Raw genomic sequence first — 57671 nt, 5'->3', positions numbered from 1 at the left:
TCCCGGAGGATGCATGAGCCATGGCGACGGACTTGGAAACATATATCATTGGAATCACACCGTAGGGCCTCTTTACGATCGTGTGCCGGACAGAAATATCTGGCGTTACCATCAGACACGCGGACTCGGATTCTACGAGTATTTCCAGTTCTGCGAGGATATACAGGCCGAGCCGCTGCCAGTTCTTGCCGCAGGTGTGCCTTGTCAGAATTCCGGTGCAGACAGTGATGGTTATGGCGGTCAGCAGGGTGGTATTCCCATGGAAGACATGCCGGCTTATATCGAAGAGATACTGAATATGATAGAATGGGCCAACGGTGATCCTGCCACGAGCAAATGGGCAAGGATGCGTGCGGATGCCGGCCATCCGGCTCCTTTCAACCTTAAGTATATTGGTATAGGCAACGAGGATATAATATCAACTGTGTTTGAGGAGCGTTGTCTCATGATATGCAAGGCCATAAAGGAACGTTATCCTGAGATAACCGTTTGCGGTACTGTCGGTCCGTTCCATGCACCGTCGTCTGACTATATCGAGGGATGGAAGTTTGCCAATGAAAACAGGAATGTGATAGATATGGTGGACGAGCATTACTATGAAAGTGTAGGATGGTTCCTCAACAATGCCCGCTATTATGACAATTACGACAGGAAAGCACCGAAAGTATATCTTGGCGAATATGCTGCACGTACGGGCAAGGGCGGGCTTGACTGCGCGCTTGCCGAGGCATTTTATCTGTGCAATATCGAGCGCAATGCCGATGTAGTGGAAATGACATCATACGCTCCTCTGCTTTCAAAGAACGGTCACAGCAACTGGAGTCCTGATATGATATACTTTGATAACGGCAATATAACACTCACACCGAGCTATCAGACACAGAGGCTGTTCTCTACTTATTACGGTAATAAATATATCACATCTTCATTAAAGCCGGCTTCCGGCAATTCCGACACGCTTGCCGTCAACCGTATAGCTGCAAGCGTGGTTATGGACAAATGGGGTAAGGTGTTCCTGAAGGTTGTGAATGTATTGCCTGTCGAGCTTAGTCTTGATATCGACGCAAAGAATCTTCCATACGTCTCGCGTATGAGGTATGAAGGTATAAGCGGCAAGCCCGGACAGGTTTCCCTTAAGCCCCACACGGGTGAATATAAGGTGGATTTGGGAGGAAAGTTCCATATCACCCTGCCTCCGTATTCATTCCGCGTTATACAGATGTAGCCGGCGGAAAGGATAAGTTCTTGCAGCTTATTTAGCGAATAAGGTAAAAATCCTGAAAGCAGAATGGCTTTCAGGATTTTTATGTTCCATATTTATTGAAAACATGATTTAAAATAAGGATTCATTCAAAATGAATAATAATGTTTATCTTCCATCCAAGCCGCGCTACGAGATTCTTGACGGACTGCGTGGGGTGGCGGCTATGTTTGTCGTAGCCTTTCATCTGTTTGAGACGTACTATCATTGTGGCCCTGACCAGCCGGTAAACCATGGCTATCTTGCCGTTGATTTCTTTTTTATGTTGTCAGGCTTTGTAATCGGTTATGCATACGATGACCGCTGGGATCGCATGTCGGTCAGGAGTTTCGTAAAGCGCCGTCTTATCAGACTTCATCCAATGGTAATCTTCGGCTCACTTTTTGGAGCGCTTATGTTCTATTTTGGAAGTTGCGGGGCGTTTCCCGTAATTGGCGACACACCATGGTATATGGTATTGGCTGTAATGTTTTGGGCATTTACGATGATACCGATGCCGACTTCGATGGATATCCGCGGATGGTCGGAAACCAATCCGCTTAATGGTCCGGCATGGTCATTGCAGTGGGAATACCTGGCAAATATTCTTTATGCGTTCGTATTTCGTCATCTGTCCAAGGTGTCGCTTTCCGTCTTTGTGGCGATTTTTGCGGCAATGACGGTTGTCTTGTGTCTAAACATAGATGTGACGGGACTTCTCGCTTCACGCGACTACGCTTCTTATACGGTGATGGGCGGATGGAGCCTTACTCCTGGTCAGTTGCAGGTTGGTATCACCAGGCTTCTTTATCCGTTTTTCTGCGGGTTGCTTGTCTCTCGTCTGAATCTTAGGATAAAGGTAAGGGGTGGCTTTTGGTGGTGCTCTTTAATGATTGCCATATTGCTTTGCATGCCATGGATGGGAATTGGAACGGAAGGCAATAGCCGCTGGACAAACGGCCTCTACGAGGCGGCGTGTATCATTTTTCTATTCCCTGTCATAGTGATGATGGGGGCCGGCAGCAGTGTAAGAGGAGGAAAATCGGAAACATTCAATAAGTTTCTCGGTGACATTTCCTATCCTATATACATCACCCACTATCCGTTTATATATGCACACATGGCATGGGCCGATAACAATAAGGATGCACCGCTTGCCACACATATATCTGTGGCAGTGGGAATATTCTTTCTTGCCGTTTTTGTTGCTTACGCGTCTTATAGGCTTTACGACATGCCTGTTCGCGAGTGGCTCAGAAAGCGTTGTTTCAAATCAGGTGGGGTAGAATCGTCCCACCAAAATCCTGTTGTATGATTTTTTTGAAATCAATTTACACATTTCGGTATATGTAAATTTCTCTTCCGATGAATGGCCTGTTTATGTTCAATGAATGGCCTGTTCATCGGCCGTGAATGGCCTATTCACCATTAATGAATAGGCCATTCATTTTGGGCATATTTTTGATAAATGCTAACGTGTTCTATATCAGTTGATTATCAAGTTTGTTGGACTTGAAGGAGATGATGTGAAAATACGTTGCGAATTTTCATTACATATTAGGCATGTTTACATCTGCATTGCAGGCCTTAATCATATCTTTCTATATGGTTTTCTGTCCAATTCATTGGAAGGAGGTTCCCGCCAGACACATGCCAAAGGCACGTCCCTACTTTGGGTAGAGTCCTGCATAGCCACCTTATGCTTTCACATACCTTTCGTTTTTCTCTCCTTTGGGGAGTCGGATGAATGCAACATATAGTGACGCTTTCGATAAGCCAAATGAGCAATGTTAAGCTTGCTTGAATATTACCATGGCGAGAAAAGGTAGGATGAAATCAAACGATTTCTTGCAGTCTTCACCGGCTGTTTTTATGGATTTCCAAAGTAGCTGTAGTGATTGTTATCCGGATTCACCACAATCTGTTCGACCACAATCTCCGGATCAATCATTATGATACGCAGGACGTGTTTTCCCGGCGAGGCATCTAAATTGACGGATAGCCAACGGATATTGTCAAACACCTCATTGCGGCGGGGCAGTTTTCTTCCGTTCATCCATCCGCCCAACAGCAGGTTGTTGGGAGCGGGGAGAGGTTTCAACACCTTCGAAACGGCAAGGTTTTTCTTAGTGTATTCCTGAAACTCATCATGTAGTCCTTGCCGGGCATCTATAATCTGCATCGGCTTATCGTCAATCCTTACACCTAAACGAAGACCGCGCTCAGGGTGGATGTCCTGGGTCGGAAGTATCCCGACGGCAATTTGTCTGCCGGTCATGTCTATTTCATATTCCATCGTGGCACCGTTACCTGAGATGTCGCTCTTTGCCGTTACATTGTCAATTCCCATGCATCCCTTTCCCCGGCCGAGATCGGGAAGGAAAATCCATCGTGCGTCCTTGCCGTCAGTTTTATTCTTATATTCGTAGGCCGGAATAGAATATTCATTGGTTGGTGTTGATGATATGTTGTTGTCCACCTTGAATCCGAGTGTCATAGGGTTGGCGTTTTTCTTTGGTATTTCCCATTTTGTGTATCCTATGTGGTTGTCGAGCATCATACCGTTCCACTTGCCTCCGGCCAGTTCTTTGTTGTAATATTCTGTAAGACGCCGGTCTTTTTGCATCAGTGCCTCTATTGAAATCGAATCACCCAAAGTGGCATAGTTGTAGATCTGAGCCACACCGGCGCTGCCGACCACAGGATAGTATACAAGCTGAAAGAAAGCATCCTGCATTTCTGCCGGCAGTGCGGCCTTCAGGTTCTCGCAGCGAATTACCAGTGACTGCCATATTGCGCTTGTACGCAGCATTTCTTCCTTGTTGAATATTCCCGGATATTGCACCTCAGGCTTTCTCCATAGATTGTACTTGCTGTATTTGCCGATGATGTCTGCTATTTCCGTGGCGTTTTCCCTGCCGAAGACGCTCTCTGCAAAATCCTCGAGATAAGCCTGTTCGTCACCAGGCTTTATGGCATTAGGATTCCAGGCGTATTTCATGATGAAATCAATAGGTATCTCCTTTGGCTTAAGGTCGCCCACGTTGACAATCCATATCCTGTCTATTCCGGATTGGTATGCCAGATTGAGCTGTTCGCGAAGTTTGGGTATTGTTGTAGTGTTTACCCATCTGTCGTTCCATGGGCCGCCGTTCATGTCTATATGATAGTACATGCCCATGCCTCCTTTACGCTTACGTTCCCTGTCACCTCCCATTCTTCGGATATATCCCCAATTGTTGTCACAGAAAAGCAGGGTGACGTCATCCGGCACTGTGAAGCCCGCGTCATAATAGCGTTGAACCTCGGTGAATATTGCCCAAAGTTGAGGTACTTTGCTTGCAGGCTTTCCATATACCTTACTGATTATGTCGCGCTGGCATTCAATCACATCGCCAAGTGTCCTTATGTTGTCGCTGTCATCTCCTTCTCCCATTGCTGTGTCACCGTCGCCACGCATGCCGATGGTTATGATATTCTCTTTGTCCTGGGAGCGTTTTATGCCTTCGGTGAAGAACTTGCTGATGCGTTCCGGATTATTTTTGTAATCCCAAGGGCCTATTTCTCCGCGGCGTGAGGTGTATTCTTTGTGAGCGCGCATCATTGGCTCGTGGTGTGATGTACCCATCACGATGCCCATCTCGTCGGCCACTTTAGGGGAAAGAGTGTCATCCTCATTGAAGGCACTTGCCCACATGGCCGGCCATAAGTAGTTGGCTTTCAGACGCAGCAGCAGTTCGAATATCCTGCTGTATGCCTTTGAGTTGATGCCTCCAAACTGATTTATGCACCATGTGCCGAACGATGGCCATTCGTCATTTATGAATATGCCACGGTATTTCACTTTAGGCTCACCGTCGGTGTATACTCCGTTGCCGATGTATATATGATTGTGCTTCTGAACAGGAGCGTCCGCCATCCAGTACCAGGGAGAAACACCAATCTGGCGTGACAACTCGTAGATTCCGTAGATGGTGCCGCGTTTGTCAGAGCCAAGAATTACCAACCGGTTGTTTTCCGTGAATATAAGATATTGTTCCCATTTGCCCTTCAGCTTTTTTGCCTGTGCCTTGAACTGTTTGGCAATCTTGTCTTTTCCCACTGTGGCCACAACGATGGGGGCATTGCCGCTTCCTGTCACAGCCTTGAGGTCGTTGCGCAGATTACGTACTGCAATTTTCACCCCTTCCCATTCATCGCTGCCATATATTATGGTATCTTGGTGTTGGGTAAGTTCCCATTGTGTATCGGTGGTTTTGGTAAACGATACGAACTTCTCTGCCGCATTTGCCAAGTGATGGCAGAACAGAGTGCTGAGTATAAAAAGCAATCTTGTCATTTTTTAGGGTATGAGGTTGTTATTTGAATACTTTTGAGGCAGTGCCGTCGGCATACGTCACGATGTTGATGCCTTTCTGCAAATGCCGGAGCCTCCGGCCTTGAAGGTTGTATATGGCTTTTATATCCTTTTTGTCTGTGTATGGAAGGATTGTAATATCAGTGTCTTCGTTGTGGCGTACAAGTCTTATATTGCCGACAAGTGCCTCGTTGTAGCCTCCTGCAGACTTTCCTACCGTCCATTTGAGAATATAGTTGCCTGCTGTCTCAACCTCAAAGTCGAGGTTGAAGTCTGTAGTATTAGTGATGCGTGATGCAGATCCGTTTTCAGAGACAAAGTGTTTGGGTCTTGAATCCAGTGTCTTTATATTTGTGCCTGTGAGTTTCTGTATGGCTGCTGTCACGGCAGGAGTGGCCTTCCATCCCACAGTAGAGTAGGACAGTGTGTATTTGCCGGCTTCGAGATTCATACGGAAGTCTGTTTCCTCACCGTAGCATACATATCCGTCACCGTTTGTCCCAGTGCGGAAATAGAAAGCATATTTCATTGCGCCTTCCGGAGAGAATCCCATGATGCGAGGCCCGAGGCTGTAGTTGCCGGCTTTGCGTATGCCCTCCTCCGACTTCGAACGCCATCCGTCCGGAATACACGATGCGCCATAGAGGTCGAATTGGTCTGTAAAGACAGTGATACCTGTATTGTTGTCACCGTCATCCGGCCAGTCGTCACGTTCGCTGCTTTTGATGAAAATATATGTGTTCACACTGTAAGGCTCTACGTTTACTTCGGGCGTGCAGGTCTCGTCTCCGACGGTAATGTCCGACTTCTTCGCGTTTAGCGATTCTGTTGTTGAAATACGGTTTCCTTTCATTGTGTTGAAAGGAAGTGAGATTGTTGTGCTGTAAGTGTCGGCGGAAGGATTTATCACCATCACAACCACACTGTCGCCTGTCACAGACAGGTAGGCGGAAGAACTGAGCCGGCTGTAGGCATCATTGAGCACGTGTTTGATCCGTGTAGAGCCTGACACGTATTTGGCGTAGTGCGATAGGATGTATCCGCGTTTGGTGAAGCTGTTGTTTACGGTGCCATACTGTCCGTCTCCCAGGCATCCGTAGTAGCGTTTCAGCGAGTAGTGTACCCATGCGCTCATGTCTGCAAGCATGGCATCGTTGATACTGCGTGCGAAGAGGAAGCCGTCATCCTTCCAGTTTATGTTCTTATTTTCATTCTGCTGACGTTCGTTGATAAGGAACTCCGTCATCCACACCTCCTTGCCTTTCTGTGCGGCAAGAGGATATGAAGAGCCGTCCCAGCCATAAAAATGACCTCCGAGGATATCGAGCTGCTCGCATGCTCTCGGGTCGTTGAGTATGGGTTCGTGCATACTCTTTGTGAAGTGAATGGCTTCAGGTGCGATGATTTTGCATTCTATGATATGGCCGTATTCGCGAAGAAACCTTGCAAGTTTCTCGCCTGTCCAGATGCAGCTCTGGTAAGTGGTATTCCAGTCCGGTTCGTTCTGTATGGATATGGCGTCAATAGTGACACCCTGACTTTTCATATATTTATAATAGTCGTTAAGGAAGTTTGCCCAGTCTTTGTAGTGTTCCTCGAGCAGCTCACCGCCGTTGCTGTCATCCTTGTTTGATTTCCACTCTGCCGGAGGCGACCAAGGTGATGCGAAGATAAAGGCTCCGTTTCGCTTTGCTGCCTTTGCGTTTGCAACTCCCGCGCTCCATCCGCTTTTGTTGTTTGCTATGTATAGCCGTACAATATTGAGGCCAAGCTGTGTGTCATTCTTACCGAAAAGCTTGTTCATTTCTGTGTCGGTCAGCCAATATGCCCATTGCGGACTTGGGGAGAATCCTCCGAATCCCGTCACGTGCTGATATTTGATACGGCTGTCTATACTTATGCTTGCCGTGCGGTTTTCTGCATACAACTGTATGCCAAGTAAAAGAAGAAGTGTTAAGATTGTGATTTTTTTCATGCCTTTGTTTTATATTCATTATTTGTTGCAAAGATAAGAACTGCATACGGAATATAAAGAAAAGAATGTTTCAGATATTTGCATAATTGTTTCATGATGTGACTGTACAGATCTTAAGCGGTAAAAAAACGGTTCGGTCTTTTAAAGAGAATGGCAGGTTTTGTGAAACGATTGTCTCTATTCTGTCATCAGACGCAGGGTATAGGTCGGTCGCATGTAAGATTCTTTATTAAGTTGAATGATACCGGCTTTGAAGATGTTGGGGCAGCGGATTTGTATCGTTCCGCCCGGTATGACAAAGACCTCAGGAAGTTGATGAACTAATATGTCTTTGTATTTTTATACTGTTTATAATGTACAGACAGGCCTTTGTCAAACCGGGAAACGGCCATTCCCTTACTTTCCGACTTAAGTCGGAAAGCTTTCTGACTTAAGTCGGAAGGGTGTCTGACTTAAGTCGGAAACACGTCTGACTACAGTCGGAAGGTTTGCGGACTGGCTCTTTGCGGTCTGACGGTGTGCCGTTTACAGGAATCGGCTGGCATGTTTCAGTTTTATTCTCATATTGGTTTACATCATCTTGATTTCAGTTTGTCGTCTTCAGGAAATGGTTGTGTCGTCCGGTTGCTTTCACAGTTTCTTCAGTGGAATATATGCGTGTTCTTTTTAAACTTAAATTTTGTGTGTTTAGGAAAGTTTTGTATATTTGCAACATAATAATCAACTTAAATTCTTTGTATGAAAAAACAAATTGTAGAGTGTGTGCCAAATTTCAGTGAAGGCCGCGATAAATCCAAGATAAAGCTAATAACCGATTCCATTGAGAGTGTTGAGGGAATAACTCTTCTTGATGTTGATGCCGGTGAGGCAACCAACCGTACTGTTGTGACTTTTGCCGGTGAGCCGGCCGCTGTTGTCGAGGCTGCTTTCCGTGGAGTGAAGACAGCTGGCGAGGTGATAGACATGCGTTTTCATCATGGGGCGCATCCCCGTATGGGAGCTACGGACGTACTTCCGCTTGTTCCTGTCAGTAATATCACTTTGGAGGAATGTGCCGAGCTTTCACGTGCTCTGGCAAGGCGTATTGCCGATGAGCTTGGCATACCGTGTTATTGTTACGAGGCTGCCGCACTGCAGCCGGAGCGCAAAAATCTTGCCGTTTGCCGCGAGGGCGAATATGAGGCGTTGCCACACAAGACATCGGTGCCGGGGCTTGCGCCTGATTACGGGGCACGGCAGTATGACGAGAAAATGGCACGTACGGGGTGTACGGCGGTAGGTGCGAGAGACTTCCTGATAGCTGTGAACTTCAATCTCAACACCACGTCTACGCGCCGCGCCAATGCAATTGCTTTTGACGTCAGGGAGAAAGGGCGTCCGAAGCGCGAAGGCAATCCTATAACGGGAAAACCGGTGGTAGACAGTGATGGAAATACCGTGATGATTCCCGGTACGCTTAAGGCAACAAAGGCCATAGGATGGTATATCGAGGAGTATGGCATCGCTCAGGTTTCGATGAATATCACCGATATAAACACTACTCCGCTTTATATGGCCTTTGATGAAGTGTGCCGTGCGGCGGGGTGTCGCGGAGTGAGAGTCACCGGCACTGAAATTGTCGGTCTGATGCCGGAAAGGACACTGTTGGATGCCGGAAAGTATTTTCTTCGTAAACAGCACCGCTCAACGGGCATACCCAAGAAGGATATAATAAACATTGCGGTGAAGTCGATGGGACTTGACGACCTGAAACCCTTCAACCCGCAGGAAAAGGTTATAGAATACATGGTGTCGCGCACGGGTGCGGAGACCGGACGTCTTGTGAATCTCACGGTGAAAGGTTTTGCCGATGAGACACTGCGCGAATCGCCCGCTCCTGGCGGTGGCTCTGTATCGGCCTATATGGGAGCTCTCGGTGCATCGCTCACGGCTATGGTTGCCAACCTCTCTGGACATAAGCCGGGATGGGACGACCGTTGGGAAGAGTTCTGCGTTTGGGCGGAGAAGGGATGTGCCATAGAAGAGGAGCTTCTTCATCTTGTAGACGAGGACACTTCTGCCTTCAATATGATAATGAATGCTTATGGAATGCCGAAGTCTACGGAAGAGGAGAAGCGTAAGCGTTCGGAAGCTATACAGAGTGCCACGCTTTTTGCGGCCCGTGTGCCGTTGTCTACCATGCGTTGTGCTGTAAAGGTGTTTGAGATAAGCCGTGCCATGGTGGAGTATGGCAATCCAAACAGTGTGTCGGATGCAGGAGTGGGGGCTTTGGCTGCCCGTGCCGCGGTGCTTGGGGCCGGTATGAATGTGAAGATAAACGCCGCATCGCTGAAAGACCGCGAGGTTGCCGCTTCCCTTGTTGCCGAGGCTGATGCCATCATTGCCGAGGCCGTGAAGGCCGAGGCGGAGATTGTGGAGAAGGTGAACAGAATGATAAATTAAAGAATCAACGATATGACAAAAGAAGATTTTGCATCAGAAATACGCATGGGCATACCGGACGTTTTGCCGGAACCTATGCCATACGACAATGACATAAACCACGCGCCGAGGCGCAAGGACATACTAACTGCGGAACAGAAGCGCCTTGCATTGCGTAATGCGCTGAGATATTTTCCAAAGAGTTTCCATGCCGTGCTTGCACCGGAGTTTGCCGAGGAACTTGGAAAGTACGGACGTATATATATGTACCGTTTTCGTCCGCGCTATAAAATGTATGCCCGTCCGATTGACGAGTATCCCCACCGTTCGCGTCAGGCTGCGGCCATAATGCTGATGATTCAGAACAATCTCGACCCGGCTGTGGCCCAACATCCCCACGAACTTATCGTATATGGCGGCAACGGAGCCATATTCCAGAATTGGGCGCAATACCGTCTTACGATGAGATATCTCAGCGAGATGACCGACGAGCAGACGCTTGTGATGTATTCCGGCCATCCGCTCGGACTGTTTCCTTCGCATAAGAATGCGCCGCGTGTGGTGGTTACGAATGGAATGGTTATACCGAACTATTCAAAGCCCGATGATTGGGAAAGGATGAATGCCCTCGGTGTGAGCCAGTACGGACAGATGACGGCCGGCTCGTATATGTATATCGGTCCGCAGGGAATCGTACACGGCACGACCATAACAGTGCTTAACGCCGCACGCATGAAACGTATGGCCGAAGGCGGTGATGCCGGTGACATAAGCGGAATGCTTTTCGTGTCGTCAGGTCTCGGCGGCATGTCCGGAGCGCAGCCAAAGGCCGGAAACATAGCCGGGGTGGTGAGCGTTGTTGCCGAGATAAATCCGCTTGCAGCCGAAAAGCGTCATGCACAGGGATGGGTTGACGAGCTTCACCATAATCTTGACGAGCTTATTCCCGCTGTCAGACGCTATATGACAGAGAAACGCACAGTGTCGCTTGCATACGTGGGCAATGTTGTTGACCTTTGGGAGCGCCTTGCCCAAGAGAATATAAATGTGGATTTGGGTAGTGACCAGACATCCCTTCACAATCCTTGGGCTGGAGGATACTATCCGGCTGGCATGACCTTGGAGGAATCGAAACGCATGATGGCCGACGAGCCTGAGGCGTTCCGTGAGCGTGTGCAGGCATCGTTGCGTAGACAGGTGGCGGCAATCAATGTCCTGGCTGGGCGAGGCATGTATTTCTTCGATTATGGAAATGCATTCCTTCTGCAGAGCGAGAGAGCCGGGGCCGACATAATGAGTGGCGGACGGTTCCGTTATCCGTCATACGTCCAGGATATTATGGGACCGAAATTCTTTGACTACGGTTTCGGGCCGTTCCGGTGGGTATGCACTTCGGGCACTCCAGAAGATCTTGCCGCAACCGACCGCATTGCGACAGAAGTTCTTGAGGAGATCCGCAGTCATGCGCCTGAAGACATTATCCATCAGCTCGACGACAATATCCACTGGATACGTGAGGCCGGCCGCAACCGTCTTGTGGTAGGCTCTCAGGCACGTATCCTTTATGCCGATGCAGAGGGACGCGCAAAAATCGCACTTGCTTTCAATGATGCGATAAAGCGCGGTGAGATAACCCGTCCGGTTGTTCTCGGCCGCGACCATCACGATGTTTCCGGCACCGACTCTCCGTTCCGCGAGACGAGCAACATCTATGACGGTTCGCGGTTCTGTGCAGACATGGCGGTGCAGAATGTAATAGGCGACGCCTTTCGCGGAGCTACATGGGTGTCGCTTCATAACGGTGGAGGCGTAGGCTGGGGAGAAGTGATGAACGGAGGTTTCGGAATGGTGATAGACGGCTCGGAAGACAGCCGGAGGCATATCACGGAAATGCTGTTTTGGGATGTCAACAATGGAATAGCGCGCCGTAGCTGGGCAAGGAACAGCGGTTCTATGAAAGCTATAGAGCGTGAGATGCAACGCTCGGAAGGACTGGTGGTTACCATGCCTAATGTGGTTGATGACAATATACTCGACAATATATTTATAGACTAAAAGAAAACAAAAAACTGTCATGATTCATGAAATATCATCAGGCCATCTTACCATCGAACGCATAGGTGAGATATTGGAGAAAGGGATAAAGTTGTCGTTGGGCGATGACGCACGTAGGAGGATAGAGCGTTGCCGTGAGTATCTGGACAAGAAGATATCTGAGAACGGTGCGCCTATATATGGAGTGACCACCGGTTTCGGTTCGCTTTGCAACGTGTCTATAGGCGGCGACTATCTTGCCCAATTGCAGATAAACCTTATGATGTCTCATGCCTGCGGCACGGGCGACCGTGTGCCGAACGAGATTGTAAAGATAATGCTTTTGTTGAAGATACAGTCGTTAAGTTACGGATATTCAGGCTGTAAGCTTGATACAGTTGAACGGTTGGTCGATTTCTTCAACAATGATGTTTATCCTGTTGTATATATGCAAGGCTCTCTTGGTGCCTCCGGTGACCTTGTGCCCCTGGCCCATCTTTGTCTGCCACTTGTCGGTCTTGGAGAAGTGGAATACAAAGGCAAGGTGATGACCGGTGCCGAAGCTCTGCGTAAAAACGGATGGAAGCCAATCCAGCTTGCCTCAAAAGAAGGACTTGCGCTGCTGAACGGCACACAGAATATGGGGGCCTTTGCCGTATGGGCACTGCTTCATGCCCATAGGCTGAGCGGTTGGGCAGACATGATTGCCGCAATGTCGCTTGATGCTTACTGCGGACTTGTCGAGCCGTTCACCGAGGCTGTTCACCGTGTGCGTCCGCATGCCGGACAACTTGCCACGGCCGCACGAATGAAAGCACTCCTCGAAGGAAGCGAGATTATGGAAAAGCCGAAGTCGTATGTACAGGATCCGTATTCTTTCCGTTGTGTTCCGCAGGTGCACGGTGCAGCCAAGGATACCATCAGATATGTGGAGACGGTAATCGATACAGAGATAAACTCTGCCACGGACAATCCTACGGTGTGTCCGGATGAAGACCTTATAATATCTTCAGGTAATTTCCACGGAGAGCCGATAGCTCTTCCAATGGACTTCCTTGCCATGGGGCTCAGCGAATTGGCCAATATCTCGGAGCGGAGGATATACAAACTCGTTTCCGGTACGCGCGGCCTGCCGTCATTCCTTGTAGCCAATCCGGGGGTGAACAGTGGTTTTATGATAACGCAATATACGGCGGCCTCGATAGTGAGCCTCAATAAGTCGCTTTGCACACCGTCGTCGGTAGACAGTATTCCCTCATGTCAGGGACAGGAAGACCATGTGAGCATGGGAGCCAATGCGGCAATAAAGCTATATAAGGTGGTGCAGAACACTGAGCGCGTGCTTGCCATTGAACTGTTTAATGCCGCACAGGCACTTGAATTCCGTCGTCCGCTGAAATCATCGCCTGTGATACAGAAGACACTTTGCGAGTTTAGGAAATATGTGCCTTTCATCGTAAATGATGAAGTGATGTATCCGCATATAGCACGTTCGGTGGATTTCCTTAGAGAAAACAGTTTATATGCTGATAATTAAGAATATACATACTCTGGCAGGCATTGACGAAAGCGGCCGGACCAGGCGGCAGGGAAAGGATATGGCCGAAACGGGAATACTTTACGATGCCTATCTTAAGATAGATGACGGAAGGATTGCCGGATACGGCACTATGGATAACCTTGTAAATGATGAAGGATGCGAGGTGACGGATGCCGAAGGCGGATGTGTGCTTCCGGCATGGTGTGACTCGCATACCCATATCGTTTACGGAGGAAGCCGCGAAGGTGAGTTTGTGGACAAGATAAACGGTCTGTCGTATGCCGAGATAGCACGGCGCGGAGGTGGTATTCTCAATTCAGCGGAGCTTCTTCACAATATGTCGGAAGATGAGCTTTACCGCCAGGCTATGTGTCGTGTGAGGGAGATTGCGGCCAAGGGTACCGGATGTGTGGAAATAAAGAGCGGCTATGGCCTTAATATTGACGATGAGCTGAAGATGCTTCGTGTGATAAGGCGTATCAGCGAGACGTGTCCGCTGAGAGTGGTACCGACATTTCTCGGGGCGCATGCCGTGGGCAGGGGATACACGAAGGAAGAATATGTGGATGAGGTGGTCTGCGAGATGATACCGGAGGTTGGCCGCGAACGGCTTGCCGATTTCATTGATGTGTTCTGCGACGACGGATTCTTCACACCGGCGGATACTGTGCGAATACTTGAGGCTGGAGAGAAGTGGGGAATGGTTCCGAAAATACATGCGGATGAACTGGCCGCTTCCGGTGGCGTCGAGGCGGGAGTCAGATGCGGTGCGTTGTCGGTAGACCATCTTGAGAGCATGGACGACCGCGAGATGGCTTTCCTTAATGGGGCGTCAACCATGCCCACCGTGCTTCCTGGAACATCTTTCTTCCTGAACATGCCGTATGCCAATGCGCGCGGAATGATAGACAGCGGGCTGGGAGTGGCCGTGGCGAGCGATTATAACCCCGGGTCAACGCCATCCGGAGACATGAAGTTCGCTGTGTCATTGGCATGTATAAAGATGCGGCTGTTGCCCGTTGAGGCAATAAACGCCGCTACGGTAAACGGGGCATACGCCATGGGGCTTTCCAATGAGTATGGCACGATAGGCATGGGAAAAAGGGCTAATATTATCATTACATCTCAAATTCCTTCAATCAATTATATTCCATACGCGTATACTTCTCCAATTGTGAAGAAAGTGCTTTTCGAAGGGAAAGAATGGATTTAGCTCTTGCAAGGATGGTATGTCCGTGATGGCGGCTGTACGGTATTCCGCAATACGCTACTATGTTTGAAAGGATAGAGATTCATATTTGGACTTTATATTTTGCAGTATGACTTTTTTTTGCTATTTTTGCAAACGTTAAGCCGGCTTCGGGATATAAAGTCCGTTTTCGTTTATTACAAATTCACGGTAGATGAGCGTTTTCTCCGGCTTTCGCAGTTATTAAGCTAAGACAATAATCAACCAAACTACTTTATAATGAAAAAAATATCATTAATCTTTAGCGCTCTGATGGCTTTTCTGACCGTCTCGGCCGATGATGCGCGTATAGTGCGCACGATGAATTTCGACTGGCGCTTTCATGCAGGCGACGTTGCCGGATGTGAGGTTCCGGGATTCAACGACAAAGGATGGCAGTCTGTGGACGTGCCGCACGATTTCCAGATTTCACAGCCGTGGGTTCCTCCGGCAAAGGATGAGAAGGCAGACAACAGTGATGCGGCAAGCAACGTAAAGAGCCGTTTGAGCTCACGCGGATTCAAGGAAATGGGAATCGGGTGGTATCGTAAGAGTTTCACTCCCGATGCTTCTTGGAAGGGCAAACGTATCGTGCTCGATTTTGAGGGTATAATGCTTGTGGGAGATGTATATCTGAACGGAGAGAGAATAGGCGGAACCGAATATGGATATGTAGGCTTCGAAATAGACATAACAAAGAAATTGAAATTTTCGCAGGAGAACGTCATAGCCGTGAAGGCGAATACGCAGAAGCCGGAAAACTCACGCTGGTATACCGGAGGAGGTCTGTTCCGTGATGTAAACATAATTGTTACGGATCCGCAGATGTATTTCACACGCCATCCGCTGTATATCACGACCCCTGTGGTTGAGGCAGGAAAGGCTTCTGTCAAGGTGCAGGCTGAGATTGCATGCTATCTGAGAACAAATAAGCTGAAGGTGAATACAAAGATTATCGATGCCTTGGGAAATGCGGTGTATGATGTGACAAAGGATATTGACTTCAACCGCGGACAAAAGATAAACGAGCATCCAATAGACAGCATAACCATCAGCAATCCCCATTTGTGGAGCTGTGAGGACCCATATCTGTACAAGGCACAGATAACACTGTTGCGTCCGGATGGAAGCGTTGCTGATATGGTGACAGAGAATTTTGGTGTGCGTAAGATTGAATATTCTCCGGAGTTCGGTTTCAAGCTCAACGGAAAGAAAGTTATAATGAAAGGTATAGCCAACCACCATACTCTCGGTGCTCTTGGTGCCGCAGTATATCCGCGTGCGATAGAGAAACGTCTGCAGATGCTTAAGGAGTTCGGCTTCAACCATGTGCGCACATCGCATAATCCTTACAGCAAGTCTTTCCTCGACTTATGCGACAAATACGGTTTCCTCGTAGTTGACGAGCTTTATGACAAATGGCTGACCAAGTTTGCAGGCGGTCGTACGGCGTGGGAGAATATCTGGCAGTATGACGTGCCGGAGTTTGTGAAACGCGACCGCAACCATCCGTCTGTAGTTATGTGGAGTCTCGGGAATGAGCTTCAGACATATTGGGACCTTCCATACGCCGACTGGGGTGTCACCGCATACCGTCTGCAGAAAGTGCTGCTCAACCGCTATGACACTACGCGTCCTGTCACCGTGGCCATGCATCCGCGCGGCCGCAACCTTAAGACAGACTCTCTGCCGGCACCGCTTGTATTGGAGACGGACATAGCCGCATACAACTATAGATATATGTATTTCCCTGGCGACAGCAAGCGTTTCCCGCACCTGATGTTCTATCAGAGCGAGGCAAATACGGCGGCAATGGGCCCGAACTATTATGAGATGGATCTCGACAAGGTGATAGGTCTTGCATATTGGGGTATGATAGACTATCTCGGTGAGTCACACGGATGGCCGGCAAAGGGATGGACACAGGGCGTGTTTGATATTTCCCTTGAGCCGAAACCGATAGCATACTTCCTCAGAAGTATCTTCAATGAGAATGAGCCGATAGTGCATATCGGTATCATTGACAAGGATGACAACACGGTGTGGAATGATGTGAAGGTGGGAACACAGACCATGTCTGATCATTGGAACCGTAAGGAAGGCAGCAAGATGTCGCTCTATACATATACCAATGCCGACGAGGTGGAGCTTCTTGTAAACGGCAAGACTATCGGGGTGAGGAAGAATGACCGCAACAATCCCAAGGTGAGAAACAAGATAAGGTGGGATAACGTAGCCTATCAGAAGGGTAATATCGAGGCCGTGGCCCGTAAGGGAGGAAAGGTTGTGGCCCGTCATAAGATAGAGACCACAGGTGAGGCAAAGAGACTTGCTGCCGTTGCAGACAATAAGGACTGGAAGGCCGACGGAATGGATCTGCAGCATGTCCGTGTGTGTGCCGTTGATTCCAAAGGCCGGCGCGTACAGACATCCGATAACAAAATCAGGTTTGAAGTGTCGGGACCGGCAGAGATTGTCGGTGTCATAAACGGAAATCTTGCCAGTGACGAACTTACCGTAGGCAACAGCCGGAGCCTGTATAAAGGCACGGCAACAGTTATACTCCGCTCAAAGAAAGAAGCGGGCAAGGTGACTCTGACCGCATCTGCTGACGGACTGAAGACATCCAAGACCGTGATGCTTTCTGTGGCGGAATAGAATCATTGTCATATATACTATTTCAACAGGTGCCGGCATTAAAGCCGGCACCTTCTTTTATATGTTTCTTCAACGGATGTCTTTACCTTGTTTTATACGTTGTTTTACTGTTTAAGGATGGGGCTTTTAAAATATTTGTCTTATAGCTTGGATTTATCGGAATAAATCCGTATTTTTGTGAATGATACCGGTGTGTCTTGGAAACATTCCGGAAAACAGTTTAACTAATCCTTTTTACCATAATTAAAAATAACTTGTCTGATTATGAAGAAATTATTGTTAGGCGACGAGGCTATCGCTCAAGGCGCATTGGATGCCGGGCTGAGCGGAGTATATGCCTATCCTGGTACGCCATCGACAGAAATCACTGAGTATATTCAAAATTCCCCGCTGGCGGAGAGCCGTAACGTGCACAGGCGTTGGTTGGTAAACGAGAAGACAGCCATGGAGGAGGCTCTCGGCATGTCTTTTATGGGCAAGCGTGCTATGGTTTGCATGAAGCATGTTGGACTTAATGTTTGTGCCGACCCGTTTGTGAATTCGGCAATGACAGGAACAAACGGCGGACTTGTGGTCCTTGTGGCCGACGACCCTTCGATGCATTCCTCTCAGGACGAACAGGACAGCCGTTTCTACGGTAAGTTTGCAATGATACCTATGTTTGAGCCCAGCAATCAGCAGGAGGCATACGATATGATGGCGGATGCATTTGATTTTTCCGAGAAGGTGCATCTCCCGGTTCTTATGCGTGTCACTACACGTATGGCGCATTCTCGGGCCGTGGTGGAAACTGTAGATGTTCCGCGTGAGGAAAATAAATTGAACTATAATGCCCGGGCAAAGGATTGGGTGCTTCTGCCGGCTTTTGCCCGTAAGCGCAATGCCTTTGTTACCGGGCAGCAGGCAATGCTTGAACAGGAGGCTGCCGACAGTATCTACAACAAATATATAGATGCTCCGAATCACAGCCTTGGAGTTATAGCCAGTGGTATTGCCTTTAATTATCTAAATGAATGCTATCCCGACGGATGTCCTTACCCTGTGCTTAAGATAAGCCGTTATCCGTTGCCGAAAGAATTGGTGAGAAGAATGACGGCGGCGTGTGATGCTGTGCTTGTCGCTGAAGAAGGACAGCCGTTCATAGAAGAGGCGGTGAGGGGAATAATGCCCGGTGATGCGATGATAAAAGGACGCCTTACTGGGGAACTGCCGCGTACTGGCGAGCTGAATCCTGACCTTATGCGTCGGGCTTTGGGATTGCCGTGTATGGAAGGTTTCGCTCCGTGTGAGGATGTTGTGCCGCGTCCTCCGGCTTTGTGTAACGGATGCGGCCACCGTGATGTATATGCGGCTCTTAATGAAGTTCTTGAAGAATATCCTGACGCAAGGGTTTTTGGAGATATCGGATGTTACACGCTCGGATTCCTTCCTCCATATAATGCCATACACTCATGCGTAGACATGGGGGCAAGTATCACAATGGCAAAGGGAGCGGCAGATGCCGGACAATGGCCTGCTGTGGCAGTCATCGGTGACTCTACTTTCACTCACTCCGGAATGACGGGCCTGCTTGATGCCATAAACGAGCAAGCGGACATCACTGTGATAATAAGCGACAATCTAACTACTGCCATGACGGGAGGGCAGGACAGTGCCGGAACAAATAAGTTTGAAGCTATTTGCCGTGGCCTTGGAGTGGATGAAGAACACCTTAAGGTGGTTGTGCCGTTGCCTAAGAATATGGCAGAGATAAAGGAAACCATTCGTCGCGAGATCGAGTATCACGGACTTAGCGTAATAATACCGCGCAGGGAATGTATGCAGACACTGAAAAGACATTTGAAACAGCAAAAGAAATAAGGGAGGACACGACAATGAAGACAGATATTGTATTATGTGGCGTAGGCGGACAGGGAATACTGTCTATTGCAACTGTCATAGGAGAGGCTGCCATGAAAGAACAACTTTATATCAAACAGGCCGAAGTGCATGGAATGTCGCAGCGCGGAGGAGACGTGCAGAGCAATTTGCGCATATCGTCGTTGCCGATAAACAGCGACCTTATAGGAATGGGCCAGGCTGATGTGATAATATCCATGGAGCCTATGGAGGCGTTGAGATATCTTCCGTATCTGAATAAAAACGGGTGGATAATAACATCTTCAGCCCCGTTTGTAAATATCCCCGACTATCCGGAATCCGATAAGTTGAAAAGAGATTATGCCATGCTTGACAATGTGGTGACGCTGGATATTGAGGCTATGGCAAAGGATAACGGCATTCCGCGCTCTGCCAATATGATTTTACTCGGGGCGGCGCAAAAGGCTCTCGGTATAGAATATGCCAAGCTCGAAGATGCGGTAAGAAGTGTTTTCGGCAGGAAAGGAGAAACTGTGGTTGAGGCTAATCTCAAGGCAATGGCTATCGGCCGTGAGGCTGTATTGAATAACACTGTAAAATAGTATTGTTATGCGTAATACACCTATAGATAAAGGTCTTATAGACGGGGCGATAGATGATTTTGGCATAAAGGATTTTTCCCGTGCCACGATACGTGAGGTGAAGGCTATTGCCGCTTTTGCAGAGAAGAAGTCCGGTGTGGAGTTTATAAAGATGGAGATGGGAATTCCGGGGTTGCCTGCCGCAGCCGTAGGAACAGAAGCCCAGATAAAGGCTCTTGGCAGTGGCATTGCCAACCGTTATCCTGATATTCAGGGATTGCCGGAGCTGAAAATTGCTGCCTCACAGTTTGTGAGGGCATTCATCGGGGTGGATATAAATGAGGAAGGATGTGTGCCGGTGTGTGGTTCGATGCAGGGTACATACGCCGCCTTTCTCACATGTTCGCAGTGTGATGTAAAAAAAGACACGGTGCTTTTCATCGACCCTGGATTTCCTGTACAGAAGATGCAGTTGCAGGTGATGGGGGTGAAATATGAGACATTTGATGTTTATGACTACCGTGGAGATAAACTGGCGGCAAAGCTTGAAAGCTATTTGGAAAAGGGAAACATCTGTGCAATAATATACAGTAACCCGAATAATCCGTCATGGATATGTTTTAATGATGACGAACTGAAAGTTATAGGAGCGTTGGCCGATAGATATGGAGCAGTGGTAATAGAAGACCTTGCATATTTTGCAATGGATTTCCGTAAGGATCTGAGTCGTCCGTTTGAGCCTCCATATCAGTCTACAGTGGCAAGATATACTGATAATTATATAATTCTTATAAGCGGTTCCAAGGCATTCAGTTATGCCGGTGAGCGTATAGGCGTGGCTTGTATAGGCAACGGGCTCTTCTACTGTCATTATCCGCTATTGTCGGAACGTTATGACGGTCTTCCGTTCGGCCTTGTGTATTCCACGAGAATGCTGTATGCCTTGTCTTCCGGAACGAGCCACAGTGCGCAGTTTGCCATGGCTGCAATGTTGAAGGCTGCTTCCGAAGGAACGTTTGATTTCCGTAAGGAAACATCTGTTTACGCAGAACGTGCAAAGGTGATGAAGGAGATATTCCTGCGTCATGGATTTTATATTGTCTATGCCAATGATTTGGATGAGCCTATAGCAGACGGCTTTTATTTCACGATAGGATATCCTGGGATGACGGGCGGACGCCTTGCTCATGAACTGCTGTATTATGGGGTCAGCGCGATATGTCTTGTTACTACGGGGTCTCATCAGGAGGGCCTTCGTGTCTGTACTTCATTTATACGCGAAAGCCAGTATGAGGCACTTGAAAAAAGAATGGCTATATTCCGTGAGAATAATCCCATACGGTAAATACAGCCATTACGGTTCTGCAGAAAGAATATTTTTTCTTTGTAGGTGAAAATTATTGTCTTTTGCGGAAATCTTTTCCGAAGACTGTTTTTATTCTATGATGCCGGCTTTAAGCCACAGCTGAATGATGTCTTTTGCGTCAATGTCTGCTGTGGCTTTTTCTATTTTATATTCTTCCTGTAGTAATTCCGACAACGTGGCGGCATCGAAACATTCTTTGTTTTCCACTGCATGCCATAGGAATGCGGACGATTCGTTCATTGATATTATCCTGCTGAAGTCGATGTTCTCAGAGCCTTCCGCAACGATTATCATTTCTCCGCATATATTGCGAAGTTTGAAACCTTTCTTTATTCTCATTTTTTTTCTTTTTGTTTTATGTAAATCTTTAATTTATTGTCAATATAAAAAGCTATGGCGTCGCATTTACAATGCTGTAACTCCTGTATACCTGTTTGGCATTTCCTGCCCTATAAGGTTATGCGATATATGAAAAGCAGATAGCGGCGTATGGGGTAGAGCCTTGTCCATATCCATGAATATGCTTTCCATTTTCTTGATGAAGTAAGGCATGGCTTGTTGCTCCCTTTTCTGTAAAAACCTGTGGCAATGGCTTTGATGTCCGATAGTCTGCAGTGTTCGCATGCAATGTTTCCGTCACCCCGTAAGACAACATTATCCCCGTTTATTCCAATTATTCTATGAAGCACGTATGTTTTCGGACTTATCTCCGCAAGGGCAATGTCTCCTATATTAAGGTTTCTGACCTTGGATAGTATGGCTTTGTCGCGATCGTCTTCAAGGAATGGTCTCATGCTGTATCCTTTGAGGGGAATTGTCACGGAGTGTCCGTTGCCGATCATTCTTATGACTTCCGGAAGAAAACGGCTGTTGGAAATCTTTTTGTGCTTTATGTCAATGCTGTATGTCATAGGAGGATGATTATTGATATGCATTCAATGTTCTATGGCATAATTCCGCAGCTTCCCTGTCAGGCAGGCAGCGTAGGGTGAATACGGGGATTGTTGCCAACAGTTTTGTCAGGGTGTCGCATATATTGTTGTTTATCTGTAAGTCCCATTTCATTGACGAGCATGACGGCATAATGGATGCCATAGCCTGTAGTACAGGTTGTTTTTCTATACTGTTCGCCGGTGCGCGTTCAATCCTTGTAATGGCACCGAGAGGCACCTTTACGTTTCTGTAGCAAGGTGTTTTCCCACTCCATGGTGAACCGTATAGATAGGGCGTGTCATTAATAATCCTTATTATCGGATTATCATCGTTGATAAGGTCTGTATCCGGAATGTAATTCATCCATAAGTTGCTGTGTGTACTTTTTCCTGTTCCGCTTTTTGCTATGAAAGGAAAGGCTTTCCCGTTGTTTCTGACGCATGAGGCATGTATTAGCAGAGTATCGTGGAAACTTGCCGCGTATGCGAATATAAGCATTATCGCGCTGTTCAGTCCGAATATCCGCATACTTGTGTCTCCCTTAAGCGCACACCGGCATTCTGTAAATTTGCTGTTTGTGATAAGCAAGGCGCAACTTTTTCCATGGAGATCCTTTATTATGAACTGATAGCCTCCGTCGGGAAGATTGAATACCATGGTGTCGCCATTTCCTGTATCGAAGTTTCTTATAAGTTCTTTTTCCTTTGCCGGAGCTGTGGTGTCGTCAATGTAAAGCCGGAAAAGTGTTTCATGAGTTGTTCCGGTTTTATTCTTCGTACTGCAGTCTGTTGTATTGTCAGAGGAGGATAAGTCTGTGCTGAATGATTTGAATGAGGGTAGTAGCTGAATACTATTAACTGTAGTATCAGCGAATGTGATACTACAGTTAAATTCTGCAATGCTGTAGAAAAAAGTTTCTTCCATGTATATATCCCGGTTGATAATCTTTTTCTTTATTATTGTCCGTTGCTTTTTCCGGACAGCCTAAGTCCGGTAGAATAAGTTGGTCTCTTGTTTATGTTGATTGCCTTTGGTGGCAATGGAATATATTCTTTCATCAATGGAAATGCTGCCGTTTCTTATGATTTTCATTGATTGAATGAATCCACGCTTACGGTTTCCTCTTCGGAACTCATGTTTACGGTCTTGAACTTGAACTCATTTGCGTTGATGTATTTCACGTCATATTTGCCATTGGTCTTGACGGTGTATTTCTTTTTCATTTTCATGTATTTCTTTTCAACATCCTTGCGTTTCTGTGCATATATGACAATACACGTTCTGTCAGGCTGTCTCATGGTGCCGGCAAGGTAGTTTTTCAGTTGGTATGAGTAGCTTTCGCGTCCCAATAGGAATTTCTCCTTTGTTTCAATCCATGCGTTGTCCACTGTTTGTATGTCAGTGAAATAAACTGTAGAATCGTTGAATGATGCGGAGAATCCGAACATGTATACTTTCGGTACTACTTTTTCCTTTGCCGATACTTCTGAAAAACTTGCAACTGCTGTCATGAAGACAGCAGTCAGCAGATACTTAAAATATTTCATTTACTTGTATTTGGGTTGTATTAAGAATTGGTTACAATACTTTAAAATAATTCTTTTTATTGTCCGAGATATGATTTTAGCATTTTGTTTTTTGTGCTGCTACGCAACTTTCTTATGGCTTTCTCCTTTATCTGTCTTGCCCTTTCGCGTGTGTGGCCGTATTTTTTCCCGATTTCATCAAGTGTCATTTCCGGCTGGTTTATTCCGAAGAATGCTTCAATCACGTTTTTCTCTCTTTCATTCAATACGCTCAACGCGTTGTTTATCTCAGCCCGCAGAGATTCGAGCACCAACTCTTTATCAGCCATAGGGGAACTTTCGTTGACCATGATATCAAGAAGGCTGTTCTCATCGCTGTCGGAGAATGGGGCGTCCATGGATACATGGCGGCTGTTGACTCTCATCGCATCTCCGATTTTATCTTCAGGAATATCAACTCTTTCGGATATTTCTTCAAGGGACGGCCTTCTTTCGTTTTCCTGCTCGAACTCATTCAGTACACGGTTTATCTTGTTCACCGAGCCGACCTGGTTAAGGGGCAGTCTTACTATGCGGCTTTGCTCGGCAATGGCCTGAAGAATGCTCTGACGTATCCACCATACTGCGTATGATATGAATTTAAAGCCTCTTGTCTCATCGAACTTCTCGGCTGCTTTTATCAGGCCTACATTACCCTCGTTTATCAGGTCCGGAAGACTTAGTCCCTGGTTTTGGTATTGTTTTGCAACAGAGACAACAAATCTGAGATTTGCTTTGGTAAGTCTTTCAAGTGCCTTACGGTCGCCCTTGCGTATACGCTGGGCAAGTTCCACTTCCTCCTCTATGGATATAAGCTCTTCCTTGCCTATTTCCTGAAGGTATTTATCAAGAGCGGAATTCTCTCGATTAGTAATCGACTTTGTGATTTTTAGTTGTCTCATATTGTATCCTATTTAATGCTAAATTGCAAATTTATAGAAAAATAAAATATCAGCCAAATATTTCAAGTTCTATTTTTGTGAATAAAATATTATTAACCCAAATCTAAATATATGTACATTATTTTTGTTGTTGTAGATTATTTAGAAGGATGTGACGCCTATTCATGGAAGGCATGTGTGTCGTATCGTTTCTATGTTTATAAGAAAAGGACAGCACTGCATGAGTCTTTATGACGGACTTTTGCAGTGCTGTGGCCTGTTGTTTCAATCCTTACCGGAAGTAACGCTTCCTATCGGTTCACGTTTTTATTTCACATTACAAATATTATTCTTGAAGCGGTACGGCAAAGTATGTTTTCTTTCCTGTGGGATAAATGCCCTGAATATAGAGCACAGGTTCTTTTTTGGACGCTTCCTTCACTATTTCCTGAAGGTCATCGAGTGTCTTGATGCTTTCACCGTTTATCTTCTGGATAATGAAGCCTTTGCTTACTCCGACATCTTTCAGTTTTCCTCCGTTGACTTTCACTACTTCCACACCGTAAGTGATGTTCAACTGCTTTTTCTGTGCGTCGGTGATTTCCTTGAAGAATGCCCCGAGCACATCGAGGTCTGCATTTTTCACCACTTTTGTATTTCCCTGTTCGTTTTTCAAGGTTACAGTTTTCTTCTGTTCCTTTTTGTTGTGCAGGTAAGTGATGGTAACCTTATCTCCCGGACGTTTCTTGTACATTATCTCCATAAGCTCGGCCATCTTCTTCACGTTTTGTCCGTCAATGGCTGTAATGACATCACCTTTCTGTATGCCTGCATCGGAAGCCGCACAGTCGTCTTCAACGGTATCAACATATATGCCTTCCATAGTGCCGAGGTCTATTTCCTTACCTTGTTCTTTCTGTACGTCGACATAGTTCTTCACGTCAATTCCTGCGATACCGAGGAGGGCCCTTTGTACGGAACCGTATTTTTTGATGTCGTCAACCACCTTGTTCATGATAGCTGTCGGTATTGCGAATCCGTAGCCGCTGTACGAGCCGGTCTGAGAGTATAGCATGGCATTGATGCCGACAAGTTCACCGCGTGTGTTGACCAGTGCTCCACCGGAATTTCCTGAATTGATGGCTGCGTCAGTCTGTATGAATGACTCTACAGCGTTTGCTCCAAGCGAACGTGCCTTTGCGCTTACTATACCGGCTGTTACCGTATTGTTGAGGCCGAACGGGTTGCCTACTGCCAAAACCCATTCACCGACCTTTATGTCATCGCTGTTTGCTATGACAATTGCCGGCAGATTCTTGCCGTCAATCTTTATGAGTGCAAGGTCGGTAGTCTTGTCCGTGCCGATGATTCTTGCCGAATATTCCTTGTTGTCGTTCAGTGTTACTGTCAATTCGTCAGCACCTTCGACCACATGATTGTTTGTTACGATATATCCGTCTGCCGATATGATCACTCCCGAGCCGGTTGCGGTTCTTTTGGGAGTCTGGACCTGTCGTTTCTGTGTGCCTCCTCTGTTGCCTCCTCCGAAGAATCCTCCGAATGGGTCAGAGAAGAAATCGCTGAACGGGTCGCTTTGAACGTCAATTGTCTTCACCTTGCTGTTCTGAACATATTTGATATGAACAACAGACGGCAGTGATTTTTCTGCCGCGTAAGTCAGGTCAACCGGTTGTCCTGCCGGAGTTGCTGCGTCTGCCTTATTGCATGATGCTACCGAAAACATAATTGTCATCATACATAATACAGGGGCGAGATAATTTACAATCTTTTTCATTCCTTTGTTTTTATTTATGTGTTAATATTCCAATCGTTTTGAGCGATGCAAATATAGAGTCAAAAATTCATATTATGACAGATTGTCGTGATAATTTGTCGCATTTTAACAGTTTCCATATTGCTGTTAACGGCAATTATCTGTTTGGGTGATAATAATGAAAAAATGAAAAAGGGATGATATATTTTCTTATTATTTTCGTACAGTCCGGAATTTTACTTAACTTTGCACAACGAAAGCAGTGCTCCGGTCTGCCGCCGGCATTTTTTAGTGCGGGAGGAAAGTCCGGGCAGCGCAGGGTGCTCCACTTCTGAAAATGGAAGCTATTGGCGACAGTAGGTTAAGGTAGAAGAAAACAACCGCCTTTTCTTTTGAATTGGTAAGGGTGAGAAGGTGGTGTAAGAGACCACCGGCCGTCGGGTGACCGTCGGGCTGTACCGTCTGGAGGCTGCAAGTTCATGTATACCACCGTCTGAGGGTTGCCCGCCCGACTTATTCCGGTGGAGGGTAGAACGCTTGAGCCGTATGGTGACATACGGATTAGATAAATGGCAGACACCGTTGTGTCAGCACAGCGGAACAGAACCCGGCTTATAGGGGCAGTGCTTTCTTTTTTTTCATTGTTTTCAGGAAGAGTTATTCTATAATCTTAAGTTTGTGCCTATGAAAAAGAAAATAGAGAGCATAAAGCGTTTTATTCAAGTGGATATATGGGCGATATCGTCAAAGGATGTGTCACCGTTCCGTTATTTTTTGTTGGATGTGTTGAAAAAGCTGATTTTGGCGGTGAGGTTCTTCACCACCAAGCGTGTGTTAAATTCAGCCGCTGCGCTTACTTATTCAACTTTGCTTGCCATAGTTCCGATATTTGCGGTGGTGTTTGCCATAGCAAGAGGGTTTGGATACAATAAGTATATAGAGATGTGGTTTCGCGACGCGTTCCAGTCGCAGCCTCAGGCGGCAGATGTAATCATCGGGTTTGTCAACAGCTATCTTGTGCATACAAAGAGCGGTGTCTTTCTTGGGATAGGTCTTGTGTTTATGGTTTACACCGTACTTATGCTGGTAAGCAATGTCGAGAGTGTGTTCAACGGTATATGGCAGGTGAAGAAACAGCGCAGCATCTTCCGTACCTTTACGGACTATATGGCTATGTTTGTTCTTTTTCCGATAATAATCGTAGTGACGTCCGGCGTGTCGATTTTCGTGGCGACTGTTGCCGACAGGCTTCCTGACGTGATTCTTCTCGGGCCTGCGGTAAGGTTTCTCATAGACCTTATTCCATACGTGTTCATGTCGGCGATGTTTATCGGACTTTATGTTTTCATGCCTAATACACACGTTCAGTTGCGCAGTGCCGTTGTTCCGGGTATCCTTGCCGGTGTTGCCATGCAGGGTTTGCAGTTCTTTTATATACATTCACAGATGTGGGTTTCGGGCTACAATGCTATATACGGTTCCTTTGCAGCGCTTCCGCTGTTTATGCTATGGGTTCAGATTTCATGGACGATATGTCTGTTCGGAGCCGAGCTTTGCTATACAAACCAGCATTTGGATTATTATGACTACAGCATGAACACCGGCAATATAAGCCACCGCTACCGTCTGTTGCTGTGCGCCATGATTATGGGAGCGGTGTGCAGGCGTTTTGACAAGGGCGGGAATCCTTATACGGCTTTTGAGGTGAGCGGTGTCGTTGGCATACCTATACGCATAGTGAATGATTTGATGTATGATTTGATAGATGCAGAGCTTCTTATCGAGATTGTTTCAGACGAGAAGGGCGAGCTTTCGCGTTTTGTGCCTTATGAGAATACCTCAAACTTGAGTGTCGGTGTCATGGTGGCCCGTCTTGAATCTGTTGGTAAGTGGAATATAAGCCTTCCGTTGGATAACTGTAAGAGTCAGGCTTTTATGAAAGCGCTTGATTTAAGGGGCAGTTATCTTAAGGCGTCACGGAAAATACTTCTTAAGGATTTTTAGGGCATAGTGCCTTTGCGGGTTTTCCTCCTCTCACCGTTAAAGTATGGATGAAAAACGGCGGGAGGAGGAAAACTGTATTTACTGTTCGTTGTCGGGCCAGTTTGGCGACGGTTTGCGTGCCTGCTTCATCATCCTGTCGAACTCTTTCACTTTTTCCGGATATTTGTCTGCAAGGTTGTGTTGCTCGCCCACATCGTCTTTAAGGTTGTAGAGTTCGAGCGGTGCGTTTTTCTTTATTGTAACACATTTCCAGTCACCGAACCTTGCGGCTCTTTGTTTTCCAGGAAACTCCCAGTATAGCAGCCTGTTGTCTGTATCTGTCTGGCGGCCGTAGAAGAGCGGGAGTACATTTATTCCGTTTATGTTTTGCGGCAGATGTTTTGTCGCGCCGGTAAGGGCTGCCAGTGTGGGCATCACATCGGGGAAGTATATTATGTTATTCAGTTTCTGTACGGGTACTTTCCCCGGCTGGTTCACTATGAACGGCACACGGATGCCTCCTTCGTATAGTTGTGCCTTGCGGCCGCGGAATCCTGCGTTGCAGTTAAGTTCCTCGAGAGGCGCCTGTATTGCCGCACCGTTGTCAGAGGCGAAAATCACCAGAGTGTTCTCCCTGAGGTGCAGTTTGTCGAGTTCCTTGAGCAGTCGTCCTATTGCCTCGTCCATGTGTGTTATGAGCGAGGCATATCTCTTTGTGTTCATATCCCATTGTTCGTCGTCGTACCATACAGTGTTGTCTATTATGAACGGTTCGTGCGGAGCGTCGTATGCAAGATACAGGAAGAACGGGTTGTTTTTGTTGCGGTTGATGAACGCTATGGCATCGTCTGTGGATATGTCGGTATTGTGTCTTACGTGTTTGTCGTGCTCATTTTCCTTGATGTTTATTAGTTTGCCGTTGTCGAACCTCCAGTATGGGTAATAGTACGGGCTGTTTGACTCCACGGTGCTTATGAGCCATCCGTAGAATTCGTTGAAGCCCCGGTTTATTGGTGATGCCTCCGGGTTGTATCCGTCAAGATGCCATTTGTTTACAAGACATGTGCGGTAGCCGGCTGCGCTCAGTACGGTGGCTATTGTTGTGTCTTCGGGCAGGATGTTTGCGCGTCTGACGTATGTGGTGTCTCCTTTCGGGCTTATCTTTATGCCTTTTATACCTCCTGCGCGGCATGTATTGTCGCGTATGGTAGTGTTTCCGGTGTTTTTCCCGGTCATCAGCGCGCATCTTGAGGGCGAGCTGATGCCTGAGCCGGCATAGCACTGTGTGAATCTTGTGCCGGTTTCGGCAAGTTTGTCGATATTGGGAGTTTTCACATACTTGCTGCCATAGCATGAAAGGTCGCCGTATCCCATATCATCGGCCAGGATGAATATTACGTTCGGCTTTTCTGGTGTGGCTTTTGTCATAGTGTTGTTGTCGGTTGCGTTTGCGGCCATAGGCAGGATTACAGTCATTGCCGTTATTCCGCTGTGCCGGATATTGTGATGTTTCTTGCTCATAATTTAAGATTGTGTAAATATGAGGGGGCAAAGTTACTACAAAAAAGTGAAATGCGGAAAGATATAGTGATAGAATTGAGTTACAAGGGTTTCAGTCGGGTTTCCGATTATTCGTGAAGCCATCGCAATCACCGCTGAAGCCAAATCAGGACGCCGCTACGTTACTTGTCCGTAACCATGCCCGAAAGGGCGACAAACGGACACGGATAGCGAAACAAGGCGTTAAAGATTAGTGAGTTACTGACAACCCACGCAATAAATCCGGTTACGAAAAAAGATTGCGCCGTTCCTCCCCGTTTTGCGTACCGACACCGGACTCTTCACCAACTAATTTTGAACCTAAAAAAATTAAGGACGATGAAGAGTACATTTTCAGTAATCTACTACCTCAAACGTCAGGTAGTGAAAAAGGACGGGACAGTCCCCGTCATGGGACGCATCACGGTGGACGGCAGCCAGACGCAGTTCAGTTGTAAACTGACCGTCGATCCCAAGCTGTGGGACACCAAAGGGGGACGTGTCACGGGCAGAAGCTCGGCAGCACTCGAAACGAACCGCATGCTCGACAAGATGCGTGTGCGCATCAACAAACATTATCAGGAAATCATGGAGCGTGACAACTTCGTCACGGCGGAGAAGGTCAAGAACGCCTTTCTCGGACTGGAACACCGCTACCACACGCTGATGCAGGTGTTCCGCCAGCACAACGAGGACTACGAGAAACAGGTGGCGGCTGGCATGAAAGCCAAAGGCACGCTCCTGAAGTACAGGACCGTTTACAAGCACCTGCAAGAGTTCCTCACCATCCGCTACCGCGTGAAGGACATCGCGCTGAAAGAGCTTACGCCCGCCTTCATCTCCGACTTCGAGATGTTCCTGCGCACGGACAAGCACTGCTGCACCAATACCGTGTGGCTGTATGTCTGCCCCTTGCGGACGATGGTGTTCATCGCCATCAACAACGAGTGGCTCACACGCGACCCGTTCCGGGAGTACGAAATCAAGAAGGAGGAAACGACACGCAGTTTCCTGACGAAAGAGGAAATCCGGCTGCTGATGGAGGGCAGGCTGAAAAACGCCAAGCAGGAACTTTACCGTGATTTATACCTGTTCTGCGCCTTCACGGGCTTGTCGTTCGCCGACATGCGCAACCTGACGGAAGAGAACATCCATACCTACTTCGACGAACACGAGTGGATAAACATCAACCGCCAGAAGACGGGCGTGGTATCCAATATCCGCCTGCTCGACATCGCAAAGCGCATCATCGACAAATACCGGGGACTGTGCGGGAACGGCAGGATTTTCCCCGTTCCCCACTACAACACGTGCCTTGCCGGAATCCGTTCCGTCGCCAAACGTTGCGGCATCACCAAGCATATCACATGGCATCAGAGCCGCCACACGGCAGCTACGACGGTGTTCCTCTCCAACGGCGTACCCATCGAAACGGTAAGCTCCATGCTGGGACACAAGAGCATAAAGACTACACAGATATACGCAAAAATCACCAAAGAGAAGCTCAACCAAGACATGGAGAACCTTGCGGCAAGGTTGAACGGCATCGAGGAATTTGCAGGTTGCACCATCTAAAACAGAGAAGCCATGAAACGTGATATAATTATCATAGAGGACAACACGGTCAGCGTAACTGGTAACGAGATATGGATGACCGCCACAGAAATCGCCGGACTGTTCCACACGGGCGTCCCGGCAGTGAACGCCGCCATCAGAGCCGTCCGCAAGCCGGACGTGCTGAACGACTACGAGGTGTGCCGCTACATGCGGCTTGAAAACGGGCTTTCAGCCGACGTGTATTCGCTGGAAATCATCATCCCTGTCGCCTTTCGGCTGAACACCTACCACGCCCATCTTTTCCGCCGCTGGCTGATGGACAAGGCACTCGCAAAAGACAAGCATATCGCCTACATGGTATTCGTACATAGCGGAAAAGGCGGTTACTGCTGAAAAGACGATGACAATCAATTAAAAACGGACAACCATCAAGCTGTCCGTTTTAACTTTAAGATAGTCAATTTGGAATATACGAATTATTTGTTAAAGAATATGAGGTATCAAAATTGAGATGGCTTATATAACATCTCATACTTTAATGAGCCACAATCAATGTACATATCAAATTCCGCAATTCCTTTTTCTTGTGCTATATAATGCAATATTTTCTTGTTGATATTTGAAATTCTCTCTCCATAATAGATTGCTTTAGGAACAATTTTCAGGCTTGTTGCACGAGAATGTGTGGCAGGTTGTTTCTCGGAATGAATAATACGCCATTCATTTTCATATTCCCACTGTGTGGATTTGTGAATAGCCATTTTCAAATGTGATAGTGAATCTATATTTTTAACATCCAGCCCCAAACTCTTTGCTATATACCATTGAATAAAGCTATTTGCATCAAAACGGTCGTTATCATATATAACAGGCAAGATACAACAATTCATTTCTCCTTGTTCTAATAAGAACCTTAAATCATATTCCAATGCAAACCCTTCATGATTTTGGGCATAGTGGCTCCACATTATAACAGAATCTATGTTTTCGCTTAAACATGCTATCGTAGATACGATCTTTAATGTATCCCCCATTTTTAATAGGATTTCTTTCAATATGTTTTCCATTGCAGCACTAAAAAGAGCTAATCTCAATGGATTTATACCATTACATGATATTACCTGTTTTTTTAAACCTGCCAAATTGTTTTTTCCGAAAAATTGGATTACACTTGGAGGAAAATCAAAATCTTTATTTTCAAGTATCTGTTTGAATTGTTCAAGAAATTCTTCTGTACAACAGGCTCTCATTTGCTCTTGAATATTATCCAAACTATAATAAACAAGAGTGTCATAGGGGTCATTAAACTTATCAGCAGTAACAGCATAAACCAAATCCTTATCAAAAGCATCAAGGTTTAATGTTGAACAACTCCTATATCTATACAGTTTTTGCGGCAACATTGACATCAATGCTGCACTTATTGGATAGATTCGAGATTTTATGTCCTCTTGCTCTATTCCTTCAGGAATTATTGTGGATTCTAACAATTTTGCAAATTCACTCCGAAGCATAATGGTATTTCATTTTTAACTACAAAGGTACGCATTTTATTCCGGAATGCCAGAACATTATTCCAGCGGCTTGCGGTAGTTCACCTCTAACAGCTCACGCAACCCGGATTCGGGGTAAAGCACCTTCCCTCCCAAAAGGATAAAGGGCAGCACCCTGTTGTTGCGGTACTCCTGCAAGGTGCGGCGGCTGACACGGAGCAAGTCCGCCACCTCCCTGTCCGTAAGGTAACGTTCCCCGTCCAGCGGCGGACGGTAACTTTCCAAAAATGCGGAGAGCTATTTAGAGCCTTTGCGCATATTCTGCACCACTGTGGCAAGCGGCTCGTCCTCCAGTGTAAAAACATCGTTGTTCTCGTTCATCATAACTTTGGATTCAGTGGGTGAATAATAAGATTATCTGCCGCCGGGATAGAGCGTACCGATAAGCGGAATCAGTCTCCTGACTTCTTCCGGCTTGTAATAGAACCTGCGGTTTATCTGCGAGTAGCCGATAAGCCGCTTGTCGCGTAACGTCTGCAACGTGCGCGGGCTGATTCTCAACTGCCCGCAGACCTCCTCGCCCGTGAGCCATCTTTCCAGCCGCCCTCCATCGCTCTTGCGCCTCAGGGCGGCTACCTTCTCCGCGAGGGCGTTGAAGGACGCCACCATCATCTCGAAGGTCTTTTTCTCGATAGATACTATTTCCATAAGCAAAACATTTCAGAGTTTGCCGCAAAGGTAACGAAGCCGCCATGAACACGCACCATTTCCCACTAAAAGGCAGCTTGTTGCGCCGTCTGTCCGGGTTACGGAGTCATTATCCGTAAAAATCTTACGTGAGCCACGTAGTGAGCTGTTAAAGCCCCTTTGGTTTATTGCCGAATTTTGCCGCATAAACCAAAAGAAAGGACTGAATATGAAAGTGATAACGATGGAAAGTTCCGCCTTCACCGCATTGACGGAACAGATAGCCGAGATAGCGGCACACGTGCGTGCCGTTTCCGGCGGGAGGAAGGAAGAATCCCCCGACAGGCTGCTCACCACCCGCGAGGCGGCGCACCTGCTGAACGTGAGTTGCCGCACCCTCCAGCGCATGCGCAGCGAACAGCGCATCGCCTATGTCGTGCTGCGCGGCAAGTGCCGCTACCGGCAGTCGGAAATCGACCGCCTGCTCGAAGACAGCACCGTCACGGGTGATGCCGCGACACCGGAACAGCTGAAACGCAACCACACGCTGCGCACGAGCGGCAGCCCCAAAGGAAGGAGGACGTAGGACATGGAACTGCTTACCCGCAACAATTTCGAGAACTGGATGCAGAAGGTGATGGAACGGCTCGACCGTCAGGACGAGATGCTGCTATCCATGCAGCCGTCCGGCAAAGCCCCGAACCCGATGGACGGGATCAGGCTTTTCGACAACCAAGACCTGTGCATGCTGCTCCAGATCAGCAAACGCACCCTGCAACGCTACCGCAGCATCCCCGCGAAAGCGGAGAACGCGCAGAGTTTCCTGCAATTCGACCGGCACGGCGACGTGCTGGACAACTTCTTCAAGAACTTCTTCCGGCAGTGCAAGGAACCCAGCCGCTTCGGTTTCTACCGTGTCGCGGCGGACCAAGCCGACAAACTGCTGGAGGTTATCAAGGACTTACTGAAAGACCCCGACGGCAACAAGGAGATGCTTGCGCCCCACAAGGTGGACACCTCCGGCTACGAAAAGAAAGTACAGGAGGAGCAGTCCGCCGAAAAGCAGGAACAACCGGAACAGAAACAAGATGACGAACCTAAAAAACAGGAAGAAATGGAACAGAAAAACGAACAGAATCAGGAAAGCCCGCAGCAGACGCAGGGCAACCGGGGCTACCAGTCCATCGACGAGAGCAAGATCAACTGGCAGGAGTTGGAGGAGAAATGGGGCGTGAAGCGCGACGACCTTGAAAAGTCGGGCGACCTTAACAGGATGCTCAACTACGGCAAGTCCGACTTGGTGAGGGTGTCGCCCAATTTCGGCGGAGAGGCTTTCGAGCTGGACGCCCGCCTCTCCTTCAGGAAGGACGGCGAGGGCAACGTCAGCCTTGTGCCGCATTTCATCCGCAAGGAGCAGAAGCTCGACGAGTACAAGGAACACAAGTTCTCCGACGATGACCGGAAGAACCTGCGCGAAACGGGCAACCTCGGCAGGGTCGTGGACCTCGTGGACAGGGAAACGGGCGAGATCATCCCCTCGTTCGTCAGCATCGACCGCAAGACGAACGAAATCACGGACATCCCGGCGAACAAGGTGCGTATACCGGAACGCATCGGCAAGACGGAAATCACCAAGCAGGAGCAGGACATGCTGCGTGCCGGGCTGCCCGTGCGCGACAAGCTCATCGAGCGCAAGGACGGCAGGAAGTTCGTCACCACCCTGCAAGTGAACGTGGAGCAGCGCGGCGTGGAGTTCGTGCCGGGAACCGGCAGGTCGCCACGTGCCGCCCAGACGCAGGAAAATAAGGAGAAACAGGCGCAAGGTACGGAAAACACAGCCAACACGAACAAGGAGCAACGCCGCAACACGTGGACTAACACCGACGGCAGCATCCGCCCCATCAGCAAATGGAGCGGTGTGGACTTCACCGAACAGCAGAAAGCCGACTACGTGGCGGGCAGAGCCGTGAAACTGGAGAACGTGACCGACAAGCAGGGCTTCCACGCCACGATGTACATCAGGTTCAACCCGGAGAAGGGACGCCCGTACCGCTACGACACCGACCCCGACAACGCGCAGAAGGTCGCCCCGTCCAACGAGAGCCGCACGCAGGTGGCGGTGAACAGCGAGGGCAAGACCAACGAGGCTACCAAGAACCTGAAGGAGCCGTTGCGGAAGGGACAGACCGCCCCGAAGGACACCGCACAGCAACAGCAGCAGGAGAAGCCGCAGAAGAAAAACAACAAGGGCATGAAGATGTAATCCGGTGTCCGCCACTAAATCCGAAGTAACATTTGTAAAATTCAAAACGACAGAAGAATATGAAGACAATCATTGCAGAAAAGCCGTCTGTGGCACGTGAGATCGCCCGCATCGTGAGCGCGACAAAGAGAGAGGAAGGATATTTCGAGGGAGGCGGCTACGCCGTGACATGGGCGTTCGGACACCTCGTGCAGCTTGCCATGCCCGACGGCTACGGCATACGCGGCTTCGTCCGTGACAACCTGCCCGTCATCCCCGACACCTTCACGCTCGTCCCCCGTCAGGTAAAGACGGAGAAAGGCTACAAGCCCGACAGCGGCGTGGTGGCGCAGATCAAGACCGTCACCCGGCTATTCAAGGAAAGCGAACAGATCATCGTGGCGACCGATGCCGGACGCGAGGGTGAGCTTATCTTCCGCTACCTCTACCATTATACCGGATGCACTACTCCTTTCGTGCGCCTGTGGATAAGCTCGCTTACCGACAAGGCTATCCGCGAGGGTTTGCGCAACCTCGAAGCGGGCGGCAAATACGACAACCTCTATCTTGCCGCCAAAGCGCGGAGCGAATCAGACTGGCTCGTGGGTATCAACGGCACGCAGGCACTCTCCATCGCCGCCGGACATGGCACTTACTCAGTCGGACGGGTGCAGACGCCCACGCTGGCGATGGTGTGCGCACGCTACTGGGAGAACCGCCGCTTTACCCCCGAAGCCTTCTGGCAGCTCCATATCGCAACGGACGGTTGCGATGAAGGAACGGTGAAGTTTTCCTCTTCCGAAAAGTGGAAAGAGAAAGAGCCTGCGACGGAACTATATAATAAGGTGAAGTCGGCAGGCACAGCTACCGTCACGAAAGCCGAACGCAAGGAGAAGACGGAGGAAACACCGCTCTTGTATGACCTGACGACGCTCCAGAAGGAAGCCAACGCCAAGCACGGCTTCACGGCGGAACAAACGCTTGAAATCGCACAGAAGCTCTATGAGAAGAAACTCATCACCTATCCGCGAACCGGAAGCCGCTACATACCCGAAGACGTGTTCGCCGAAATCCCCAAGCTGCTCGCCTTCATCGGGGCTTTGCCCGAATGGAGAGGCAAGGTGCAGCCGAAATGCGTCCCGACACGCAGAAGCGTGGACGATAGCAAGGTGACGGACCACCACGCCCTGCTCGTCACGGGCGAGAAGCCGCTGTTCCTCTCCAAAGAGGACAGCATCGTCTATCAGATGGTTGCCGGACGCATGATCGAGGCTTTCTCCGAAAAATGCGTCAAGGACACCGCCACCGTCACGGCGGAGTGTGCCGGAGTGGAGTTCACGGTGAAAGGTAGCGTCATCAGGCAAGCCGGATGGCGTGCCGTCTATGGCGAGGAGTACAAGGAAGAAACCGCCATCCCCAATTGGCAGGAAGGCGATATGCTGACGCTGAAAGGCTGCTCCATCACGGAGGGAAAGACCAAACCCAAGCCGCTGCATACCGAAGCGACACTGTTGTCCGCTATGGAAACAGCGGGCAAGGACATAGAGGATGACGCATTGCGTCAGGCGTTGAAGGACTGCGGCATCGGCACGCCCGCCACCCGTGCGGCGATTATCGAAACGCTCTTCAAGCGCGGCTACATGGAACGCTGCAAGAAATCGCTTGTGCCGACAGAAAAAGGGCTTGCCCTCTATTCGGTCGTGAAGACGATGCGCATCGCCGACGTAGCCATGACGGGCGAATGGGAGAAGAATCTGGCACGCATCGAGCGCGAGGAACTGCCCGCCGACACCTTCCGCAGGGAGATAGAGGCGTACACACGCGAAATCACCTCCGAGCTGCTCTCGTGCGACAAGCTGTTCTCCCGCAGGGATTCCGGCTGCAAGTGTCCCAAGTGCGGGACGGGCAGCATGCAGTTCTACGGCAAGGTGGTACGCTGCGACAACGCGGAGTGCGGGCTGCCCGTGTTCCGCCTGAAGGCGAACCGCACCCTTTCCGACGACGAGATCAAAGACCTGCTCACCGACGGGCATACGAAGCTGCTCAAAGGCTTCAAAAGCAAGCAGGGCAAGAGCTTCGATGCCATAGTAACCTTTGACGGGGACTATAACACGACTTTCGTGTTCCCGGAAAGGAAAACGACCAAGAAATTTTCAGGACGGAAGAAATAGTATTAACTTTTGAGAAAGTAGGCTGCACCTCAACAATAGAAATAAACGGGGTTTATTTCGTATTGTCTTCGATTTGCACTACCTTTGCCACTGGTTCAGAGTAATGAATTGTTCTTCGATACCGGATTACACTCATACTTTGGATTTAGTGGTGGCACTCGGAGGGATACCGAGTGCCTTTTCTTTCTCCTTTTCAGACGATTATCCCCGTCATTATCAATCCACTAAATTCCAAAGTAATGAACAACAAGAAGAAAAACAAGGGTCAGACCGACTTTTCCTATTACGGTCTGTACCTGCTGGACTATCTCCACACGAACAGGTTTGAACAGGCTTCCGACGATGCCTTCATCCGGGAGCGTGCCGACCGTGCCGCCGAAACGTATGAGCGGGCGCGACTCGAAGGCTATCCGCCCGAAGGGGCGCAGGAGTTGGCGATGGACACGCTCCTGCGGGGGCTTCGCTATTCCAAGTACGCCATCCTCCGCGAAGTCGTGGAAAACGAGTTTGCCGACGAAGTGCCGGAAAAGAAACGCGATGCCTTCATCCGAAAGCTGCTGCCGCTTGTCGGCAATGTATTCTCCGCCTATGACCTTTCGGACGACAATTTCGCCCTGTCGCCCGAATACGACCTGCTCTACACGGAGCTGACGGGAGCCGTCGTCCTTTATATCGGGGAATATGGCGTTTAACCGCAAACAACGGCTGCGGGACAACATCGAGGCGATACGGACGGCATTTATCCTTGACAGGGAGCAACGCACCCCCACCGCGCGCGAAAGGCTGCTGCTGGAACGTTATTGCGGTTTCGGTGGGTTGAAGTGCATACTGAACCCGGCAAAGGAACTGACGGATGCCGTCCATTGGGCGAAATCGGACCTCGAACTGTTTGCCCCTACGGTGGAGCTGCACAGGCTGGTGCGTGAAAACAGCAAGGACGATACGGAGTACAAACGGTACGTGGATGCCATGAAGCAGTCCGTGCTGACCGCTTTCTACACCCCGCCGGAGATAACCGGCACTATCGCAGATGTACTGCATGAACACGGCATACGTCCCGACCGTGTGCTGGAGCCGTCGGCGGGCGTGGGCGCATTCGTGGATGCCGTGCTGGAAAACAAGCCGGACGCGGACATCATGGCTTTCGAGAAAGACCTGATGACGGGCAAGATATTGGGACACCTGCATCCCGACCAAAAGGTAAGGGTGCAGGGATTCGAGAAGATAGAGAAGCCCTTCACGGACTATTTCGACCTTGCCATATCCAACATCCCTTTCGGTGACGTGGCTGTGTTCGACCCGGAATTTACGGGGAGCCGTGACACGGCAAGGCGTTCAGCCGCCAAGACGATACACAACTATTTCTTCCTGAAAAGCCTTGACGCGGTGCGTGAGGGCGGCATCGTGGCGTTCATCACCTCGCAGGGGGTATTGGATGCCCCGACAAATGCACCCATACGCGAGTACATGATGAGCCATGCCAATCTGGTGGGTGTCGCACGCCTGCCGAACAACCTCTTCACGGACAACGCCGGCACGGAGGTGGGCAGCGACCTGATCATCTTGCAAAAGAACAGCGGCAAGAACGGGGAGCTGTACTATAACGAGAAACTTTTCGTGCAGACCGAACAGACGCCTATCGGCACTTCGGTGAACGGGTATGTATGGAGCATCAGCTCTCTTTCCAATACGGATTTGATCAGGGGTACAGACCCTTACGGAAAGCCTGCCTACCAACTCCTGCACCGGGGCGGCATCGGGCAGATGGCGGAGGACTTGCGAGAACATCTGAAAATCGAGTTGCACCGGTTTGACAAAGGACTGTATGAAAGGCACAGGCTTCATCCGGTCCAAGAGAAAAATACGGTAACGGAAACAGTTGCCACACCGGTTGCCACTCCCGAAATACAGCCGCCATATCTCGAAATGGCAGCGAAGCCCGAAGCGGTAGCACTGCAGTCGGAGGAAGAAAAGCCGGAGATAGAGCCGCGCCGCCCCGATTATTCGGAGGGCGTGCAGCTTTCCCTGCTCGACCTTTGGGGTATAACCGAGGAAGTCCGCAAGCAGGAAGCACCCGCCAAGAAGAAAAAGACGGCGAAAAAGGAAAGCACGGCAAGGCGTGCCATTCCTAAACCGAAGCCGCCGGTTACGGCTGTTCCTCCTGTTGAATCCGTCAAGCCTGTAATCGAAAGCAAGGATGCAAAGCCGGAAAATGTCGGGAAGCAAAGCGACCCTGAAGATATTTACGCCACTTTGGATTGGGACACCAATCCGCCCATCAACGGTTTCTATGAAATGATGATGGACCTCACGCCGGAGCGACGCAAGGAGCTTCGCAGGCTGGCGGCACAGCATCAGGAAACACGGCAGCATGTCCCGGACGTGAAAGCCGCACCGGAGCAGGAAGCACGGCAACCCGAAAAACAGCCGGAAGTTGCCGCCACTCCTGCCGTTTCTGCAACGGAAACGGCTGCAACCTCCCTTTTTCCCGAAATGGAAGCGGAAAAACCGAAAGAGGAAGCCCCCGACCTGTCGCCGCGTCCCTATCACCGCACGCCAGAAATGCACCTGCGTGAAGGCTCGTTGGTGGCTGACAGTGGGCGTCGTAACATCGGTTATCTGAAAGACATTACGCCTTACGGCGCGACATTCCAGCCGCTTGGACTGACAGATTATCAGAAAGAGAAGGCGTTGCTGTATGTGTCGCTCCGTGATGCATACGAGCGTCTGTACCGTTATGAATCGAACAGACGCGAGGAAAACCCGCAGTGGCGAGAGCATCTGAACACCTGCTACGATGAGTTCGTCATGCGCTACGGCAACCTCAATGCCAAGCATAACGTGAAACTGTTGATGATGGATGCCGCCGGACGCGACATCCTTTCGCTGGAACGGGCGGAGGACGGCAGGTTCGTCAAGGCGGACATCTTCGAGCGTCCCGTTTCCTTCTCGGTGGAGAGCCATGCCAACGTAAGCTCTCCCGAAGAGGCACTCTCCGCATCGCTCAACAAGTTCGGTACGGTCAATCTCGACTATATGCGGGAGATAACCGACAGCACGGAGGAGGGATTGCTTGACGCCCTCAAAGGACGCATCTTCTACAACCCGCTCGTAACCGGTTACGAGATAAAGGACAGGTTCATCGCCGGGAACGTGATAGAGAAGGCGGAACGCATCGAAGCATGGATGGGCGACAACCCCGAAAACGGGCGTATGCCGGAAGTGAAGCAGGCGTTGGAGGCTCTGAAAGAAGCCGAGCCGCAGCGCATCGCCTTTGAGGACCTTGACTTCAACTTCGGGGAACGCTGGATTCCGACGGGCGTGTATGCCGCCTACATGAGCCACCTTTTCGACACGGAAGTGAAAATCGCCTACTCCGCAAGCATGGACGAGTTTTCGGTGGCGTGCGGCTACCGCACTATGAAAATCACGGACGAGTTTTTAGTGAAGGGCTATTACCGGAACTATGACGGTATGCACCTGTTGAAACACGCCCTGCACAACACCTGCCCCGACATGATGAAGTCCATCGGCAAGGATGAGCATGGCAATGACATCAAGGTGCGCGACAGCGAGGGCATACAACTCGCCAACGCCAAGATTGATGAAATCCGTAACGGGTTCTCGGAATGGCTGGAAGAGCAGTCGCCGCAGTTCAAGGAACGGCTGACGACAATGTACAACTGCAAGTTCAACTGTTTCGTGCGCCCGAAGTATGACGGCTCGCATCAGACCTTTCCGGACCTCAACCTCAAAGGGCTGGCAAGCCGGGGTATCAAGAGCGTCTATCCGTCGCAGATGGACTGTGTCTGGATGCTTAAACAGAACGGCGGCGGGATATGCGACCACGAAGTGGGAACCGGTAAAACGCTGATAATGTGCATCGCGGCGCATGAGATGAAGCGTCTGAACTTGGCGCACAAGCCGATGATTATCGGATTGAAAGCCAATGTCGCGGAGATTGCAGCCACCTATCAGGCGGCATATCCGAACGCGCGGATTCTCTATGCCTCGGAGAAGGACTTCTCGACCGCCAACCGCGTGCGTTTCTTCAACAATATCAAGAACAACGATTATGATTGCGTCATCATGTCGCACGACCAGTTCGGCAAGATTCCGCAGTCGCCGGAATTGCAGCAGCACATCCTGCAAGCGGAGCTTGATACGGTGGAGGAAAACCTCGAAGTGCTGCGGCAGCAAGGCAAGAACGTGTCGAGGGCGATGCTGAAAGGGCTGGAAAAGCGTAAGCACAACCTTGAAGCGAAGTTGGAGAAGGTGGAACATGCCATCCAATCGCGCACGGACGACGTGGTGGACTTCAAGCAGATGGGCATCGACCATATCTTCATTGACGAGAGCCATCAATTTAAGAACCTGACTTTCAACACGCGGCACGACCGTGTGGCGGGTTTGGGTAATAGTGAAGGAAGCCAGAAAGCACTCAATATGCTCTTTGCCATCCGTACCATACAGGAGCGCACGGGCAAGGACTTGGGGGCTACGTTCCTATCCGGCACGACCATCAGCAACTCGCTGACGGAGTTGTACCTGCTCTTCAAGTACCTGCGTCCGAAGGAGCTGGAACGGCAGGATATTAGGTGTTTCGATGCTTGGGCAGCTATCTTTGCCAAGAAGATGACCGACTTCGAGTTCAACGTGACGAACAACGTGGTGCAGAAGGAGCGTTTCCGCTACTTCATCAAAGTGCCGGAGCTTGCCGCCTTCTACAACGAGATAACCGACTACCGTACGGCGGAGGATGTGGGCGTGGACCGTCCGCACAAGAACGAGATACTGCACCACATACCGCCCACGCCGGAGCAGGAGGAGTTCATCGAGAAACTGATGCAGTTCGCCAAGACGGGCGACGCCACGCTGCTGGGCAGACCACCCCTGTCGGAAACGGAGGAGAAGGCGAAGATGCTTATCGCCACCGATTACGCGCGGAAAATGGCACTGGATATGCGCATGATAGACCCGCATTACGAAGACCACCCCGACAACAAGGCTTCCCACTGTGCCAAGACGATTGCGGAGTATTACCACAGGTATGACGCGCAGAAAGGCACGCAGTTCGTGTTCTCGGATCTGGGGACGTACCAGCCGGGCGACGGGTGGAACGTGTACAGCGAGATCAAGCGGAAGCTGACGGAGGACTACGGCATACCGGCAAGCGAGGTGCGCTTCATTCAGGAGTGCAAGACCGACAAGGCGCGCAAGGGGGTGATAGACGCCATGAACGCCGGGACAGTGCGTGTGCTGTTCGGTTCCACCTCCATGCTCGGAACGGGTGTGAACGCGCAGAAAAGGTGTGTCGCTATCCATCATTTGGATACGCCGTGGCGACCGTCCGACCTGCAACAGCGTGACGGACGGGGAGTTAGAGCGGGTAACGAGATTGCCAAGCATTTTGCGGGGAACAACGTGGATGTCATCATCTATGCGGTGGAAAAATCACTGGACAGCTACAAGTTCAACCTGCTGCACTGCAAGCAGACGTTCATCTCGCAGCTCAAAAGCGGGGCGATGGGCGCACGTACCATTGACGAGGGGGCTATGGACGAGAAATCCGGCATGAACTTCTCGGAGTACATGGCGTTGCTCTCCGGCAATACCGACCTTTTGGACAAGGCGAAATTAGAGAAGCGTATCGCCTCGCTCGAAGGGGAACGCAAGTCGTTCAACAAGGGCAAGCGCGATTCGGAGTTCAAGCTGGAAGCCAAGATGGGAGAACTACGTAACAACACGGCTGTAATCGAAGCCATGACGGAGGACTGGAACCGTTTTCTTTCCGTTGTCAAGACCGATAAGGAGGGCAACCGCCTGAATGCGGTCAAGGTGGACGGCGTAGATTCTACCGATGAAAAAGTTATCGGAAAGCGTTTGCAGGAGATAGCCAAGAACGCCACGACCGGCGGATTGTACAAGCCTGTCGGGGAGATTTACGGTTTCCCGATAAAGGTGGTAAGCGAGAGGATACTCAAAGAGGGGCTGGAGTTTACCGACAACCGCTTCGTGGTGGAGGGAAACTACAAGTACACCTACAACAACGGGCATCTGGCAATGGCTGACCCGGTAGCCGCCGCGCGCAATTTCCTGAACGCGCTGGAGAAGATACCTTCCACCATCGACCAGTACAAGGCGAAGAACGAGGTGCTGGAAAAGGAGGTTCCGCAGTTGCAGGAAATAGCCGGCAAGGTGTGGAAGAAGGAGGACGAACTGAAACAGTTGAAATCCGAACTTGCCGCACTCGACCGCAAGATACAGTTGGAGCTTGCGCCGCCAGTGCCCGAAGTCGCCGAAAAAGAAAAGGATGGACAGGAGGTCAAGTCGGAAACGGAAGACGTGAGGAACAGGCAGACGCAGTATCCCGAAGATACTCCGACGCAGATACGCAGTCCGACAAGTGAACGAAGTCCCACGGGCAATTTCATTGCCGACCATATCATAATCGGGCGTCCGGGGATAAATAAAATTAAAATGTAATAAGCTAACACAAGAGGGATGCTAATTTGGGCATTCCTCTTATGTTAAATCCCCTCCCATTGCATATTTGCGAGGAGAACATCCAACGGCAGCCTTGAAGTATTTTCCAAAAAATGATGGAGATGCAAAATTCAGCATATCGCTAATTTGTTGTACTGTGTAACAGTTGCTCCTTAACAGAGCTTTGGCTTCAAGAATGACATAGTCCTTGATCCATTCACTTGCATATCTCCTACTTACTTGATATACGATACCTGAAAGATATTTAGGTGTAACACAAAGTTTGTCCGCATAGAAACTGATTTCGCGCTGTTTCAAATGATTGTCCCTCACCAGTTCCAAAAAATTATCACAGAGTCGTTGTTGCCTGCTTTCACGTTTCTGTAAGTCCATGTGTTTTTTGTTGTCAGAGAGCCATTGATAACCAATAGCATACAAAACCTGCATATATCCATTCAGCACTTCGTTCTTGAATATAAAATCAGGGAGTTGCATTTTATCGCTCATCATGCGATAAAGCATCAGACATTCATCAGCTTCCTTTTGGCTGATTTTTACTACTGCATTACTACTTACATATTGTTTCATCATCATTGCCATCGGTGAATTGATGGCAGTAATATCCATATTACCGGAAAAAGCAATAACGAACAAACGACAATTCTCAGTATATTCCAAGCATTCCCCAATTGATCCGGGTAGTACAAAAAGGACTGAACATGCTTGAAGCCGGTAGTCGTGGAAATTGACACGTACTTTCAAATCCCCTTCCACGCAAAACAAAACCATATTGAAATTTATTTTGAACGGACATTCTGACGAACGGAACTTTTCCAATTCCACAGCTCCGTCTTGAATGTCAATGTTGTCAGTCAGCATAAATTTGTCTTCAAATATTTGAGCTTCATTTGAAATCGGGAGCATCATCATCTCCAGCCCCTTAAATATAGATGCCATAACCATTATAATCTTGTTTTATGCTGCAAAGATAAGATATATATTCCAATTATTTATGGCTGCAAATCCTATATTCGCGAAATATTCGACTAATAGCACATTTTCATCTCCAGTAAGAACGGTTGTTTCAGGAAAAAATTGCCGACCTTTGCATTAAAAAAATAGAAATGAAGAAAATATATGTAACTGATTGGAGCTTAATACCTCTATTCATTGGCTCTGCATTCTCCGGTGTCAGTTTGCACGTAACGGACGACACATTGGAGCATGAAATATGGCATAATTGGGCGGTAGTGCATGTAATTTTCAGTTTAGGACTTTTATATATGCTTCTGCGTCATATCAGGCAACATAAGGCATGGTATAAGAGTCTGTTGAAACAAGGAGCATGGAAAAAGAGAAAAACAACCCTTATGCTAAACTTTATTTTTATAACGCTCATTTTAACAGGTTTGGCTCTTTTATTTGTAGAAGGTGCTAATTCCGATATAGGGCTGTGGCACTATGTTTTGGGGATAATTGCAATTGCCTTATCTCTGGAGCATATTATTGTACGTATCAAAGTGCTGCGGAAATCCTTAAACAACCTATGACAATAAATATAAAACTATATGAAACAGTCTCTTTTATTACTTGTCCTTATGGGTATTATGACGTGTTGCAGCGACAAGCACGAAAAGCAAACGTTGCATAGTGTTGTGCTGACTTCTCCTTCAGCCATAGGAGCGAACACACGAAACAGTTATTCAGGCGTAGTACAAGAAGCGCACGAAATAGCTTTGGGCTTTAAGACTCCCGGAGAATTAGTGCGGGTAGTTGTGAAAGAAGGTCAGTATATCCATAAAGGTCAGCTTATAGCCATGCTTGACGATGCTGATTACAAACTTGGAGTGGAATCTGCAAAAGTTCAATACGAACAGATGAAGAAAGAAACGGAACGATTAGAAAAATTACATAACGCTAAAAGTTTGTCGGATAATGACTATGACAAAGCTATCAGTGGTTTGCAACAACTCAAAGTGCAACTTCAGACAAACCAGAATAAATTGGATTATACACGACTTTACGCTCCGGTCAATGGCTATGTGAAAAGTGTGAACTTCAGTCTGGGAGAAATGGTAAAAGTGGGTACTCCGGTCATTACACTTCTTGACCTAAATGGTTTGGAAGTGGAATTAAACGTGCCTTTTGCGCTTTATAAACAACGTGACCATATAAAACGCATAGTATGCCATTTTTCTGGCGACACAAAATATATCCCGACAATGAAACTATTGAGTGTAATCCCACAATCGGACGGAACCCAACTTTACAAGATGCGTCTTGCTTTTACAGATACAGATGCGGCAAAAACTGTAACTGCCGGAATGAACGTATCTGTGGATGTGGAAACAAAGGATAGTGAAGCAGACAAAAAAGCATTCACGTTGCCCATGAGAGCTGTTTTTCGGGAAAAAGAAAAATCGTATGTATGGGTAATGAATGCCGACAGCACAGTTTCCAAAAAAGAAATCAAACTAAACGGCATGGATAATAAAGGTAAACTGATTGTCACATCAGGTTTGAACGGTGATGAGCAAGTGGTGAGAGCCGGAGTGAACTCATTGAGTGAAGGAGAAAAAGTTACTGTGCTTGAACAGCCATCTAAAACCAATGTAGGAGGGCTACTCTGATGAAAGTGACCGAATATTTTATCAAACGTCCGGTATTATTCTGGTCGTTGATGGTAAGCATACTTGTGGGAGGCATACTGTCGTTTCTGCAAATGCCCAAAATTGAAGACCCTGTGGTAACCATGAAGCAAGCTATGGTAGCGGTTGTATATCCCGGAGCGAGCGCGCACGAAGTAGAGCTTAAAGTGGCGCAGCTAATCGAGGATGAGCTTCGTGCCTTGCCCGATGTAAAAAAACTCAACAGCGAATGTCATGACGGGATGCTTACTGTGACCATAGAGTTCGCGATGGGAGTCTCGCTGGATGATTTGGAACAGTATTTTGATTTACTCCGCCGAAAAATGAATGATGTGCAACCTCGATTGCCGCAGGGTTGCTATCCTCCCATTGTAATAGACGACATGATGGATGTCTATGGCATCTTCTATGCCCTTACTGGTGACGGATACACCTACCCGGAGCTTAACAGGTACGCACGGAAGATAAGAAGCGAATTGCTGGGAGTCAAGGGGGTAAAGCGTATAAACATCGTAGGGAACCGTGATGAAGTTATCAATATCGTCATATCCAAGGACAGGATAACACGGAACGGCATATTGCCCACACAAATCATGCTTGCCTTGCAAAATGCGGGCAAAACGGTAAACGCCGGAGCGTTTGGAAATGATGATGAACGTTTGCAAATTTATGTTTCAGACGCATTGAAAGACGAGAATGACATACGCAACCTTTACATCCGCACCATTCAAGGTACACAAGTGAAGTTGGGAGATGTAGCAGAGATTGAACGTGCATATGTAGAACCGCAGAAAAACGGTTTTTTCGTAGATGGAAAACCTGCCATAGCCATTTGTCTGACTATGGAGAATGATGTGATAGTGCCCGATGTAGGAAAAGAGGTGGACGCCCGACTGAACGAGATTGTGAAAACGATGCCCGCCGGAATGAAGACTGAAAAGATTTTCTTTCAGCCAGATAAGGTGAACACGGCTATCAGTTCATTTATGATAAATCTATTGGAATCCGTTGCAGTGGTCATTCTTGTGCTTATATTCACGATGGGATTCCGTAGTGGGGCTATTATCGGCTTTGGACTGGTGCTTACAATTGCCGTATCTTTTCCTGTACTATTGGTTGGAGGAACTACACTACAAAGAATCTCTCTCGGTGCTTTCATTGTGGCGATGGGTATGTTGGTAGATAATGCCATTGTCATTATGGACGGTATCTTGATAGATAAGAAACGTGGCTTAGGTCCAAAAACATATCTGTATCGTATTGGAAGGCATACTGCACTTCCACTTCTTGGAGCAACAATCATAGCGGTGTCCACTTTTCTTTGCGTCTATCTTACACAAGGTTCTGTTGGCGAATATGCCCACGACCTTTTTGTCGTATTGGGAGTCAGCTTGATAGCCAGTTGGATATTGGCATTGATTCAAGTACCCATATGTGCAAAATCATGGTTGCCTGCACGGGAAAAGGATATGAACGGCAATGCTCAAAGCATTATGAACTCGCCGATACACCGTTTTGTAAAACGTACCATCGCATCGCTGATTAAATACAGAAAGACAACGATTGCCGTGTCTGTATTTGTGTTGGCTATTTGTGGGTTTGGCATGACGAAGGTGAAAAATGTATTTTTTCCCGATTTTGACTACAACCAGTTTATAGTTGAATGTTACTTTCCGGCACAGACTAACCCTGATAATGTATGTGAGGGGTTATTGGATATGAGCCGGCTATTGAAGGAGGACAAGAATATAGACCGTGTCGCCGCCAGTATGGGCAGTGCTCCGGCACATTATTGTCTTGTACGCCCCATGACTATAGGGGGTGATTGTTATGGTGAGTTAATGGTGGATTGCAAGGATTATGCCACCGTGATGAAGCAAATCCCGGTGGTACGTGAACTATTGCGGAAGCAATATCCCGATGTCTATATTCATATACGCAAATACAATCTTTGCATCGGAACAACGCATAGCGTGGAAGTGGAGTTCTCCGGTCCCGACCCAGCTGTGTTGCGTGAACTAAGCAAAAAGGCGGAAGGCATCATGCGGCGTAGTCCTTATGTGGATACCCGCTCGGTACAGAACAATTGGAAACCTACCGGAAAAACATTAGTCGCAGACTATAATCGCACGGCGGCATTGCGTTCGGGCATTGAACGCGGAGATGTGGCAAACGCTCTGATGGCTGCAACCGATGGGCTTACAGTCGGAGCTTTGAACGACCAAGAAAGAACGGTACTCATCAACTTGAATGTACGCAACAACGATGGTAGCCGAATGGATAAGCTTAACGATATTCCGGTCTGGAGTATGGCAAATTTACATGTAACAGATAATGACATCAAGAGCCTTATCAGCGGGAAAAAGAGAGCTTCAGAAATAGAGGACGATATATTCAAAAGTGTTCCCTTAAGTAGCGTAACTGATGGAATATATCTGTCATGGGACGAAAATGTCGTGATGCGTATGAACGGGCAGCGAGCCATTGAAGCGGAATGTGAACCGAATTCGGATATGGAGGACGCCACCCCAGCCAAACTCATGGCTTCTGTAAAGGAGGAAATTGACGCAATTCCACTACCTCCGGGGTATTATCGCCGCTGGATAGGCGAAAGCGACCTTGAAAACGAAGCCATCGGCGGATTGATGAAGTATGTTCCCATTACCTTGTTCCTTATCCTTATGGTGTTGCTTTTACTATTCAACGATTGGCGCAAGGTTATACTCATTATTCTTTGTTTTCCCTTCGTGCTGTGTGGAATAGTGCCTTCGTTGATAGCCTTTCACCAAGCATTTACTTTTATGGCATTGGTCGGAACAATGGGATTGATGGGTATGATGGTGAAGAATGCTATCGTTTTGGTGGACGAGATTGGCCGCCTGCAAAAAGAGGAACACTTCACACCGTACAGGGCTGTTATACAAGCTACGGTTTCTCGTGTGCGACCGGTCACTATGGCTTCACTGACTACAATTGTGGGTATGATTCCTCTAATTCCTGATCCAATGTACGGTTCTTTGGCAATTACTGTAATGGGTGGGCTTGCAATGGGTACGTTGATTACCCTTGTGCTTCTTCCTGTATTCTATGCGGCATTATTCCGTATTAATATATCCGGTGAAAGTTCAGAAAACTAAAACAATCTCATAATATGAAGCAGATACATTATATAATAATCATAGCCATGCTGTTGTTATCCCAAGCAGTTTGGGGGCAACAACAATTGGCACTTTCCGTTGAACAATGTCGTGAACTGGCACTTGCCGGAGACGAAAAGATAAAAAAAGCCAATAACGATTATTTGCAATCAGAACTTGACAAAGCCATTGCGTTTACCAATTATCTGCCTAAGTTAGACGGTATGGCTCTTGGCGGGACTCTCACTCCCGGTCTTGACATGATGGGGATGAAACTTGAGATGCAAGGTGTATATATGGCAGGGATTAACCTTACCCAACCCGTGTTTATGGGTGGAAAAATCATCGCTGCAAACCGTTTGGCTAAAATCGGGCGTGATTGCGCAAAAGAATCATTCCGCAAAATCCGTGCGGAAGTGATTGCAGAAGCGGAAAAGAGCTATTGGACACTAATTGCGGTACGCAGTAAAGTGAATATGCTCTATGCTTATCAGTCATTAATGGACTCTCTTTACGCTCAAATTCATACCGGACTTGAAGCAGGAATGTGTACGGAAGCTGAATTACTACGTATAGAGGCAAAACGTAGTGAGATTAGCTATCAGCTACAAGCGGCAAAAAGCGGTGCAAACCTTTGTCGATTGGCTTTGTGTAATGTGATAGGCTGCTCTTTTGATACGGAAATTATACCCTCTGACACTATCATTACAATCACATCACCTGCCACACTGAGTGAAGGCATTGAACAACGTCCCGAATATCATTTGTTAGAGAATCAGATAAGAGCATACGAACAACAAATAAAAATAGCCCGATCTGAACTTCTGCCGAAAGTGGGGTTGTCTGCGTCCTATATGTATCACGGTGGAATTGATTTAAGTGGAGCGATGCCCGACGGACAAGGTGGATATTTACCATTCAAACACGAAATTAAAGACGGGAATTGGGGCGTTTTTCTCTCCGTCAGTGTTCCATTGTTTCATTGGGGTGAAAATCAGAAGAAGGTAAAAAAGGCAAAACTTGACTTAAACAACTCCCAACTGGATTTTCAAAAAAATATAAAACTTATGACTCTGGAAATTCATCAAGCCATACAAAACGTGAATGACAGTTACACACTGGTACAGACAGCAACAACCGGACAAAGACAAGCCGATGAAAACCTGCGTGTCATGACCAGTCGATACGGTAATGGGCTGTGTACTCTCACGGACTTGCTTGAAGCTCAATCAACATGGCAACAGGCACAAAGCAATATGATAGAAGCCAAAGCACAATATAAAATACACCAAGTGGAATACCTGAAAGTTTCTGGGGTGTTATATTGAATAACTTATATGAGATTTTGTAAAGTATTATAATTAGAATGCAATATGCTCGAAATCTATTGACCGTAGGATATCTATTAATCACATTGCTTATCGGGAGCATAGCTTACACTTGGCATCGTGAATGGCAAGAGGTGGAAGCATTGGAAGTTGGCAATCAACAGATAGATGAATTCAGGAAGGAGATAAACCGTATCCATATTCAACTGATAGACTTTTCTCTACTGGGTGAAACAATATTGGAATGGGATAATGAAGATTTGGAACATTATCAGGCTCAGCGTATGGCAATGGACAGTATGCTATGCCGTTTCAAAATGACCTATCCGGCAGAGCGTATCGACAGTGTACGCCATCTTCTCGAAGATAAGGAACGGCAGATGTGCCAAATCGTTCAGATACTTGAGCAGCAACAAGCCATCAACGATAAGATAACCAGTCAAGTACCTGTAATCGTGCAGAAGAGTGTGCAGGAACAGCCCAAGAAGTCCAAGCGCAAGGGTTTCTTGGGCATCTTTGGCAAAAAGGAAGAAGCGAAACCAACTGCGACTACTACGATGCTCCGTTCCCTTAATCGGAATATGATAGCTGAACAACAGGCACAAAGCCGCCGTTTGTCGGAACACGCCGATAGTCTTGCTACACGAAATGCGGAACTCAACAGACAACTGCAAGGACTGGTAGTTCAAATAGACGAGAAAGTTCAAGCAGACTTACGGAAACGGGAAGCGGAAATAGCCGCCATGCGTGAAAGTTCTTTTATTCAGATAGGTGGCTTGACAGGATTCGTTGTGTTGTTATTGATAATCTCTTACATAATTATCCACCGAAATATCACCCGTATCAAACGATACAAACGAGAAACTGCGAATTTAATAGAACAGTTGAAACAGTCTGTTGAACAGAACGAGGCACTGATAGCCTCCCGCAAGAAAGCCGTGCATACCATTACCCATGAATTACGTACACCGCTGACGGCAATAACCGGTTATGCCGGACTGATGCGGAAAGATTACAATACGGATAAAATCGGGATGTATATCCAAAATATTCAGCAATCCTCCGACCGTATGCGTGAAATGCTTAATACTCTGCTGAGTTTCTTCCGTCTGGACAACGGCAAGGAGCAGCCGAATTTCTCTCCTTGCCGTATTTCGGCAATCACGCACATTCTTGAAACGGAGTTTACGCCAATCGCCATAAACAAGGGACTTGCTCTTACTGTGACGAATCACACGGATGCTGTTGTCTTGACCGATAAGGAACGCATTCTACAAATTGGAAATAACCTGCTGTCAAACGCCATCAAGTTCACTGAGAACGGTGGCGTTTCTCTGACAATGGGATATGATAACGGTATGCTGAAACTTATCGTCAAAGATACGGGTACGGGTATGACCGAAGAGGAACAGCAACGTGTGTTCGGTGCGTTTGAACGTTTGTCAAACGCTGCCGCAAAGGACGGCTTCGGATTAGGTCTTTCCATTGTTCAGCGTATTGTGACAATGCTCGGCGGCATAATCCGGCTGGAGAGCGATAAAGGTAAAGGAAGCCGCTTCACAGTGGAAATACCTATGCAGACAGTCGAGGAACTACCGGAACAGATAAATCAATCACAGATTCATTGTAACCATGTATTCCATAATGTGATTGCTATTGACAATGACGAGGTACTGCTCCTTATGCTGAAAGAAATGTATGTACAGGAAGGAATACACTGCGATACCTGTACCAATGCGGCGGAACTGATGGAAATGATACGCCGGAAAGAATACAGTCTGCTTCTGACCGATTTGAATATGCCGGATATAAACGGCTTCGAGCTGTTGGAACTGCTACGCACCTCCAATGTGGGCAATTCAAGGACCATTCCGATTATCGTAACAACTGCTTCGGGTAGTTGCAGCAAGGAGGAACTTATGGAACGTGGATTTGCCGATTGCCTGCTCAAACCGTTCTCCATATCGGAGCTGATGGAGGTTTCAGATAAATGCGCCATGAATGTGGCGCAAAATGAAAAACCGGATTTCACATCCCTGCTGTCCTACGGCAATGAATCCGTCATGCTGGAGAAGTTGATAACGGAAACTGAAAAGGAAATAGAGGCAGTCAAAGATGCGGAACGGCGGAAAGACCTTCAAGGGCTGGATACCCTTATACACCACTTGCGCAGCTCGTGGGAGATATTACGTGCAGACCAGCCGTTAAGGGAACTTTATAAACTGCTTCATTGTAAGGATACACCCGATTGGGAGGCGATACATAACATATTGACAGTCGTGCAGGATAAAGGTTTGGAGATTATTCGGCTGGCAAAAGAAGAAAGGAAGAAATATAATAATGGATAAAACAAAAATCATCGTGGTGGAGGACAACATCGTGTATTGCGAGTTTGTCTGCAACCTGCTGGCACGGGAAGGATTCCGTACCGTGCAGGCTTTCCACCTCTCGACAGCGAAGAAACATTTGCAACAAGCCACTGGCAATGATATAGTAGTTTCTGACTTACGTCTGCCCGACGGTGACGGAATCGACCTGTTGCGCTGGATGCGCAAAGAGGGCATGACGCAGCCGTTCATCATCATGACCGACTATGCCGAAGTACATACGGCAGTTGAAAGTATGAAACTCGGCTCGCTGGACTACATACCCAAACAACTCGTGGAGGACAAACTCGTGCCTCTTCTCCGCAGCATACTGAAAGAGCGGAATATCGGACTAAGCCGTATGCCAGTGTTTGCCCGTGACGGTTCCGCTTTCCGGAAAATCATGCACCGGATAAGGCTGGTAGCCCCCACCGATATGAGTGTGCTGATCTTCGGAGAGAACGGCACGGGCAAGGAGCATATCGCCCACCATCTGCATGACAAAAGCAAGCGTTCTGGCAAACCGTTTGTGCCTGTGGACTGCGGATCGTTAAACAAAGAGCTTGCTCCATCGGCATTTTTCGGACACGTCAAAGGGGCGTTCACCGGTGCGGACAGTGCCAAGAAAGGATATTTCCATGAAGCCGAAGGCGGCACGCTGTTCTTGGACGAGGTGGGCAACCTCGCACTGGAAACCCAGCAGATGCTACTGCGCGCCATACAGGAACGGAGATACCGCCCGGTGGGTGACAGAACAGACAAGAGTTTCAATGTCCGTATTATCGCTGCCACCAACGAGAATCTGGAAAAGGCGGTCAATGAAAAGCGTTTCCGGCAGGATTTGCTGTACCGTCTGCATGATTTCGAGATAACCGTTCCGCCGCTGCGTGATTGTCAGGAGGACATCATGCCGTTGGCGGAGTTCTTCCGAGAGATTGCTAATAATGAATTGGAGTGCAAGGTTCGCGGTTTCAGTTCCGAAGCACGGAAAGCGTTGCTGACCCATTCATGGCCGGGCAACGTGCGCGAACTTCGGCAGAAAATCATGGGTGCGGTGTTGCAGGCTCAGACGGGACTTGTCACGAAAGAACATCTGGAACTTGGGATAACCAAAATAACCTCTGTTACCAGCTTCTCCCTACGCAACAATGAGGAAGATAAAGAACGGATTCTGCGTGCTTTGAAGCAGGCTGACGGGAATCGGAAGGTCGCCGCCGAACTGCTTGGAATAGGCAGGACAACACTCTATAATAAACTGGAAGAATATGGATTGAAGTATAAATTTGAGCAACCATAGCCCGCAATTCGCTGAAAATGGCTATCTTTGCATGACATATTAGAAGGTAACGGCGATTGGCAGAGCCTTTTGCCGCCTATATATAACATAAGACCGCAAGGCGTCCTAATGGGAATCTGGAAAATTAACATTAACAGGAACTATTGCGTGATTGCTTATGCTATGCCTACGCATAGCGTGCATTCACCTATTCCTGTTAAGGGCATTCCAGAGCCTCCATTAGTGATAGCGTGGATTGCACGCTACTTTTTTGCCCTTGCCCAACGAAAGGAAACGATAATGGGTAAAGTACAGATTCTTGCCGTCCTCACGATGGACGGATGTCAAAGCTCCGAGTTATGTTGCAAAGCGTATAAGGAATTGCGCCTTGAAGATTGCGGTATCAATGAGATAAGGGAAAATGCCCTTTATCATATCACACCGGATTATTCCATCTCCATGCTTGACGAATGGCGGAAATCCACAACAAACATCTGCTATCTGGCGGAAGTCACCCCTGAAAAGGCGGATTACATCAACGGGCTGCTGCGTATGCGTGTGGTGGATGAAATCATACTTTACACGATTCCTTTCATTGCCGGAACAGGAAAGCGTTTCTTCCAGTCCGCCTTGCCACAGGGACAATGGACGCTAACCTCACAGAAAGCATACCGCAATGGAGTGGTCCGCCATATCTATAAAGCGTGCGTTTGATGTCCGGAAAGTGGACGAATGTTCAGAAAATGAACACTTTAAGTCGAATACAATTCCTACCGGACAAATAAATTGCAAAATTATCATTCTGAAATCCAGTACCTTGCAGAAAGCGTGCTGGATTTTTTGTTTTATGGACACGCTTTTTGCCCATCATATTCATGTGCGCATACCGAAAAACAGAGTGTAAAATTTCAAAATTGACAGGACATGAATTATTTCTTATTGGCGGAAACCGAGTTCTTCCGTCGTATAAACGAAGCCGGGGACTGCAATATGGAAACGGCATACACGGCTTTCACCACGCAAGTGATCGAACTATGCAGCGGCAATGTGGACACCAACCGCACCATCATCGCGCTGGCTTACATCGAAATCGAGTTGCAGCACCATCCCGTGCGCAATCTTCCCGAAGAAAAGAGGGAGATTGCAGCCTACATCAGCAAGGCACTCTCTTTCGTGAGGAAGATGCAGAAGTTCCTTGCCGCTCCCCAAGTGCCACCACTAATCCCCATCCGTACATCCTCCGAGAACACAACCGAAAATCCCGCCTCACCCCTGCAATGGACGGGCAACGCCATCGACCTCGTGGAACTTATCTACGGCATCAACGAGATGGGCTGCATCAACAACGGCAACATGCCGCTCAAACAGCTTGCCCCGCTCCTCTACAAGATTTTCGGTGTCGAATCAAAGGACTGCTACCGCTTCTATATCGACATCAAACGACGGAAGAACGAAAGCCGCACCTACTTCCTTGACAGGATGCAGGAGAAACTGAACGAGAGGATGCTCCGCGACGAAGAGATGGAGCGCATGAAAAGATAATAAATATATATTATATATGAAAAGACAGGAGTAGTCCTGTCTTTTCAATTTGCATTTGATTGTATGCTAATTAGTTAGATGTTAAGTCTTTCAATCTGATAGTGATAAATTGCAAAACATTATGTCTGGTAAATAATAGAACCATTAGTGCTATTAGCATTTATAATTACTACGAACGATGAAACAACTACTTTAAGATTGAATCTGTAAAAATCGCCACTTTGAAGTTTATTTTTTGTGTAAAATTCGCCAATTAAAAAATTATGATTATCTTTGCACTATAATTCATAAAGGTATGGAAACAGTAAATAGAATACTTCAAGAGAAGATTACTGCACGAATCGCGCCCAATAAAGCAGTATTAATTTTTGGTGCTCGCCGTGTTGGTAAAACGGTAATGATGCGTAAAATTGTGGACAACTATTCAGGTAGGACGATGATGCTTAACGGCGAAGACTACGATACATTAGCACTTTTGGAGAATCGCTCAATTGCCAATTATCGACATTTGCTGGATGGTATTGATTTGCTGGCTATTGATGAGGCACAAAACATACCACAAATCGGTAGTATTCTGAAGTTGATAGTTGATGAAATACCGGGAATAAGCGTCTTGGCAAGTGGTTCTTCGTCATTCGATTTACTGAATAAGACTGGTGAACCGTTGGTTGGTCGCAGTACGCAATTTTTACTTACTCCTTTTTCACAACGGGAAATAGCACAAATAGAAACCCCTTTTGAAACTCGTCAGAATCTTGAAGCCCGTTTAATTTACGGTTCATATCCTGAAGTAGTAATGATGG

At 48.0% G+C, this 57671-nt stretch carries 38 protein-coding genes, 1 other RNA gene and 2 pseudogenes (2 of these 41 running past the window's edge); 28 read left to right on the top strand and 13 right to left on the bottom strand.

What is annotated here, in order from left to right:
* Positions 1-1225 carry the 3' portion of an alpha-L-arabinofuranosidase family protein gene (locus HPS56_RS08170; protein WP_253952421.1) on the top strand. The gene continues 1391 nt to the left of window position 1, outside the view, so the window shows 1225 of its 2616 coding nt (coding positions 1392-2616); its start codon lies off the left edge, out of view; it ends in the stop codon at positions 1223-1225.
* Between the two features lie 130 nt (positions 1226-1355).
* Entirely contained in the window at positions 1356-2555 is a 1200-nt protein-coding gene (locus HPS56_RS08165) for an acyltransferase family protein (protein WP_172275655.1), read from the top strand.
* 555 nt (positions 2556-3110) lie between these two features.
* On the opposite strand, the gene HPS56_RS08160 is transcribed toward HPS56_RS08165, so the two are convergent.
* Positions 3111-5579, bottom strand: a complete 2469-nt coding sequence (locus HPS56_RS08160) for a glycosyl hydrolase 115 family protein (RefSeq protein ID WP_172275654.1) — start codon at positions 5577-5579, stop codon at positions 3111-3113.
* 19 nt (positions 5580-5598) lie between these two features.
* The gene (locus tag HPS56_RS08155; RefSeq protein ID WP_172275653.1) at positions 5599-7572 is read right to left on the bottom strand and encodes a glycoside hydrolase; all 1974 of its coding nucleotides are present in this window, start codon (positions 7570-7572) and stop codon (positions 5599-5601) included.
* A gap of 738 nt (positions 7573-8310) precedes the next feature.
* On the opposite strand from HPS56_RS08155, the gene ftcD reads away from it, so the two are divergent.
* From ftcD to HPS56_RS08115, 8 genes are all read left to right on the top strand, one after another.
* On the top strand, positions 8311-10014 hold the full coding sequence (gene ftcD, locus HPS56_RS08150; RefSeq protein WP_172275652.1) for a glutamate formimidoyltransferase: 1704 nt from the start codon (positions 8311-8313) through the stop codon (positions 10012-10014).
* 12 nt (positions 10015-10026) lie between these two features.
* Complete coding sequence (hutU, locus tag HPS56_RS08145; protein WP_172275651.1) at positions 10027-12048, top strand: urocanate hydratase; 2022 nt, start codon at positions 10027-10029, stop codon at positions 12046-12048.
* 19 nt (positions 12049-12067) lie between these two features.
* Positions 12068-13564, top strand: coding sequence for a histidine ammonia-lyase (gene hutH / locus HPS56_RS08140; protein WP_172275650.1), 1497 nt, complete (start codon positions 12068-12070; stop codon positions 13562-13564).
* Positions 13551-14780: an imidazolonepropionase gene (gene hutI / locus HPS56_RS08135; RefSeq protein ID WP_172275649.1), complete on the top strand. Its 1230-nt coding sequence runs from the start codon at positions 13551-13553 to the stop codon at positions 14778-14780. Before hutH ends, hutI begins: the two co-directional genes overlap by 14 nt.
* Before the next feature lie 255 nt (positions 14781-15035).
* Positions 15036-17453: a glycoside hydrolase family 2 TIM barrel-domain containing protein gene (locus HPS56_RS08130; RefSeq protein WP_172275648.1), complete on the top strand. Its 2418-nt coding sequence runs from the start codon at positions 15036-15038 to the stop codon at positions 17451-17453.
* 264 nt (positions 17454-17717) lie between these two features.
* Positions 17718-19313, top strand: a complete 1596-nt coding sequence (locus HPS56_RS08125; RefSeq protein ID WP_172275647.1) for a thiamine pyrophosphate-dependent enzyme — start codon at positions 17718-17720, stop codon at positions 19311-19313.
* A gap of 14 nt (positions 19314-19327) precedes the next feature.
* A complete protein-coding gene (locus tag HPS56_RS08120; protein WP_172275646.1) occupies positions 19328-19915 on the top strand; it encodes an indolepyruvate oxidoreductase subunit beta in 588 nt (195 codons plus the stop codon).
* A 7-nt stretch (positions 19916-19922) separates the two neighbouring features.
* Positions 19923-21239 carry an aminotransferase class I/II-fold pyridoxal phosphate-dependent enzyme gene (locus HPS56_RS08115; protein ID WP_172275645.1) on the top strand — a complete coding sequence of 439 codons (1317 nt, stop codon included), beginning with the start codon at positions 19923-19925 and terminating at the stop codon, positions 21237-21239.
* A 90-nt stretch (positions 21240-21329) separates the two neighbouring features.
* On the opposite strand, the gene HPS56_RS08110 is transcribed toward HPS56_RS08115, so the two are convergent.
* The 6 genes from HPS56_RS08110 to HPS56_RS08085 form a co-directional block, all read right to left on the bottom strand.
* On the bottom strand, positions 21330-21599 hold the full coding sequence (locus tag HPS56_RS08110) for a PqqD family protein (protein ID WP_172275644.1): 270 nt from the start codon (positions 21597-21599) through the stop codon (positions 21330-21332).
* A gap of 110 nt (positions 21600-21709) precedes the next feature.
* Positions 21710-22171: a S24/S26 family peptidase gene (locus HPS56_RS08105; RefSeq protein ID WP_172275643.1), complete on the bottom strand. Its 462-nt coding sequence runs from the start codon at positions 22169-22171 to the stop codon at positions 21710-21712.
* 10 nt (positions 22172-22181) lie between these two features.
* On the bottom strand, positions 22182-23117 hold the full coding sequence (locus tag HPS56_RS08100; protein WP_172275642.1) for a hypothetical protein: 936 nt from the start codon (positions 23115-23117) through the stop codon (positions 22182-22184).
* A gap of 164 nt (positions 23118-23281) precedes the next feature.
* The gene (locus HPS56_RS08095; RefSeq protein ID WP_172275641.1) at positions 23282-23740 is read right to left on the bottom strand and encodes a hypothetical protein; all 459 of its coding nucleotides are present in this window, start codon (positions 23738-23740) and stop codon (positions 23282-23284) included.
* A gap of 56 nt (positions 23741-23796) precedes the next feature.
* Positions 23797-24660: a sigma-70 family RNA polymerase sigma factor gene (locus HPS56_RS08090; RefSeq protein WP_172275640.1), complete on the bottom strand. Its 864-nt coding sequence runs from the start codon at positions 24658-24660 to the stop codon at positions 23797-23799.
* A 325-nt stretch (positions 24661-24985) separates the two neighbouring features.
* Entirely contained in the window at positions 24986-26434 is a 1449-nt protein-coding gene (locus HPS56_RS08085) for a Do family serine endopeptidase (protein ID WP_172275639.1), read from the bottom strand.
* Positions 26435-26672: 238 nt separating this feature from the next.
* Here HPS56_RS08085 and rnpB point away from each other — a divergent pair.
* Positions 26673-27044, top strand: an RNA gene (gene rnpB / locus HPS56_RS08080) — RNase P RNA component class A.
* Between the two features lie 53 nt (positions 27045-27097).
* Positions 27098-28417, top strand: a complete 1320-nt coding sequence (locus HPS56_RS08075; protein WP_172275638.1) for a YihY/virulence factor BrkB family protein — start codon at positions 27098-27100, stop codon at positions 28415-28417.
* 78 nt (positions 28418-28495) lie between these two features.
* On the opposite strand, the gene HPS56_RS08070 is transcribed toward HPS56_RS08075, so the two are convergent.
* Positions 28496-29917 carry a sulfatase-like hydrolase/transferase gene (locus HPS56_RS08070; protein ID WP_501981707.1) on the bottom strand — a complete coding sequence of 474 codons (1422 nt, stop codon included), beginning with the start codon at positions 29915-29917 and terminating at the stop codon, positions 28496-28498.
* Positions 29918-30274: 357 nt separating this feature from the next.
* On the opposite strand from HPS56_RS08070, the gene HPS56_RS08065 reads away from it, so the two are divergent.
* Both HPS56_RS08065 and HPS56_RS08060 read left to right on the top strand, forming a co-directional pair.
* Positions 30275-31510 carry a site-specific integrase gene (locus HPS56_RS08065; RefSeq protein WP_172275637.1) on the top strand — a complete coding sequence of 412 codons (1236 nt, stop codon included), beginning with the start codon at positions 30275-30277 and terminating at the stop codon, positions 31508-31510.
* A gap of 12 nt (positions 31511-31522) precedes the next feature.
* Positions 31523-31885 (top strand): virulence RhuM family protein, encoded by a 363-nt coding sequence (locus tag HPS56_RS08060; RefSeq protein WP_009016622.1) that lies wholly within the window; start codon positions 31523-31525, stop codon positions 31883-31885.
* Between the two features lie 107 nt (positions 31886-31992).
* On the opposite strand, the gene HPS56_RS08055 is transcribed toward HPS56_RS08060, so the two are convergent.
* The 3 genes and pseudogenes from HPS56_RS08055 to HPS56_RS08045 form a co-directional block, all read right to left on the bottom strand.
* A complete protein-coding gene (locus tag HPS56_RS08055) occupies positions 31993-33006 on the bottom strand; it encodes a DUF2971 domain-containing protein (RefSeq protein ID WP_008151631.1) in 1014 nt (337 codons plus the stop codon).
* A gap of 57 nt (positions 33007-33063) precedes the next feature.
* Positions 33064-33369 (bottom strand): annotated as a pseudogene (locus HPS56_RS08050) (helix-turn-helix domain-containing protein).
* Between the two features lie 30 nt (positions 33370-33399).
* The gene (locus tag HPS56_RS08045) at positions 33400-33693 is read right to left on the bottom strand and encodes a helix-turn-helix domain-containing protein (protein WP_172275636.1); all 294 of its coding nucleotides are present in this window, start codon (positions 33691-33693) and stop codon (positions 33400-33402) included.
* A 208-nt stretch (positions 33694-33901) separates the two neighbouring features.
* On the opposite strand from HPS56_RS08045, the gene HPS56_RS08040 reads away from it, so the two are divergent.
* The 5 genes and pseudogenes from HPS56_RS08040 to HPS56_RS08020 all read left to right on the top strand — a co-directional run bounded on the left by HPS56_RS08040 (position 33902) and on the right by HPS56_RS08020 (position 44571).
* Positions 33902-34258, top strand: coding sequence for a helix-turn-helix domain-containing protein (locus HPS56_RS08040; protein ID WP_172275635.1), 357 nt, complete (start codon positions 33902-33904; stop codon positions 34256-34258).
* 207 nt (positions 34259-34465) lie between these two features.
* Positions 34466-35935, top strand: a pseudogene (locus tag HPS56_RS08035) (DUF3945 domain-containing protein); the annotation flags it as partial.
* A gap of 59 nt (positions 35936-35994) precedes the next feature.
* Entirely contained in the window at positions 35995-38085 is a 2091-nt protein-coding gene (locus HPS56_RS08030; protein WP_172275634.1) for a type IA DNA topoisomerase, read from the top strand.
* A 239-nt stretch (positions 38086-38324) separates the two neighbouring features.
* Positions 38325-38777 (top strand): DUF1896 domain-containing protein, encoded by a 453-nt coding sequence (locus HPS56_RS08025; RefSeq protein ID WP_172275633.1) that lies wholly within the window; start codon positions 38325-38327, stop codon positions 38775-38777.
* Positions 38767-44571: a helicase-like domain-containing protein gene (locus HPS56_RS08020; protein WP_172275632.1), complete on the top strand. Its 5805-nt coding sequence runs from the start codon at positions 38767-38769 to the stop codon at positions 44569-44571. The genes HPS56_RS08025 and HPS56_RS08020 overlap by 11 nt, the downstream gene beginning before the upstream one ends.
* Before the next feature lie 39 nt (positions 44572-44610).
* Here HPS56_RS08020 and HPS56_RS08015 read toward each other — a convergent pair whose 3' ends face one another.
* A complete protein-coding gene (locus HPS56_RS08015; protein WP_172275631.1) occupies positions 44611-45528 on the bottom strand; it encodes a helix-turn-helix domain-containing protein in 918 nt (305 codons plus the stop codon).
* A gap of 167 nt (positions 45529-45695) precedes the next feature.
* On the opposite strand from HPS56_RS08015, the gene HPS56_RS08010 reads away from it, so the two are divergent.
* From HPS56_RS08010 to HPS56_RS07970, 9 genes are all read left to right on the top strand, one after another.
* Complete coding sequence (locus tag HPS56_RS08010) at positions 45696-46121, top strand: hypothetical protein (RefSeq protein ID WP_172275630.1); 426 nt, start codon at positions 45696-45698, stop codon at positions 46119-46121.
* Between the two features lie 18 nt (positions 46122-46139).
* Positions 46140-47201: an efflux RND transporter periplasmic adaptor subunit gene (locus HPS56_RS08005; protein WP_253952420.1), complete on the top strand. Its 1062-nt coding sequence runs from the start codon at positions 46140-46142 to the stop codon at positions 47199-47201.
* Complete coding sequence (locus HPS56_RS08000) at positions 47201-50356, top strand: efflux RND transporter permease subunit (RefSeq protein ID WP_172275629.1); 3156 nt, start codon at positions 47201-47203, stop codon at positions 50354-50356. The genes HPS56_RS08005 and HPS56_RS08000 overlap by 1 nt, the downstream gene beginning before the upstream one ends.
* A 14-nt stretch (positions 50357-50370) precedes the next feature.
* Entirely contained in the window at positions 50371-51684 is a 1314-nt protein-coding gene (locus HPS56_RS07995) for a TolC family protein (protein ID WP_253952419.1), read from the top strand.
* A gap of 38 nt (positions 51685-51722) precedes the next feature.
* Entirely contained in the window at positions 51723-54032 is a 2310-nt protein-coding gene (locus HPS56_RS07990; RefSeq protein WP_172275628.1) for a hybrid sensor histidine kinase/response regulator, read from the top strand.
* Positions 54025-55347 (top strand): sigma-54-dependent transcriptional regulator, encoded by a 1323-nt coding sequence (locus tag HPS56_RS07985; protein WP_172275627.1) that lies wholly within the window; start codon positions 54025-54027, stop codon positions 55345-55347. The genes HPS56_RS07990 and HPS56_RS07985 overlap by 8 nt, the downstream gene beginning before the upstream one ends.
* A gap of 279 nt (positions 55348-55626) precedes the next feature.
* Entirely contained in the window at positions 55627-56040 is a 414-nt protein-coding gene (locus HPS56_RS07980; protein WP_172275663.1) for a dihydrofolate reductase family protein, read from the top strand.
* A 210-nt stretch (positions 56041-56250) separates the two neighbouring features.
* Positions 56251-56868, top strand: coding sequence for an RteC domain-containing protein (locus HPS56_RS07975; protein WP_172275626.1), 618 nt, complete (start codon positions 56251-56253; stop codon positions 56866-56868).
* Positions 56869-57163: 295 nt separating this feature from the next.
* Positions 57164-57671: the 5' portion of an ATP-binding protein gene (locus tag HPS56_RS07970; protein WP_057098491.1), read on the top strand. 623 nt of this gene lie beyond the right edge of the window; the window shows 508 of its 1131 coding nt (coding positions 1-508); it begins with the start codon at positions 57164-57166; its stop codon lies beyond the right edge, outside the window.

This window comes from Xylanibacter muris (assembly GCF_013166605.1).
Lineage (GTDB): Bacteria > Bacteroidota > Bacteroidia > Bacteroidales > Bacteroidaceae > Prevotella > Prevotella muris.
Note: the sequence above shows the minus strand (reverse complement) of the source record. Positions and strands in the feature narration are given on the sequence as shown.

Bases quoted from the DNA above. Each gene is read 5' to 3' on its own strand.
- HPS56_RS08165 (WP_172275655.1), top strand. From the start codon at position 1,356: ATGAATAATAATGTTTATCTTCCATCCAAGCCGCGCTACGAGATTCTT.
- HPS56_RS08160 (WP_172275654.1), bottom strand. From the start codon at position 5,579: ATGACAAGATTGCTTTTTATACTCAGCACTCTGTTCTGCCATCACTTG.
- HPS56_RS08155 (WP_172275653.1), bottom strand. From the start codon at position 7,572: ATGAAAAAAATCACAATCTTAACACTTCTTCTTTTACTTGGCATACAG.
- ftcD (WP_172275652.1), top strand. From the start codon at position 8,311: ATGAAAAAACAAATTGTAGAGTGTGTGCCAAATTTCAGTGAAGGCCGC.
- hutU (WP_172275651.1), top strand. From the start codon at position 10,027: ATGACAAAAGAAGATTTTGCATCAGAAATACGCATGGGCATACCGGAC.
- hutH (WP_172275650.1), top strand. From the start codon at position 12,068: ATGATTCATGAAATATCATCAGGCCATCTTACCATCGAACGCATAGGT.
- hutI (WP_172275649.1), top strand. From the start codon at position 13,551: ATGCTGATAATTAAGAATATACATACTCTGGCAGGCATTGACGAAAGC.
- HPS56_RS08130 (WP_172275648.1), top strand. From the start codon at position 15,036: ATGAAAAAAATATCATTAATCTTTAGCGCTCTGATGGCTTTTCTGACC.
- HPS56_RS08125 (WP_172275647.1), top strand. From the start codon at position 17,718: ATGAAGAAATTATTGTTAGGCGACGAGGCTATCGCTCAAGGCGCATTG.
- HPS56_RS08120 (WP_172275646.1), top strand. From the start codon at position 19,328: ATGAAGACAGATATTGTATTATGTGGCGTAGGCGGACAGGGAATACTG.
- HPS56_RS08115 (WP_172275645.1), top strand. From the start codon at position 19,923: ATGCGTAATACACCTATAGATAAAGGTCTTATAGACGGGGCGATAGAT.
- HPS56_RS08110 (WP_172275644.1), bottom strand. From the start codon at position 21,599: ATGAGAATAAAGAAAGGTTTCAAACTTCGCAATATATGCGGAGAAATG.
- HPS56_RS08105 (WP_172275643.1), bottom strand. From the start codon at position 22,171: ATGACATACAGCATTGACATAAAGCACAAAAAGATTTCCAACAGCCGT.
- HPS56_RS08100 (WP_172275642.1), bottom strand. From the start codon at position 23,117: ATGGAAGAAACTTTTTTCTACAGCATTGCAGAATTTAACTGTAGTATC.
- HPS56_RS08095 (WP_172275641.1), bottom strand. From the start codon at position 23,740: ATGAAATATTTTAAGTATCTGCTGACTGCTGTCTTCATGACAGCAGTT.
- HPS56_RS08090 (WP_172275640.1), bottom strand. From the start codon at position 24,660: ATGAGACAACTAAAAATCACAAAGTCGATTACTAATCGAGAGAATTCC.
- HPS56_RS08085 (WP_172275639.1), bottom strand. From the start codon at position 26,434: ATGAAAAAGATTGTAAATTATCTCGCCCCTGTATTATGTATGATGACA.
- HPS56_RS08075 (WP_172275638.1), top strand. From the start codon at position 27,098: ATGAAAAAGAAAATAGAGAGCATAAAGCGTTTTATTCAAGTGGATATA.
- HPS56_RS08070 (WP_501981707.1), bottom strand. From the start codon at position 29,917: ATGAGCAAGAAACATCACAATATCCGGCACAGCGGAATAACGGCAATG.
- HPS56_RS08065 (WP_172275637.1), top strand. From the start codon at position 30,275: ATGAAGAGTACATTTTCAGTAATCTACTACCTCAAACGTCAGGTAGTG.
- HPS56_RS08060 (WP_009016622.1), top strand. From the start codon at position 31,523: ATGAAACGTGATATAATTATCATAGAGGACAACACGGTCAGCGTAACT.
- HPS56_RS08055 (WP_008151631.1), bottom strand. From the start codon at position 33,006: ATGCTTCGGAGTGAATTTGCAAAATTGTTAGAATCCACAATAATTCCT.
- HPS56_RS08045 (WP_172275636.1), bottom strand. From the start codon at position 33,693: ATGGAAATAGTATCTATCGAGAAAAAGACCTTCGAGATGATGGTGGCG.
- HPS56_RS08040 (WP_172275635.1), top strand. From the start codon at position 33,902: ATGAAAGTGATAACGATGGAAAGTTCCGCCTTCACCGCATTGACGGAA.
- HPS56_RS08030 (WP_172275634.1), top strand. From the start codon at position 35,995: ATGAAGACAATCATTGCAGAAAAGCCGTCTGTGGCACGTGAGATCGCC.
- HPS56_RS08025 (WP_172275633.1), top strand. From the start codon at position 38,325: ATGAACAACAAGAAGAAAAACAAGGGTCAGACCGACTTTTCCTATTAC.
- HPS56_RS08020 (WP_172275632.1), top strand. From the start codon at position 38,767: ATGGCGTTTAACCGCAAACAACGGCTGCGGGACAACATCGAGGCGATA.
- HPS56_RS08015 (WP_172275631.1), bottom strand. From the start codon at position 45,528: ATGGCATCTATATTTAAGGGGCTGGAGATGATGATGCTCCCGATTTCA.
- HPS56_RS08010 (WP_172275630.1), top strand. From the start codon at position 45,696: ATGAAGAAAATATATGTAACTGATTGGAGCTTAATACCTCTATTCATT.
- HPS56_RS08005 (WP_253952420.1), top strand. From the start codon at position 46,140: ATGAAACAGTCTCTTTTATTACTTGTCCTTATGGGTATTATGACGTGT.
- HPS56_RS08000 (WP_172275629.1), top strand. From the start codon at position 47,201: ATGAAAGTGACCGAATATTTTATCAAACGTCCGGTATTATTCTGGTCG.
- HPS56_RS07995 (WP_253952419.1), top strand. From the start codon at position 50,371: ATGAAGCAGATACATTATATAATAATCATAGCCATGCTGTTGTTATCC.
- HPS56_RS07990 (WP_172275628.1), top strand. From the start codon at position 51,723: ATGCAATATGCTCGAAATCTATTGACCGTAGGATATCTATTAATCACA.
- HPS56_RS07985 (WP_172275627.1), top strand. From the start codon at position 54,025: ATGGATAAAACAAAAATCATCGTGGTGGAGGACAACATCGTGTATTGC.
- HPS56_RS07980 (WP_172275663.1), top strand. From the start codon at position 55,627: ATGGGTAAAGTACAGATTCTTGCCGTCCTCACGATGGACGGATGTCAA.
- HPS56_RS07975 (WP_172275626.1), top strand. From the start codon at position 56,251: ATGAATTATTTCTTATTGGCGGAAACCGAGTTCTTCCGTCGTATAAAC.